The following is a 57,032-nucleotide window of genomic DNA, read 5'->3' on the forward strand; positions in this document are numbered from 1 at the left end:
CCGCGAGTTCGCGGATGCGCGCGGCGACGAGGTTCACGCCCTTCGCGACCACCTTCGGCGCGCGCATCTCGCCGTCCGTGTATTGCAGCGCGACCGCGAAGTGCGTCGGGTTCGTGACGACCACGTCGGCCTTCGGCACGGCCGCCATCATCCGGCGCCGCGCAATCGCGCGCTGCTGCTGGCGGATCCGCCCCTTCACGTGCGGATCGCCTTCGTTCTCGCGATGCTCGCGCTTCACTTCTTCCTTCGTCATGCGCAACTTCTTGTTGTACTGCCAGAGTTGGTAAGGCACGTCGAGCCCGGCGACCACCAGCATCCCGGCGACCGTCGTGCCGCAGCACACGGCGACCAGATGCAGCGCATCGGGCAGCGCGGCGCCGAGCGGCTGCGTCGCGAGGCTGAGCAGCTCGTCCTTGCTGCGCCAGATCGCGATGCCGCCGATCCCGCCGACGACCAGCGTCTTCGCGATCGACATCCCGAGCTGGATCGGCCCCTGGATCGAGAAGATCCGGCCGAGGCCCGAGATCGGGTTCAGGCGGTCGAACTTCAGCTCGAACGTCTTCTGCGAAATCAGCCAGCCGCCGAGCGCCATCGGCGCGAGCAGCGCGGCGACGCCGGTGAGCGCGAGCAGCGGCAGCAGCGCGGCGAAGCCTTCGCGGCTCGCGCTGCCGGCCGCCGACAACATCCGGTGGGTGTCGAACGCGGTCGCGCGATCGAACGTGAACGCGCCGCGCAGCATCGCCTGCAGATGCCCGCCCGACGGGCCCGCGAGCAGCCACGCGCCGTAGAACCCCGCCGCGAGCAGTGCGAACGAAGCCAGCTCGCGCGAACGCGCGACCTGCCCCTCCTCGCGCGCCTTCTCGCGGCGCCTGGGAGTGGCGGCTTCGGTCTTGTCGAGATCGCTCTCGTCTGCCACGGGGCCTCCAGTCGGGTACGGCGGAATGCCGCTTTCCAGTGACACCGATTATTCATGGACGCGTCAAACGCCGATCGGTCGAGCAAAGCCGGGAAAGGGGGGTATTTCGGGGAATCGGGCGAGCGGCCGCGAACGCGGCCGGAACGGGGGCGGAGCGACGCGCGGCGTGGCGGAAAAACGGGACCGGCCGGCGCATCGGCGAGGCGGCGGCCGCAAGCGGAACGGCAGCGGCTTCACGCGCGGGGAACGGTGAAACGACGGACGGGAAAGAAGACGGGAAAGAAGACGGGAAAGAAGACGGGAGAGAAGCGGGAGAAGCGCGAGAAGCGGGGCAAGCAGGCCCCGACGCAACGGCGTCGCGCGTCGGTCGGGGCAGGCGTCGGTCAGACGGCCGGGATCGGGTCCGCGCCGAAACGGTTCGGGCCTTCGGTGCCGCGCGAGCACATCCACACGAGCAGCAGGATGCCGCCGACGATCGGAATCAGCGCGAGCAGCAAGAACCAGCCCGAGCGGCCCGTATCGTGCAGGCGGCGCACGCTGACCGCGATGCCCGGAATGATCAGCGCGAGCGACACCAGGAAGATCGCGCCGAGCAGCAGCAGCGTGATCAGGCCCGCATCGCGGCCGGCCGCGCCGATGATCTGACCGGCGACCGACAGCACGGAGGTCAGCAGCGCGAAATACCAGTATTCGGCACGACGCGCACGGCCTTCGAATGTTGCGTATTTATTCAGTACGGTACGAACGGCTTCGGAAAAATTCATTTTATTACCCTCCTGTTTTATATTGGCACCCCGGAAACAACGCCGGAATTATAAGATCGAAGTTCGGCGGATTCCATCTCTTTTCGCATATGGTGCAATACGCGCCCATATGGCGCAGGAAAGGCTGCAAGAGCGGATTTCGGCGTGCCGGCTTGCATGCCGCGTCATTTTAATAATCGTGAAGATCTGACAGAAATGGCAGCCGCGAATAATCCGGCTTTGATTACACCCGAATGAAATCGCACGAATCGATAATCGACTCGAGTGTCCGGCATTCGATTAACCGACCGGCCGGCGATACGCAGGCGCGCCGGTCGCGGCGCCTTTCGGCATCGCCGGTTCCGCCCGAATCGCAGCCTGCGGCGTCGGGACGGGACGGCCGACCATCGCCGGCCCGAACGGCGTGATCGACCGAAGCGACCGAAGGGACCTAGCCGGCCGCCGCCCGCTGCAACGCGCCGAGATCGAGCTTCTTCATCGTCATCACCTGCGCCATCACGCGCTCGGCGCGGGCCGGGTCGCCCGTCATCAGTTCGGCCATCTGCACGGGCACGACCTGCCACGACACGCCGAAGCGGTCGCGCAGCCAGCCGCATTGCTGCGCGCGCGCGTCGCCACCTTCGGACAAGCGCGCCCAGTAATGGTCGATCTCGTCCTGGTCGCGACAGTTGACGACGAACGACACGGCCGGCGTCATCTGGAACACGGGGCCGCCGTTCAGCGCGACGAACGCCTGCCCGTCGAGCTCGAACGCCACGGTCATCACCGCGCCCTCGGCGTTGCCGGACGCATGCGCGCCGGTCTTGCCGTAGCGCGCGACGTGCACGATGCGCGCGTTGTCGAACACCGATACGTAGAAACCGGCCGCCGCCTCGGCGTCGCGGTCGAACCACAGGAACGGCGTGATGCGCTGGATACGCGGGTTCATGCGCTGTCTCCTTCGATGTCGTGCCGGCACCGGTGCCGGTCTTACATCGTAGGCGCTATGCCGGCGCGTGGCAGCGATCCGGTCCGTAGTGCACGCACGGCGCGCCGGAATAAAAAAAAGGGGGCGATCGCTCGCCCCCCTTGTTCCTGCGTCCGGCGACGCCGCGTCAGAATGCGACGAACGGCTGCGCGCCGCCGCTCGCGGTCTTGTCCATCCCGAAGTAGATCGTCTTGCCGTAGAAGTGCGGCATGCCGATGTCGAGCCAGTTGGACGAGCCGAACGGCCCCGCGATGTCGTTGAACGCGAACGTCGACGCGTTCGAGAACAGCGAATCCGCGTTCGCGACCGGCATCGACACGGTGCCCGACGCGCCGTTCTGGCCGCTCAGCGTGGCCGAATAGGTCGTCGTCGCCGACGGGCAGTAGAACTCCGTATTCCTCGAACAGACCGTCTGCGCCGAATCGTTGAAGAAATACGCGTTCGAGCCCGTATCGAAGAACGCGGTCACGTTGCGCCCCTGGAACGTCGCGCTGACGTCGCCGGTCGTGGTCGACGTGAGCACCGTCTTGCCGCTCAGGTTCGGCAGGCCGAACGTCAGCGTGCCGGTCGCGCTCGCCTGCCCGTTGTTCGAGATGGCCGGCATCTGCACGCTCACGCCGTCGTTGTTCGCGAACCGATGCACCGGGTTGGCCACCTGCTGCGCGAGCGGCACGAGCGTGACGGCGCAGCTCGCGTTGTCGCCGTTCGGGCACGCGTAGTAGTTGTTGCTCGTCGACGTCGACGTCGCGCAGGTCGTGCCGCAGTCGTACGGCGCCGGCCCGATGCCGAGGATCCCGTTCGCGCCGAGCGCGCTCGTCGAGTTGGCCGACGCGCCGCCGTTCGTGCACGAGCTCGGCACGTTCGTCGTGCCGAGGTCGCCGATGATCTGCACGGGCAGCGACGCGGCCTGCTCGGTGCCGATCGACAGGTCGACGGTGCGCACCGAGCCCCACGTGTAGCTCGACACGAACTTGCCGCATTCGGCGACCGGCGCGCCGCCGCTCTTCACCTGCGGCAGGCTGTCGTGCACGCCGGCCACCGCGCTGCCGACGAGCCGCAGCCCGTAGGACGCGGTATCGACGAGCACGTTGTTGACGATCTGGCAGTTCGACGTGCCCGGCACGCAAACCTTCACGCTGATGGTCGGGATGTTGATCACGTTCGCGGCGCCGGCGGCGACCGTGACGACGGCCGTGTTGCCGCTGTTGCCGTCGGAGCCGCTGTTGCCGGTATTGCCGTTGTTGCCCGAACTGCCGCCGCCGTCATCGCCGCCGCCGCAGGCCGTCACGAGCACGGCCGTCGCGGCCAGGAGGCCCAGCACGCCGAACCAGCGCTTGAATGTACGAGTCATGCTCAAGATCGCTCTCCCGCTGTCACTGGATATCGGTGCCGGCCACGCCGGTCGGCAGCGCCGACGGCAGCCATGCCTGGCCGGAGAAGGCGCCCATGTGGCCGCCCGTCCGGATCACGAGGCCGCTCGTCTCGACGGCCACCGGCGCACGCCAGCCGCGCGCCCGGTGCGCCGCCTGGACGCCGGCGGTGTACTGCGGGAAATAGCTGCCGAGCAGCGACGCGAGATCCGGCATCGTCGGCCCGCGCCACGCGAGGCCGAACACGCTGCCGGCGGCCGACGTGTATTCGTGGATGACGGTGCCCGATCCGAGCGTGATCTCGCGGACGGTATAGGCGGCCGTGCTCGTCTGCACGCCGTCCGCCGAGCGCATCGCGCGCTGCAGCGCGCGCACGGTGGCGGCCTGATCGTCCGCCGGCGGCGACATCGGCGCGCCGCCCAGTTCCGCGTGTGCGTGGACGGCCCACAGCACACCCATTGCAGCCGTCGCGTGCGCGACGGTCCAGCCCAAGCGTTTCAGCTTCACGTTCCCCCCCAAGGGACTGGCTTCGGTGCCGACGGCGCCGCCATCGGCCCGCGCCGTCTGCCCACTGATGAATCGTACGAATGACGCTACGTTGCTGCTGACGCGTAGTATGCCTGCGGAGTGTGTCGAAGTGTCAATTCGACGCAGGATCACGCTGCGCCGCGCAGCGGCGCCGGGCGAGGGGAAACGAGGCGGGAACGGGGCATGCGCGCGTCGGCCGGCCCCGCGGAACGGGGCGCCCGGCAATGGGACGCGCGATGCGCACCGGCAGGATCAGAAGCCGAGGCTCGCGAGCAGGTCGTCGACCTGCCCCTGGTCCTGAACGACGTCGGATTTGCCTTCCGGCGCGATCTGCGGGCCGTTCAGCAGCGATTCGGGGCTGCCGGTCGCGCTCATCGCTTCGGCCGCGAATGCCGCCGCGGTGGCCGCGAACTGCTCGCGCCGCTCCGGCGCGATGTTCTCGACGAGCACGGTGAGGAGCTGCTGCTCGATCAGGTAGACCATGTCCATGATCTTCTTGATCACCTGCCCCGTCAGATCCTGGAAATCCTGCGCAAGCATGATCTCGAGCAGTTGTGCGCGGGTCGCCGCCGTCGATTCGGGCAGCGTGCGCAGGAACGCCCGCGTGTCGTCCATCAGCTCGCGCACTTCCGCGTGCTCGATCGGCGCGGCGTACCACTGCGCCCAGCGTGCGTCAAGCGCCTCGGCCTCGTTCTGCACGCGCTCCTGCATCGGCTTCGCGATCTCGATCGCATTCAGCACGCGCACCGCGGCCTGTTCGGTCATCGTCGCGACGTAGCGCAGCCGGTCGCGCGCATCGGGCACGGCTTCCGCCGCGCGCTCGACATGCTTGTCGAGCCCGAGCTCGCGCATCGAATCGCGCAGCGTGCGCGTGACGTGGCCGATGCGCGCGAGGATCCGGTCGCTCGCGTAATCGGCGCCTTCGGCATGGCCGTCGGCATTGACCGCCGCGCCGGCAAGCGCCGCATGGATCGGCTCGTTCACGTTCAGCTCCCGGCCTTGGCCATCTTGTCGATGATCTTGTTCAGCTTCTCGTCGAGCGTCGCGGCCGTGAACGGTTTCACGACGTAGCCGCTCGCACCGGCCTGCGCGGCCGCGATGATGTTCTCCTTCTTCGACTCGGCCGTGACCATCAGCACCGGCAGATGCGTGAGCATCGCGTCCGCGCGGATCTCCTTGAGCATCGCGAGACCGTCGAGGTTCGGCATGTTCCAGTCCGAGATCACGAAGTCGAAGCCGCCGCCGCGCAGCCGCGCGAGGCCGGCCGCGCCGTCCTCGGCCTCATCGACGTTCGTGTAGCCCAGTTCCTTGAGCAGGTTGCGGACGATCCGGCGCATCGTCGGGAAATCGTCCACCACCAGGATTTTCATGCTCTTGTCCATCGTCGTTCCTTTCCAGATTCGTTTGTGTCGGGACGCGTATCGTGTCACGCGCCCCGTGACAGTCCATTCACACGCGCTGCACGCGGTCGCCCATCGTCGCCAGACGCGCCATCACGCGGCGGCTCATGTCGGCGAGCGGCACGACCTCGTCCGCCCCGCCGAGCGCGATCGCCTCGCGCGGCATTCCGAACACGATGCAGCTCGCCTCGTCCTGCGCGAACGTGTAAGCGCCCGCGCGTTTCATTTCCAGCAGGCCGGCCGCGCCGTCGCGGCCCATCCCGGTGAGGATCACGCCGATCGCGTTCTTGCCCGCATGCGTCGCCGCCGAGCGGAACAGCACGTCGACCGACGGGCGGTGCCGGTTCACCGGCGGCTCGTCCGACAGTTGCGCAATATAGTTCGCGCCGCTTCTCGCGAGCAACAGGTGCGCATGGCCCGGCGCGATGTACGCATGGCCCGGCAGCACGCGTTCGCCGTGCTCGGCTTCCTTCACCGCGATCCGGCACAGGCCGTTCAGCCGCTGCGCGAACGATTTCGTGAAGCCCGGCGGCATGTGCTGCGCGATCAGCACGGCCGGCGCGTCCGGCGGCAGCGGCGTCAGCACTTCGCGGATCGCCTCGGTGCCGCCCGTCGACGCGCCGATGATGATCAGCTTCTCGGTACTGACGAGCGGGTTGTTGATCATCGGCGCGGCCGCGGCGCTGTCCGCCGTGCGCGCGACGGCCTGCGGCTGCGGCGCCTGGCGCACGCGCGCGCGCGACGCCGCGCGGATCTTGTCCGCGAGCTTCTCCGCGTAGTCGAGCATCCCGTCGCGAATCCCGACGCGCGGCTTCGTGACGAAATCCACCGCGCCGAGTTCGAGCGCGCGCAGCGTGATTTCGGAGCCGCGCTCGGTCAGCGACGACACCATCACGACCGGCATCGGCCGCAGGCGCATCAGCTTCTCGAGGAAGTCGAGCCCGTCCATGCGCGGCATTTCGACGTCGAGCGTGAGCACGTCGGGGTTGTGCTGCTTGATGAGCTCGCGCGCGACGAGCGGATCGGGCGCGGTCGCGACCACCGTCATGTCGGGCTGGCTGTTGATGATCTCGGTCATCAGGCTGCGGATCAGCGCCGAATCGTCGACGCACAACACTTTGATCTTCTGCACTGCGGTCATGCCTCCTGCTTTCTTGATAGGGTCGCCGTCCGCGCGGCGGCGGCTGCGGCCGCGCTACCGCCGCCGGCCGGCGCGGCGCCGCGCCCGCCGAACAGCTCGATGCGCGGACGCGCCGGCTGCGGCGCGGCAGGCCGCTTCGCGGCAAACAGCTCGACGTGCGCGCGACGGGCGCGCTCGGCCTCGCGCGCGAGCGCGGCTTCGCGCTCGGTCACGCCCGGCACCTGCAGCCGCAGTTTCTTCACCATCGCGCGCCCGCTGTGCGGCATGAACGCGACCTTGCGCGGATGCACGCCCTGCAGGTCTTCCGCGGTGATGCGGATGCGCTCGAGCGCCAGATAGCGGCGCACGAAATCCGCGTTGCGATCGCCGATGTTGATCGTCGTCATCCCGGCCAGCACGGCCGCGCCGCCGAACACCTTCGCCTCGAAGCGCTCGCGGCGCCCGCCGGCCTTGATCAGCTCGTTGATCAGCACTTCCATCGCATACGCGCCGTAGCGCATCGATTCCGACGCGGCCGCGCCCGGATCGGCGCCGTCGTCCGGCAGCATGAAATGGTTCATCCCGCCGATGCCCGCGTACGGGTCGTGCAGGCACGCGGCGACGCACGAGCCGAGCACGGTCATCAGCACCATGTCCTCGGCGGTCGTGTAGAACTCGTTCGGCAACAGCTTCACGCCGGGGCGCTCGAAGTGGTTGTCGAAGTAGCGATTGGTCGCGATCGGCAGTGCGCTCATCCGCGCTCTCCAAGAGCCGGCGCGCCGCCTGCGGCCCGCGCGCGCGCGGGCGACGGCATCGCGGCCGCCGCGCTCGCCTGCGCGCCGCGCGAGCGCGCACCCTGCTCGGCGTCGCGCGTCAGTTCGTACACCGTCTGCCCGCGCAGCCGGAACGCCTGCGTCACGTACGTGAAGTTCTCCGAATGGCCGGCGAACAGCAGCCCGCCCGGCTTCACGAGCGGCTCGAAGCGCGACAGCACCTGCCCCTGCGTCGGCTTGTCGAAATAGATCATCACGTTGCGGCAGAAGATCGCGTCGAACGGCTTCGCGATCCCGTAGTCCGCATCGGTCAGGTTCAGCTGCTCGAAGCGGATCATCGCGCGCAGCTCGGGGCGCACCTTCACGCGGCCGGCCTGCGCGCCCGTGCCCTTCAGGAAGAAGCGCTTGAGCCGCTCCGGCGACAGGTGCTTGACCTGGTCGTACGTGTAGATGCCGGCTTCGGCCTTCGCGAGCACCTGCGTGTCGAGATCGGTCGCGAGGATCGTCGCGCTGCGCGCGGCCGCGTCGCCGAGCGCCTCGATCAGCGTGATCGCGATCGAGTACGGCTCCTCGCCGGTCGACGCCGCCGAGCACCAGACCGAGACCGGCGCCGGCCGCGATTTCACGAATTCCGCCAGGATCGGGAAATGGTGCGACTCGCGGAAAAACGCGGTCAGGTTGGTGGTCAGCGCGTTGGTGAACGCTTCCCATTCGAGCGGATCGTCTTCCTGCTCGAGCAGGTCGAGGTAGTCGCGGAACGTGTCGAGGCCGCGCGCCCGCAGCCGTCGCGCGAGCCGGCTATAGGCCATGTCGCGCTTGTGCTCGGACAGCGAGATGCCCGCGCGTTGATGGATCAGCGCGCGGATGCGTGCGAAATCCGCACCGGTGAACGCGAAGTCGCGCCCCGGCTCGCCCGCGCGAGGCGAGGCATCCGGTGCATCGGGTCGAAACGGCGCGCGCGCGTGCTGCATGGCTTAGAAGGTCTCCCAGTCGTCGTCGGACGCGCCGGCTGACGCCAGCGCCGGCTTCTCGCCGTTCAGCGCCGGGCGCACGAGCGCGGGCTTCGCGGCCGGCTTGTCCGCCGGCGCGGCCGTCTTCGCGAGACGCGGGCCATAGCCGCCCGCGGCGGCGGCGCCACGGGCGGCCGGTGCATCCTTCTGCGTCCGCGCGGCGGCCTCGGCCGCACGCGTCGGTTCGGACGCGGCGGCCGCGGCGCCCGAGGCAGCCGCACGCGACGCCGGCGCGGCGCGCCGTGCCGCCGGTTGGGCCGCAGCCTGCGGCGCCGGCAGCGCGGCGACCGGCGCATCGTGGCGCGACGCCGACGGCAGCGCCGCCGGTTCGTGCGCGACCGGCCGCGCGACGCTGCGCGCCGGCGCGAGCGCGATGCCGCCCGCGACGCGCCAGCCCGACACGATCGCCTTCATCTGGCGCGTCTGCTCCTCGAGCGACGCGGCCGCGGCCGCCGCCTGCTCGACGAGCGCCGCGTTCTGCTGCGTGACCGCATCCATCTGGCCGACCGCGCGATTGACCTGCTCGATGCCGGTCGACTGCTCGTCGGACGCGGCGCTGATCTCGCCCATGATGTCGGTCACGCGGCGCACGGCCTGCACGATCTCTTCCATCGTCGAGCCGGCGCGCGCGACGAGCGCCGACCCGCTGTCGACCTTCTCGGCCGAATCGCCGATCAGCTGCTTGATTTCCTTCGCGGCGCTCGCGCTGCGCTGCGCGAGCGAGCGCACCTCGCCCGCGACCACCGCGAAGCCGCGGCCCTGCTCGCCGGCCCGCGCGGCTTCGACGGCCGCGTTCAACGCGAGGATGTTGGTCTGGAACGCGATCCCTTCGATCGTGCCGATGATGTCGACGACCTTGCCCGAGCTCGCCGCGATGTCCTGCATCGTCGACACGACCTGGCCGACCACGTCGCCGCCCTGGGTCGCGATGTCCGACGCGTTCACCGCGAGCTGGCTCGCCTGCCGCGCGTTCTCCGCGTTCTGCCGCACGGTGCCCGTCAGTTGCTCCATGCTCGACGCGGTTTCCTGCAGCGACGCGGCCTGCTCCTCGGTGCGCTGCGACAGGTCGATGTTGCCGGTCGCGATCTCGCGCGCGCCGACGTCGATCGATTCGGTGCCGCGATGCACGGCCTGCACCATCGTCGTGACGGCGTCCTGCATCCGCTTGATGCCGCCGAACAGGCGGCCGATCTCGTTCGTGCTGGAGGCGTTCACCGGCTGCGTGAGGTCGCCGCCGGCAATGCGCTCGAAATGCGCGATCGCGTCCTCGATCGGCTGGACGATCAGCCCGCGCAGCACGAAGCGGATCGCGATCACGACGACGAACGCGATCGCGATGCCGGCCGCGATCAGCGCGATCATCATCGAGATCTGCGACTGCGTCTCGGTCTGACGGTCTTGCGCGCGCTTCTGCAGCGCGGCGATCACGGCCGCCGCCGTCTGGTCGAACGCGACGAACATCGGGCTGATCTTCGTGTCCGCGACCGCGTGGTACGCGGCCATGTCGCCCGCGCGCGCCGCGGCGAACTCGGGCTCGACGCCTTCCTTCACGATCGTCGTGTAGCGTGCGGCGAGCTCGTCGAGCAGCGCCTGATCGACCCCGAGCTTCGGCGTCGACTGGAACGCCTGCCAGTTCTGGTTCGACTTCGCATACAGCTCCTGCGCGCGGTCGAGCACCTTCGCCGCGTCGGCCGCATTGCCGCCTTCGGTCAGCGTACGAAAGCGATCGAGCGCGACGCGCGAGCGCAGCAGCTGCGCGGCCGTGTCGTCGAGCGTGTGGATCGCCGGCAGGTCGACGTGCGCGATCTCGTCGAGCGAGCGGCTCGCGTGATCGAGCGCGTAGAGGCCGAGCCCGCCGACCGCGGCGGTCAGGCACACGAGGATGAGTCCGACCGCCGTGAGCGTCGTGCGGATCGACCAGTTATGCAACATTGCAGATTCTCCCGAAATTGCTGCGCGCGCGGCGCGCTTACCCGCCGAGCGTCTCGATCAGCGCCATTTCCCGGCTCGACATCAGCTTCTCGATGTCCATCAGGATCAGCATCCGGCCGTCGACCGTGCCGAGGCCCGTCAGGTACTCGGTCGTCAGCGTCGCGCCGAATTCCGGCGCCGGCATGATCTGGTCGGTCTGCAGCGTCAGCACGTCCGACACGCCGTCGACCACCATCCCGACCACGCGGTTCGACACGTTCAGGATGATCACGACGGTCTGGTGGTCGTACTCGACGCGGCCCAGGTGGAACTTGATCCGCATGTCGACGATCGGCACGATGATCCCGCGCAGGTTGATCACGCCCTTGATGAACTCGGGCGCGTTCGCGATCCGCGTGACGCTGTCGTAGCCGCGGATTTCCTGCACTTTCAGGATGTCGATCCCGTATTCCTCGTCGCCGAGCGTGAAGACGAGAAATTCCTGGCCCGTCGCATCGCCGTGTTCGGCGTCGCGGCGGCTGGTCGCCGCCGCATTCGCCGCGGCCGTATTGATCATTTGGACTTCAGCAGACACGTTTGCCCCCAATCGGTTGAATGGCGAGAGTCAGAAGACGGCGAGCTCGGCGCCGGCTCGGGCGCCGTGCATCGCACGGGTTTCGCGGTTCAGCGCCGCGACGTCGACGATCAGCGCGACGCTGCCGTCGCCGAGGATGGTCGCCGCCGAGATGCCGTGCACCTTGCGGTAGTTGGTTTCGAGGTTCTTCACGACCACCTGCTGCTGGCCGACCAGTTCGTCGATCAGCATCGCGAAACGACGCCCCTCGGTTTCCATGATCGTGACGATCCCCTGCGTCGGGTCGGTGCGCGCGTCGTCGACCGAGAACACCTCGTGCAGCGCGACGAGCGGCAGGTATTCGCCGCGCACGCGCACCACGCGTTCGCCGTTGCCGACCGTGTAGATGTCGTCGTTCGACGGCTGCAGCGACTCCATCACGAAGTTCAGCGGCAGGATGAAGATCTCGCTGCCCACCTTGACCGACATCCCGTCGAGGATCGCGAGCGTGAGCGGCAGCACGATCCGCGTGGTCGTGCCGCGGCCCGCCTGCGACGAGATCTCGACGTGGCCGCCCATCGACTGGATGTTGCGCTTCACGACGTCCATCCCGACGCCGCGGCCCGACACGTCGGTCACCGTCTCGGCGGTCGAAAAGCCCGGCGCGAAGATCAGCTGCCACACTTCGTCGTCGCTGATGTTCTCGGAGATCTGCATGCCCTGCTTCACGGCCTTCGCGAGAATCCGCTCGCGATTCAGGCCCGCGCCGTCGTCGCTCACCTCGATCACGATGTTGCCGCCGTGATGCGCGGCCGACAGCACGAGCTGGCCGACCGCATCCTTGCCGGCGGCGACGCGCTTGTCGACGGTTTCGATCCCGTGGTCGAGGCTGTTGCGCACCAGGTGCGTGAGCGGATCGATGATCCGTTCGATCAGGCTCTTGTCGAGTTCGGTCGCCTGGCCGAACGTGACCAGTTCGACCTGCTTGCCGAGCTTGCCGGCGAGGTCGCGCACGAGCCGCGGGAAGCGGCTGAACACGTAGTCCATCGGCATCATGCGGATCGACATCACCGCTTCCTGCAGGTCGCGCGCGTTGCGCTCGAGCTGCGCCATCCCGTTGAACAGGCGGTCGTGCAGCGCCGGATCGAACGCGCTGGCCGTCTCGGCCAGCATCGCCTGCGTGATCACCAGTTCGCCGACGAGGTTGATCAGTTGGTCGACCTTCTCGACGCCGACGCGGATCGAGCTGCCTTCGGCGCCGCCTGCCGCCGCGGCGGCCGGGCGCGCGCGCTTGTCGTCGTGATGCGCGGCGGCGGCCGGCGCCGCGTGATCGGCCGGCTGCGGTTGAGCGGGGGGTTGCGACTGCGGTTGCACTGCGGCGGCCGGAGCCGTAGCGGGCGCCGCGGCAGCCGGTTGCGGCGCGGCGGCCTGCGGCGCGAACACCTCGACGCGCGCGGGCTGCGCGGCGGCGGCCGGTTCGGCAGCTTCAGCAGTCACGGCCGCGGCGGCCGGCGCGACGGCCGGCGCCGCCTGGGCAGCCGGCGCCGTGCCGCGCCCGACGCGGATCTGGCTTTCGTCGATCACGAAGCAGCACACCGCGACGATGTCGTCGGACGGCACGTCCGATTCGACCCACAGCGTCAGGTCCGCGCCCACTTCCTCGCGGCCGACGATCCGGCCGAGGTTGCCGAGTTCTTCGGTGAGCAGCGCCTGGTCCTTCGCGTCGACGCCGACCAGCGTGATCTTCAGGTGCGGGCCGTCGGCGCCGGCATCGGCGTCGGCCGCCGGATGCGCGGCCGCGACGGCCTGCTCGACCACATGGTCGGGCGCCCGGTCGTCGCCGACGGCGGGCGCGGCAGCCGGCGCGACGGCGGCGGCAACCGGCGCGGCCGGCGTAGGCGCGGCCGGCGTAGGCGCGGCCGGCGCAGGCGCGCCCGCACCGCTTTCGGCCTTCAGCCGTTCGAGCTTCGCGCAGATCGCCGCGGCGGCGGCCGCGTCCGGCTCGGCGCTCGCGCGGTAGTCGACGAGCTGGTCGGACAGCACGTCCTTGGTTTCCAGGAACGCGTCGACCATCTCCTTGGTCAGCGTCAGCTCATGGTTGCGCGCACGGTCGAGCAGCGATTCGAGGATGTGCGTCGTATCGGTCAGCGCGGAAAAGCCGAACGTCGCCGCGCCGCCCTTGATCGAATGCGCGGCGCGGAAGATCGCCGCCAGATCCTCGGGATCGGGCGCATCGACGTCGAGGTTCAGCAGCAGCTGCTCCATCTGCGCGAGCAGCTCGTCCGCTTCGTCGAAAAAGGTCTGGTAGAACTGAGTGATGTCGAGAGTCATGCCCGGTCACCGGTTGAAATCGTCGCGTTCATGTCAGGAGGCAGCCGGCTCGGACAGCGTGGCGACCAGGTCGACCAGCACGCCCGGGTCGATCGGCTTTTCGATCCAGCCGGTCGCACCCGCGTCGCGTGCGGCGTCCTTGAACGCGTCGCTGCCTTCGGTCGTCAGGATAAGGATCGGCGTGTCCGCGTACGCGGTCAGCTTGCGCAGCGCGGCGATCACCTCGAGCCCGCTCTTGCGCGGCATGTTCTGGTCGGTCAGGACCAGGTCGTACGGCGTCGTCGCCGCCATGTCGAAGCCGGCTTCGCCGTCCGGCGCCACCGTCACGTCGTAGCCGGCCTGCGCCAGCGTGGCCTGCAGCAGCGCACGCATGGTCGCGGAGTCGTCGATGGCGAGAATGGTTCGGATCATGTCTGTCTCGGAAACGTCAGGGTTTCGGCGCCACGGCGACGGCGCTCGCCACGACCGGGCGCGCCGCCGGCGTCGGGCCGCCGAGCTGCTGCGCGAGCAGCTTCGAGCCGGCCGCGTCGGCGGACAGCGTCGTCGTCGTCGCGTCGTCGCGCATCAGCGCTTCTTCGGATTTGCGATTCAGCACGATCACGCTGATCCGGCGGTTTTCCGGATCGAGCGGATCGGCCTTGTTCAGGTTCTGCGTCGACGCGAGGCCCAGCACGCGCAGCACTTTCGCCTCGTCCATGCCGCCGGAGATCAGCTCGCGGCGCGATGCGTTCGCGCGATCGGCCGACAGCTCCCAGTTGCTGTAGCCGCCCTCGCCGCCCGCGTACGGCACGGCGTCGGTGTGGCCCTGGACGATGATCCGGTTCGGCACGTCGTTCAGCGTCTTGCCGATCTCGCGCAGGATGTCGCGCATGTACGGCTCGACGTGGTCGCTCGACATCGCGAACATCGGCCGCTTCTGCGAATCGACGATCTCGATGCGCAGCCCCATCAGCGTCGAATCGATGCGGATCTGCTGCTTGAACTGGCGCAGCGTCGGATTGGCCTCGATCGCGGCCATCAGCTTGATCTGCAGGTCGTGCAGGCGCGTCTGCTCGAGCCGGTCCTGTGCGCCCTCCGCCTGCGACCGCGAATGCTCGTCGCCCGCCTTCGCGAGGCGCTCGGCGAGCGACGTCGTGCCGTCGGTGCGGCGCAGCGTGCCGGCATCCGTGCTCGACAGGTCGCGGCCGCCGCCGTTGATGATGCTGGAATCCTGCGAGCTGCGGTCGCCGCTGCCGAGAATCGCGGCCTTCAGCGGCATGTTGAAATATTCGGCGATCCCCTTCAGCTGCACCGGCGTGACCGAGCTCAGCAGCCACATCAGCAGGAAGAACGCCATCATCGCGGTCATGAAGTCCGCGTACGCGAGCTTCCATGCGCCGCCGTGGTGGCCCTTCTTCGCCGGGGCCACCCGCTTGACGACGATCGCGCGATCCTTGCTCTTGCTCATCGTTCGCTCCGCCTCACTTGGCCTTCACGCGGCGCACGTGCTCTTCGAGCTCGGAGAACGACGGACGCTCGGTCGAGAACAGCACCTTGCGGCCGAACTCGACCGCGATCGCCGGCGCATAGCCGTTCAGCGTCGCGAGGATCGTCACCTTGATGCACTGGAACATCTTGGTCGACTCGGCCACCCGCTGCTCCGCGAGGCTCGCGAGCGGCCCGATCAGCCCGTACGACAGCAGGATCCCGAGGAACGTGCCGACCAGCGCCTGCGCGATCATCGCGCCGAGCACCGCGGGCGGCTTGTCGGCCGACGCCATCGTGTGCACGACGCCCATCACGGCCGCGACGATCCCGAACGCCGGCATCGCGTCGCCGACGCGCATCAGCGCGTGCGCGGGGCCTTCGCCTTCCGTGTGGTGCGTCTCGATCTCCTCGTCCATCAGGCTTTCGATCTCGAACGCGTTCATGTTGCCGCCCACCATCAGGCGCAGGTAGTCGGTCAGGAATTCGACGATGTGGTGATCGGCGAGGATCTTCGGGTATTGCGTGAAGATCGGGCTCTTTTCCGGATCGTCGATGTCGGCCTCGAGCGTCAGCGTGCCCTCCTTGCGTGCCTTCGCGAGCAGCACGTAAAGAAGCGCCATCAGCTCCATATACACGTCCTTCGTGTATTTCGAGCCCTTGAAGAGCGTCGGCAGCACGCGCAGCGTGGCCTTGATGGTCTTGCCGCCGTTGCCGAGGATGAACGCGCCGACGCCGGCGCCCACGATCATCAGGATCTCGATGGGCTGGATCAGCGCGCCCAGATGCCCGCCTGCCAGCGCATAACCGCCGAAGACGGACAACAGCGTCACGAGTGTTCCCACGATAATCAGCACTGCCTGTCCCTCACGAAAGACCGGCGGGAAGACCGCCGTTAAACAGGTTTACGGCAGTCGGCAGGAAAACTTTCGCGGCCGCCCGGCGGCAGCCCGACGGTGTTTACCAGCAATGCGTGGACGATTCGCACGGCGCGCGGACGTCGCTCGCGGCCCGCCCGGCCGAGCTCAGGCCACGGCGGCGGCCAGTTCGGCGCGCGCGGCGGCGGCCTTGCGGGTCTTGCCGGCGCGCGACGGCGGCTGGCACAGGCCGCACACGAAACCTTGATGCGGATCATGCGCATGGGCGACGAAGTGGCCGCCGCAGCGCGTGCACGGCGTCATCTGCAGCATCCCCGAATCGAAGAAGCGCACCAGCGTCCACGCCCGCGTGAGGCTCAGCGCGGCCTCGTCGCCGGACAGGTTCACGTGCTCCAGATACAGCCGGTACGCCTTCACGATCGACTGGATCGGGTCGCAGCGGCCGTGGTCCTGCATGAACCGATACATGTTGTAGAACAGCGACGAGTGGATGTTCGGCTGCCACGTCATGAACCAGTCGGTCGAGAACGGCAGCATCCCCTTCGGCGGCGATACGCCCTTCAGTTCCTTGTACAGCTTGATCAGACGGTCCCGCGACAGGCTCGTCTCCGCCTCCAGCAGCTGCAGCCGGGCGCCCAGTTCGATGAGTTCGATGGCGAGGGTGATTTCCTTCACCTCGATCACGACGCTTTTGCTTGCCATGGTGATAACCGTCCGCTTGACGTTATGCGAATGAATGGCCAATACGCTGCCGGCCGGCGCGGCACGCCGGGACACACGCAAGGCGGGATGGATCAGCGGACGCCTTCGACCTGCTGCCCGGCCATCAGGATGGCCGAGTGGGCGTGCGCGACGACATCGCTGCGGCCCTTGTCGGCGAGCGACGACAGCAGCGCGTGATCATCGAAGCGGAAGCGGCACAGCATCTGGTTCGACGCGGCCAGCTTCACGGTCTGGGCGAGCGTGAGGTTGGCGAGCACGTCGGCGAGTTCCTGGGAAATGCCCATGCGAAACATGCCCATCGCCTTGTCTTCCCGCAGCAGTCGCTGCGCGAGGAGGAGGTACGACAGGTTGACCTCTTTGATCTCACTGAGCATTTCACTGGTAGCGCTCATGATTCCCCCGTTAAAAAGCTGTGCTTTGGCCATTCATGTTATGAAAACGTTTGCTCGATCAGCGCGCACTGGGCGCTCAGTCGGCTCGTTTATAGTCTTACAGGGCGAATTTTGGCCAAACGGGATTTATGTCGGTATCAGCGAAGTGGCGTATGCCATGCAGGATTTGTCTGTAAACCGTGTAGGAATTTTTCCGACAAGGCGAATTGAAAGGAGCCATCGGGAAAACGGGTTGCAACGCGGATTCGGTTGCGAAAGGGTCCGATCGCCGTCGCGCCGGTGGCGTAAGGCTTGCCGGCAGGGCGCCGGCAATCGGATCGGTAAAAATTATAGTGGTTTTTCACGATAGCGCAACAATAGTTATGGCTGTCGCGATTCGCGATTCCGTGCCCTTTTTGTCGGGGTTTTCGCGTATTTCATCGTGTAACAAGCCTTAAGTGTTTGAAAAAACACTCGAACCCCTCCGGGCGATATCGATAATGGACTCCAATGGGCGGCGGCGCGAGCCGTGCCGGCCCGCCCCGCAGCTTGCCGTCCGGCGCTCCGCGCACCCCGCCCAGGGCCCGGCCACGTATCGCGAACCGCGTGCGTCGGCAAGTTCCGCAACCTTGTAAGGGATCCGCATCGGCGCCGTCGCGCGCTCGGATCGACACAGGAGAAACCCCCATGCGAATTGCCCAGATCGCGCCGCTTTACGAAGCCGTTCCGCCGAAACTCTACGGCGGCACCGAGCGAGTCGTGTCCTACCTCACCGAGGCGCTCGTCGAACTCGGCCACGACGTGACGCTGTTCGCCAGCGGCGACTCCGTCACGTCGGCCCGTCTCGAGGCGGCGTGGCCGCGCGCGCTGCGGCTCGACCCGTCGGTCCGCGATTCGATGGCGCCCCACATGCGGCTCCTCGAGCAGGTCGCGCGGGTCGCGCACGAATTCGACGTGCTGCACTTTCACCTCGACTACCTGCCGTTCCCGCTGATGTCGCGCCTCGACACGCCCTACGTGACGACGCTGCACGGCCGTCTCGACCTGCCGGAGCTGCAGCCGGTGTTCGACGCGTTCCCGGATTCGCCGGTCGTGTCGATCTCGAACAACCAGCGCAAGCCGCTGCCGCAGGCCGCGTGGGCCGGCACCGTGTACCACGGGCTGCCCGACACGCTGCTCACGCCGCAGCCGGACGTGAAGCCCGAATACCTCGCGTTCCTCGGCCGGATCTGTCCCGAAAAGCGTGTCGACACCGCGATCCGGATCGCCGCGCAAAGCGGGCTGCCGCTGAAGATCGCCGCGAAGGTCGACAAGGCCGACGCCGACTACTTCAAGGAAGTGATCGAGCCGCTGCTCGGCCAGGCGCATGTCGAATTCATCGGCGAGATCAACGAAGCGCAAAAGCCCGCGTTCCTGTCCGGCGCGAAGGCGCTGCTGTTCCCGATCGACTGGCCGGAGCCGTTCGGCCTGGTGATGATCGAGGCGATGGCCTGCGGCACGCCGGTCGTCGCGTTCAACCGCGGCTCGGTGCCGGAAGTGATCGAGGACGGCGTGACCGGCTTCATCGTCGAGGACGTGCAGGGCGCGGTCGGCGCGCTGCACCGGATCGACAGTCTGTCGCGCACCGCGATCCGCGCGCGTTTCGACACGCGCTTCAGCTCGAAGGCGATGGCGCAGCGCTACGTCGAGACCTACGAATCGCTTTGCGCGGCCACCAAGCAACCGGCATTGCGCCGGGTCGCGGGCGCCTGACACGGAAATCCGCGCGGAAATCGGCGGTAAATCCGCGCGGAAATCGGCGCGCAAAAACAAAGAGCCGCATCGTCGATGCGGCTCTTTGTTTTTGGCTTTCCGTCACTCGATCAGGAAACGATCGCGGTTTTTGCCGACGATCCAATTCGGCGGCTTGCCGCGCCCGCTCCAGGTTGCACCCGACTTCGGATCGCGGTATTTCGGCGGCAGCGGCGCCTTCTTCGGCGGACGCCCGCGCCGCGCTCGCTCCGCGAAGCCCAGATCCTGGGCCGTCAGGCCATATTCGGCAATCATGCGCTGGACATCGGCGATCACCGCCGCCACTTCCTGGCGCCGCACGTCGTCCGCCTGGGCTTGCAGATCGGCGATCTGCGCCTTGAGTTTCGCGTATTGAGACATTTTTCGACTCCCCTTTTCGATGATGCGGCCCCGGCGAATCCAGCCGGGACACCAACATCCGTTACGTCATCCGCACTGCCGCCCTGCCCTTCGAAATTAATGCTGCCATCTTTAACCGAATCGCCTATATCGAGAATGCGGACTTATTCTAATAAAAGGCATTCGCCAGCCATTCAAATTTAACAATCGTTTACCCTCCCGGGCCCGATTCATTTCCTATAATCCAGACCAATTCCCGGTAGCGCAATAAATCCGTTGCGTCGCCCCGGGTCTTCAACCCACCTGGACGAGGTCCTTACATGAATCTTTCTCAGCGTCTCGCTGCAGAGGTATTCGGCACGTTCTGGCTGGTGCTCGGCGGGTGCGGAAGCGCCGTGCTGGCCGCCGCCTTTCCGGGCCTCGGCATCGGCTTCGCCGGCGTCGCACTCGCCTTCGGCCTGACCGTGCTGACGATGGCATTCGCAATCGGCCACATCTCGGGTTGCCACCTGAATCCGGCGGTCAGCGTCGGCCTGACGGTCGCCGGCCGCTTCCCGGCACGCGATCTCGCGCCGTACATCGTCGCGCAGGTCGTCGGCGCGACGCTCGGCGCGTTCGTCCTGTACCTGATCGCAACCGGCAAGCCGGGTTTCGACGTGGTCGGCAGCGGCTTTGCGACGAACGGCTTCGGCGATCGCTCGCCCGGCCACTACTCGCTCGCCGCGGCGTTCATCTGCGAGGTCGTGATGACGGGCTTCTTCCTGTTCGTGATCCTCGGCGCGACCGACAAGCGCGCGCCGGCCGGCTTCGCGCCGATCGCGATCGGGCTGTGCCTGACGCTGATTCACCTGATCTCGATTCCGGTCACCAACACGTCGGTGAACCCGGCGCGCTCGACCGGCCCGGCGCTGTTCGTCGGCGGCGACGCGATCGGCCAGCTCTGGCTGTTCTGGATCGCGCCGCTGATCGGCGCGGCACTCGCCGGGATCATCTATCCGCTGGTCGCCGGGCGTGACGACGCCGTCGGCCTGCTGCCCGCATCCGCTCGCACAAGCGAATAAAACACTACGGGGTCAAGCGAGCAGAGCAGCGAGCCTCACGCTGTCGAAGAACACGAGGCAGGCAATTTCGACGGGCGCCCCTGGCGCCCGTTTTTCATTTCCGCGCACGGAAACGGCGCCGGGGCGGATGCTCAGGACGCGACGACGTCGTCTTCGAGCGAGAACAGCGTGCGCAGGTGGCGGGCGACGCCCGCGTCGAAGTTGTTGCCGATCCGCGGGATGTGCGGCAGCCGCGCCACCAGGTCGGGGTTCGCGTTGTTCATCATGAACGCGTGACCGGCGGTTTCGAGCAGGTCGATGTCGTTCATGTTGTCGCCGAACGCGATGCAGTGGCCGGTATCGATGCCGAGCCGCGCGAGCACCGTGCGCAGCGCGCGCCCCTTCGACACGTTCGCGGTCATCACTTCGAGGCAGTCGGGCAGCGAGTACGTGACGTACAGCTTATCGCCGAACTGCACGCGCATCTGCTCGGCGACGACCGCCAGATCGGCCGGTTCGCCGATATACAGCACCTTCGCGATATCCGCGCCGTCGTGCGCGGCCATGTCGGTCACGTCGTACCGGAAGCCCGAATCCTGGTGGAATTCGAGCAGGTGCGGCGCGTCGCGGTCGATCAGCCAGCCGTCGTTGGTGAACAGGTTGACGATCACGCGGCCGTGCGCGCCGACAACTTCCGGCTGCACGAGGCGGCGCACGATCGCTGCGTCGACGTCCTGCGCGTGGATCCTCGTGTCGTCCGGCGCATGCACGCGCGCGCCGTTCGACGTGATCAGGTACGGCCGGATGCCGAGCACGTCGCGAATGCCGGCGACGTCCGCATAGTGGCGCCCCGTGGCGATCACGAACTGCACGCCGTCGCGGTCGAGCCGGCGCACGGTGTCGATCGTGTACGGGTCCAGCTGGTGGTCGCTGTTCAGCAGCGTACCGTCGAGATCGGTGGCGATGACTTTGTACATGGGACGGGAGAGCGGCGCGCGCGGCACGGAGGAAGCGTCATTCTAACGTCGTGCCCGGCGGCGCGCCGGGCGGTTGCCGGCCACGCGCCGCCCGGGGTGCCGCTGCGGCGCGGCATCCACCCCGCTCGCGCTCCGCTCAGCCGCCCTCCGTCGCCCGCAACGCCTGCAGCGCGAGCCGCAGCGCGCCATGCGCCGAATCGTCGAGCGGCGCGCGCAGCCGGGCGGCGTGCCGCGCCGGCACGGCCGGCGCGAGCGCGTCCGCCAGCCCGCCGCACAGCGCGACCGGCAGCGCCTGCCGAGGATCGAGCGCGTCGATCATCTTGCCGATCTCGTCGCCGGCCTGCGCGATCAGCGCGCTCGCGACCGGATGCGTGCGGTGCGCGAACACGATCGGCGCGAGACGCGCGTAGATCGTCTGATTCGCGTCGCATGACCACTGGACGAGCGCGTCGCGATCCGGCGCGCCGGTTTCCGCGAGCAGGGCCGTGGCGAACGCGTCGCGCGGCACGCGGCCGTCGAGCGCCTGTTGCGCATAGGCGAGCGCGCGCACGCCGAGCCACGCGCCGCTCGCCTCGTCGCCGGACGGAAAGCCGAAACCGCCCGCGATCCGGCACGCGCCGCCCGCATCGAGCGCCGCCGCGATGCTGCCGGTGCCGAGCGCGACGATGAGCCCCGGCGCGCCGCCATGCGCGCCGACGACGGTCGTATACGCGTCGCTCTCGATCGCGAGCGCGCCGAGCGGCGCCTGCGCGCGGAATGCGGCGAGCCACGCCGCGTTGTTGACGCCCGCGAGCCCGCAGCCAAGCGCGCACTGCGACCAGTCGAACGCGAGACCGGCGTGCGTGAACGCGTCCGCGCACGCCGCGCCGATCGACGCCCATGCGCGCTCGATGCCGAGACCGAGCCCCGACGGGCCGCCGCGCCCCTGCGCGAGCTCGCGCCCGTGCCGGTCGGCCAGCACCGCGCGCGTGCCCGTGCCGCCGCCGTCGATGCCGATCGCAAAAAGTAATGCCGCCATGCCTTCATCCCGCTGATTCGAACAGGCGCCAAGCTTAACCGGATCGGCGCCGCGCGCCCATCTGCCGTTCGGCCGGCTATCCCGCCAAAAGGGCTTCCGCTATGCTGGCGCGATCGAATCGATACTGAAAACGAGGCAGACGATGTCGCAGCGGTGCAACTGGGTGAAGACGGAAGCGGACGCTCACTACCACGATACCGAGTGGGGCGTGCCGTCGCACGACGATCGCCACCTGTTCGAAATGCTGATCCTGGAAGGCGCGCAGGCCGGGCTGTCGTGGTCGACGATCCTGAACAAGCGCGCGGGCTATCGCGAAGCGTTCGCCGATTTCGACGTCGATGCCGTCGCGCGCTTCACGCCCAAGCGCATCGAGAAATTGCTGGAGAACCCGGGCATCGTGCGCAACCGCGCGAAGGTCGAATCGGCGGTGACCAACGCGCGCGCGGTGCAGCGCATTCGCGAAGAGCATGGGTCGCTCGCCGCGTTCCTGTGGTCGTTCGTCGGCGACACGCCGATCCAGAATGCGTGGCAGTCGTACCGCGACGCGCCCGCGTCGACCGGGCAGTCCGACGCGCTCAGCAAGGCGTTGAAGGCGTACGGCTGCAAGTTCGTCGGCTCGACGATCTGCTATGCGCTGATGCAGGCAACCGGCATGGTCAACGATCACGAAGCCGGCTGCCCGTGCCACGCGCAGTGCGCGGCGCTCGGCGGCAAGCAGCCGGCACGTCGGCGCAAGGCGAGCTGACGGCGCAGGCGCAAACGTGGCGCCGGCGCTGCCCCGCGGCGGGTGCGCCGTCCGCGTGCTGCTTGCTGGTTGCCGCTTGCCGCCTAACCCTTACCGCGCGGCGCGCGACGACGACGTCGCCGGCACGACCGGCCGCGCGCTCCGCGCGGCCCGCGCGCGTGCGCTGCGCTTCTTCACCCAGATGCAGACGCCCGTCACGCTCAGCATCGCGATCACGATGCCGAGCACGCTCACGACCGCCCGTCCGGCGACCCCGGCGATCCGCCCCGAGTGCAGCGGAAACTGCGCCTGCATGAACAGGTCGCCGGCCGAACCGCGGCCCGGCACCTGCGCCGCGATGGGCTTGCCGGTCACCGCATTCCAGTACAGCCACGCATTGCCGAGCCCGACGTCGCCATGGTCGTTGCCCGGCGTGAAGAACCCGACCGCATAGGCATTCATCGCCGGCGCGAACAGCAGCGCGCCCGGCGGCGCGGCGAAACCCGCGTCGCGGCCGGCCGAGCGTGCGATCTCGACGATCCGTTCGCGCGGCAGCGCCTGGCTGCCCGGCCGGGCCGGCGGGAAATGTTCGGGATTCGTATACGGCGTTTCGGCGAGCGGCGAAACCAGCGACACCAGCGGGCGTACGACCGGAACGGCGAGGTTCATCGAGATCGACGTGACCGCGACGACGAGCAGCAGCCCCCACACCCACACGCCGCCCGAGCGGTGCAGGTCGAACACGAGCGGGTAGCCGCCGCGCCGCACGCGGAACGCGAACGACTTGCGCCAGCTTTTCAGGTTCGGAAACGCGAGCACGAGCGCGATCAGGCTGTCGATCGCCCACACGATGCCGACGACGCCCATCACCCAGAACCCGAAATTGATCCCGCCGTACACGGGCAGGAACAGCGAGTAGTGCAGCCGGTAGATGAACGGCATCAGGTCGAGCCGTGCGAGCGACAGTGCGCCCCATTCGCGGCGGCCCTGCACCGCGCCGGTCGCGGGATCGACGGCGATCTGGCTGAAACCGAGTGGGTACGGCCGGCCGGTCGCCGGATCGGTACGCGACATCACGCCCGCCTGCAGCGTGTGTCCCGGTTCGACCGCGAGCGGCAGATAGGTCACCTGCACGCGCGGATCGGCGGCCTCGATGCGCGCCGCGAGTTCGAGCGGCGCAAGCGGCGCCGCGCCGCTGCGCGCGGTATAGAAATCCGGGTTCAGCGCCGCGTCGAGCTCATGGTCCCACGCAATCAGCGCGCCGGTGAGCCCCGCGACGAACAGGAACAGCGCGATGGCGAGCCCGAACCAGCGGTGCAGGCGCACGAGAAACGGTCGCAGGAACGCATTCATCGCGTGCGCAGCGAAAGTAAAGCGGGCCGGCACGCGCGGCGGCCCCGATTCGACGGGATGCAGTCCATTGGATGTCGGGCGCCGCGCGGCGATCGTCCGGCCCGATCAGGCGAGGCCGGATGCCGTTGTACGCGGCATGGAATTGTTGCGCGGTCGGCGGGTGTTGATACGATCCGCGACATTCTATACCAATGAGAATGATTCTTACTTGCGTTTTTACGCAAGCACGGGCACGCGTGCGGGAGCGCGACAGCCGGCTGCCGGACAGTCGGCGGAAACCGACCCACGGCAACGATCCCGGGGTTTCCCGGCCCGCAAAAGCAAAACGGCGGAGCGGCCTCTTTCGAGGCACACTCCGCCGTTTCGCGGCGAACCGTCAGATGCTCTTAGTGGAGCTTCTTCGGCAGCATCTGGCTGCGCAGGCGCTTGTGCAGGCGCTTGACGGCTGCTGCCTTCTTGCGCTTGCGGACTGCGGTCGGCTTTTCGTAAGACTGGCGCTCACGCAGTTCAGCGATCAGGCCATTTTTTTCGATAGCGCGACGAAAGCGGCGAATCGCCACTTCGAACGGCTCGTTTTCTTTCAGAAGAATCGTCGTCATGTCGTTCCTAAATTGCTTAAACGGTCAAAAACGTAGCGGCCAAGCGCCACGCACCGGCCATCCGAGCGTCCCCACAACAGGCGAAACGAGCGGAAATACGGCCTCGGAGGCCGGAAAAGAGAGGCGGAAAGCACCGCGAGTACGCTTCACAACCGCGTGCAGCGCCGCGTTTGACTGCCAGCAGACATGCCGAAACCGGCAAAGGCGTGACAGAAAATCTCAATTCAGCCCGCCATGATAGCAGGGAATCACAGACAAAACCACCCTTTTGTCGGTCGCGGGCAAACGTTCCGCCCAACCGCGCGATTCTCGCGCCACGGCCGCCACGCCGCCCGCCATGCCCCATGCGCCTTCCCGGCGAAACCGATCCTTCGGTCCCGAATTTCCTCAAACATCCCGCTAAAGTTTTCGCCGGGTGCCGCCGTCAACCAGGAAAGGCGGGCAGCGCCAGACGCAAAAAAGCGCCACGCCGAAATCAGAACCTGTCTGTATCTCAGGCATTTTCCAAAACGAGGAAGCAAATGCTGAACATCAACACCAACATCCTTTCGCTGACGACGCAGACGAATCTGTCGGGCTCGCAAAGCGCACTGTCGCAAGCAATCAACCGCCTGTCGTCGGGCAAGCGCATCAACACCGCTGCTGACGATGCAGCAGGCCTGGCGATCTCGACGTCGCAAACGGCGGCAATCAATGCGCTGACGCAAGGTGTTGCAAACGCGAACAACGGCATCTCGATGATCCAGACCGCCAACGGCGCGCTGCAATCGACGGTCGACAACCTGCAGCGTATCCGTACGCTGGCGCAACAAGCAGGCGACGGCTCGCTGGATTCGAGCGCCCGCGCGAACCTGCAAGCTGAAGTGACGACGCGTCTCAGCGAAATCGACCGTGTCGCATCGCAAACGACGTTCAACAGCCAGACCATCCTGGGCGGCGCCGGCAGCGTCACGTTCCAGATCGGCGCAGCAGCGAACCAGGTCGTTACCGTCGACTTCGGCACGGCGAACTGGAACAGCACGGGCATGAGCGTGAACAGCCTGAGCGTCGCCACCCAGTCGGGCGCGCAATCGGCGATCACGGCGATCGACGCGGCACTGAAGCAAGTCAACACGTTCCAGGCAACGCTGGGCGCAGCACAGAACACGTTCCAGGCTGCGATCTCGACGACGCAAACCCAGGCAACCAACATGACCGCCGCTCGCTCGCAGATCACCGACGCGGACTTCGCGACGGAAACGGCGAACCTGAGCAAGGCGCAAGTGCTGCAGCAAGCTGGTATCTCGGTTCTGGCGCAAGCGAACTCGCTGCCGCAGCAAGTCCTGAAGCTCCTCGGCTAATCGAGCAGCACCCGCGGCGGGCCACGTGCCCGCCCGCCTCCGGGCACGGCGGCGTCGCCATGCGACGCATCGCGACGCCGCCGAAACCGCCCGGACCGGAATTCTCCAGGGAGGCACGCCTCCCTCTTTGCATTGAACCGCGGCGCCCCGCCGCATCGCGCACGTTGATTGCGCGGACGACCGGAGCAACGGCATGGCCACCACCCCCGTCAGCAGCACGGACATCAGCACCATCCTGGCGAATGCAGGTCAATCGATCATCAGCGGCGCGACCAATTCGACGCTCGACGTCAATACGCTCGTCACGACGCTGGTGAACGCGAAGACGGCCGGGCAATTGCAGGCCCTGCAGACCCGACAGACGAACGACAATACGCAGCTGTCCGCGATCGGCCAGCTGAAGGGCGCGCTGTCCGCGCTGCAGACCGCGCTCACCGGCCTCTCGGACGGCACCGCGCTCGGCAGCCTGGCCGCGACGGCGAGCGGCACGGGCATCGCGACGACGATCAAGAGCGGCAGCGGCGCGGTGGCCGGTTCGTATTCGGTCAATGTCACGCAGCTCGCGACCGCCAACAAACTGTCGTCGGCCGGCGTGACGTCGGCGGACACGATCTCGGCCGGCTCGCTGAGCATCACGTTCGGCAGCAATCCCGCGTTCAACGTCAACGTGGCGGCCGGCGCGTCGCTGTCCGACATCGCGTCGTCGATCAACTCCGCGTCCGGCAATGCCGGCGTCACCGCGTCGGTCATCACCGGTTCGGACGGCCAGCATCTCGTGATGCAGTCGAATGCCACCGGCGCGGCCAACACGATCTCGATCACGGGCACCGGCGTCAATTCGAAACTGACGTCGGGGTACACGACGGTCACGCCGGCCGCCGACGCGAAGCTGACGATCGACGGCACGCCGGTGTCGAGCGCGTCGAACAACGTGTCGGGCGCGCTGACGGGCGTCACGCTGGCGCTGTCGCAAGCCGCGGTCGGCACGACGCAAACCGTCACGCTGTCGCAGGACACGGCCGCGGCGACGACCGCGATCAACAATTTCGCGACCGCGTATACCAACTTCGTGAATACCGCGAAATCGCTGTCGAGCTACGACGCGACGGCGAAGACCGCCGGCCCGCTGCTCGGCGACGCGATGCTGAACACGATCAGGAGCACGCTCGCGACGACGCTCAGCAGCGGCGTCACGACGGGCGGCACGACCTATGCGCTCGGCAGCATCGGCATCAACGTGGACTCGACCGGCGCGATGTCGGTCGACACCGCCGCGCTGACCACCGCGCTCAAGTCGAACGGTTCCGCGGTGACGGCGATCTTCAACCAGACGAACGGCATCGCCCAGGCGCTCAATGCGAACATCAACTCGTACACGCAGACGTCCGGCCTGATCGACCAGCGCACCAACGCGATCAACGCCGATCTGAAGAGTGTGCAGGGTCAGGCGACGCAGCTGCAGAGCTACTCGGACCAGTTGACCAAGCAATACAATGCGCAGTTCACCGCGCTGAACACGCTGATGGCGACGATGGCGAACAACACCCGCTACCTGACCCAGCTGTTCGGCGGCCAGAACAGCGCCGGCGCGATGGCCAACAACAAGTAAGCCTCGGCCGCCCCCCTTCGGAGCAGAACCATGACGAACGACACCCTGTCCCGCGCCTTCGACCTGACCCGTGCCATGCAGTCGGCGGCGGACGCACGCGACTGGGTGCGCGTCGCGGCACTCGTCGACGAACGCTCGCCGCTGCTGATGAACCTGTCCGGCGAGCAGACCCCGGACGTGCTGGACCAGGTGCGGCAGATCATGGCGATCGACGCGTCGATCACCGAGCATGCGCAGACGGACCGAGACCGCCTGGCTGCGGAATTTGCACAGTCCCGGGAGCGGATCAAGGCCGCGAGCCAGTACCAGAAAGCCGGCATGCTGTGACCGGCCGGGCGTGTCACCCGCCGCGCACGTCGAATTAAAAGACGCCGCCAGTCGAGCGGTCCGTTGTCGCCGTACCGTCGAGCCGCTTCAATGCGGCTTTTTTTTCGCCTGCAGGCGGGAACGCGAGCCTGATCGCACCGGCTACGCCCGCGTCGCCCGCTCGACGGCCGCGTCGATCATCTCGGGCGGCCGGCCCGACGATGCGCGAGCGCGGCTTCCTGCCGTGGCGCGATCCCGCTCGTCACGCGTCCCGGGGCGCCGTCTCGCCGGACGCGTAGCAGGCCCACATGCCGTGCAGCGCATCCTCGAGGTTGCGTGCGAAGCGCGACGCATCGCACAGCGGCGACGCCAGCGCCCGCTCGCGCAGCGTTGCACGCAGCGTCGCCAGCCCGTCGCGGTCGCGCGCGAACGCGACGGCCTTCGCGAGGTACGCATCCTCGTCTTCCGCGATCCAGTCGCCCATGCCCGCCGCGTGCAGCAGGCTCTCGCAAATATGCGTGACGAACCGGCTGCCCTTCATCCCGAGCACCGGCACGCCCATCCACAGCGCTTCGGCCGTGGTCGTGCCGCCCGGGTACGGGAACGGGCTCAGCGCGATGTCGATGCGGTTATACGCGGCGAAGTACGCCGCACGCGGCGAACCGCCTTCGAGAATCAGCCGATCCGCGCCGATGCCGTGCCGCGCGAAGCGGTCGAGCGTCGCCCGGTTCACGTCGCCGGCGCCGAGCTCATGGGCCTTCAGCAGCAGGCGTGCGTCCGGCAGGGCGTGCAGGATGCGCGACCACAGCGCGACGACCTCGTCGCTGATCTTGATCAGCTTGCCGAAGCAGCCGAACGTGACGCCGCCATGAGCCGCCATCGGCAGCGGGCCGACCGCGACATCGTACGGCGGCGGCGTGAAGCACAGGTAGCTGTCCGGCAGCCGCCACGGCCGCTCGGTGAAGTGATGCGCCTCGTCGGCCGGTAGCGTATGCGCATCGCCGATGAAATAGTCGATCGCGCGGCAACCGGTCGTCGCGAAGAAACCGAGCCAGCTCGCCTGCACCGGCGCGGGCTTGTGCCCGAAGATCGGCAGGCCGCTCCAGTTGGTGTGGCCTGCCATATCGATCAGGATGTCGATGCCGTCGTCGCGAATCAGTTGCGCGGCCTCCTCGCGGCCCAGGCTGACCAGCTTCTTCCAGCTCGCGAAGTTCGGCCTGAGCCGCGCGGTCACGTCGTCCTCGCCGACGAAGGTCACATAGGCATGCGGCTCGATGCGCGACCGGTCGATCCGCGCGAGCACGCTTTCAAGGAAGATGCCGACCGGGTGCTGCCGCAGGTCGCCCGACACGAAGCCGACGCGCAGCGGCCGCCCCTGCGCCTGCGCGACGCGCTGCGCGCGGTCGTGCTCGAACGGGTGCGCGTCGCGCTCGAGATGCTCGCCGTAGCGGCGCGCTTCGGCGACCCACTCCTGCGGCTCGAACGCGGGTGAGCTCGACATGTTGAACAGCATCCGCGAGTACGCGCGATGCAGGTCGTGCCGGATCGCCGAGCGGAACGCATCCAGCGCGCCGGCGAGATCCCCTTTCGCCCACAGGATGTCGCCGAGCGTCATCTGGACCTTCAGCGGATCGATGCCGAGCGCCCTCGCGATCTCGGTGTGCTTCATCGCCTCGTCGAGCTTCTCGAGCCGAAACAGCGCGGCGGCGAGGTTGTGATGCGCGTCGGCATCGTCCGGGTTCAGGTCGATCGCATGCCGGTGGCTCAACTCCGCGGCGGCCAGCAAGTTGAGGTTGTGATACGCGAAGCCCAGGAAGTTGTATGCGTCGGCCAGTTCGGGATCGAGCTCGATCGCACGCCGGCACACCTGCACCGCCTGCCCGTATTCGCCCTGCTGGTTGCGCAAATCGCCGAGCCACGCCCATGCCTGTGCATGCGCGGGGTCGATCGCGACCGCCTGCTCGAGCAGTTCGAGCGCCTTGTCGAAATCGCCGATGCGCTGCAGCAACCTTGCCAGCACGCAGTGCGCATCTGCGTCGCCCGGATCGAGCCCTTCGCGCGCATGGTCGATCGCGCCGTGCAGATCACCGGCCGCGCGCAGCGTCGCGCTCAGCCCCCGGTGCGCGACACGGAAGCCCGGTTGCAGCGCGATGGCGCGACGATAGGCATCCACGGCATCATCGAATTTCTCCTGCGCATGCAGCGCGTTGCCGAGATTGCAGTACGCATCCGCGTACCGCGGCTGGTGCGCGACGGCCTTGGCGTAGCTCGCGGCCGCCGCTTCGTGCTCGCCCAGGTCCTGCAGCGCGTTGCCGAGATTGTTGTACGCCTCCGCATAACCGGGGCGCAGCTCGATCGCGCGCGCGCAGCTCTGCATCGCGGCCGCCGGCTCGCGAGCGTCGCGCAACGCGTTGCCGAGGTTGTTGTGCGCCTCCGGATAGTCCGGTCGCAGCCCCACCGCGCGCCGGTAGTGCACGATCGCGTCGTCGAGCCGGCCGCTTTCGCGCAGCATGTTGCCCAGGTTGTTGAAGTACGACGCATCCGGCCGCGCGACGAGCGATTGCTCCATCAGCGCGAGCCCCGCGTCGTACTGCTTCAGCTGGCACGCGAGCAGCCCGAGGAAATGCAGCGCATCCGGCTGGCCCGGCTGCGCAGTGAGGATCGCGTCGTACAGTGTCTTCGCTTCCGCGAGACGCCCCGCCTGATGATGCGCCAGCGCGGACTGCAGCGTGTCGTGGATATCGTTCATGCTTCGTGTTCCGAGTTCGTATAGCGTTGCCACATGCCGATGAACGCCGCTTCGAGATGCGCCGCGAACCGGCGCGCGTCGCACAACGGCGACGCGAGCAGCCGCGCGCGCAGCCCGGCGCGCAGCGTCGCGAGCTGCTCGCGATCGCGCACCGCCGCGATCGCCTTCGCGACGTAGGCGTCCTCGCCGTCAGCGACCCATTCGCCCATGCCCGCCGCATGCAGCACGCTTTCGCAGATGTGCGTGACGAACCGGCCGCCCTTCATCCCGAGCACCGGCACGCCCATCCACAGCGCTTCGGCCGTGGTCGTGCCGCCCGGGTACGGGAACGGGCTCAGCGCGACGTCGATGCGGTTATAGGCGCCGAAGTATTCCGCGCGCGGCGAACCGCCCTCGAGGATCAGCCGGTCCGCGTCGATGCCATGCCGCGCGAAGCGCGCGGCGGTCGCGTCGCGCACGCCCTCGCGACCGAGTTCGTGCGCCTTGAGCAGCAGCCGCGCGTTCGGCAGCGCATGCAGGATGCGCGACCACGCGCGCACGACGTCGTCGCCGATCTTCACGAGCTGGCCGAAGCAACCTAACGTCGGATGGCCGCTCGCCGCCATCGGCAGCGGGCCGACGTCGACGTCGCAGGCCGGCGGCGTGAAGCACAGGAAGCTGTCCGGCAGCCGCCACGGCTTCTCGACGAAGTGATGCGCTTCGGCGTCCGGCAGCGTGTAGCGGTCGCCGATGAAGTAGTCGATCGCGTCGCAGCCGGTCGACGCGAAGAAACCGAGCCAGCTCGCCTGCACCGGCGCGGGTTTCCAGCCGAACACGGGGAGTCCGCTCGATTGCGTATGGCCCGCGAGGTCGACGAGAACGTCGATTTCGTCGTCGTGAATCATCCGCGCGGCCAGGTCCGGACCCAGCGCGGCGATCGAGCGCCAGCCGTTCGCGTGCGGCTTCAGTTTCGCGGTGATCGCGTCCTCCTCGTCCGTGGTCACGTACACGCGCAGGTCGATGCGCGTGCGCTCGAGGTGCGCGAGCACGCTTTCCAGGAAGATGCCGACCGGGTGCAGGCGCAGGTCGCCGGACACGAAGCCGACGCGCAGCGGCCGCCCTTGCGCGCGCGCGGCCCGCTCGCGCGGATCGTGCGCATGGCGCGTCGAACGCGCGGCCAGGTGCCGGCCGTAGCGCCGCGCGTCGGCCAGGTAGTCGGCGGGGTTCACGCAAGCGGACGCCGCCGCGCTGAACAGCAGCCGGTTCAGCACGGTCGCCGCGACGTCGTCGGCGTCGTCGCGCACCAGCGCCAGCGCATCGCGATACGCGTGGACCGCGGCATCGACGTTGCCCTGCGCGCGCAGGATGTCGCCGAGATTGACGTGCATCAACACGGCCGGCGGACCGGCCTGCAACGCCTGCCGGCAATACACGAGCGCCTCGTCGAGCCGCTGCAGCTTCAACAGCACGACGGACAGGTTGTGGCACGCGCCGGCGTCCGCCGGATTGAGCGTGACGGCCGTGCGATGGCACGCTTGCGCATCCTCGAGCCGGTTCAGTCCGTGATACGCGTTGCCCGCGTGGTTATGTGCTTCAGCGAGGTTCGGCGCGAGCCGGATCGCGTCCTGCGCATGCGCGAGCGCTTCCGCGCAGCGCAGTTGCTTGTGACGCACGGCGCTCAGGTTCGCGTGGGCCATCGCCATCGACGCATCCAGCTCGATCGCGCGGCCGTAATGCGTGGCGGCGCCATCGAGGTCGCCCAGATCCTGCAGCGCATTGCCGAGGTTGTTGTACGCCTGCGCATAACCGGGGCGCAGCTCGATCGCGCGCGCGCAGCTCTGCATCGCGGCCGCCGGCTCGCGTGCGTCGCGCAACGCGTTGCCGAGGTTGTTGTGCGCCTCCGGATAGTCCGGCCGCAGCGCCACCGCGCGCCGATAGTGCGCAATCGCGTCGTCGAGCCGGCCGCTTTCGCGCAGCATGTTGCCCAGGTTGTTGAAGTACGACGCATCCGGCCGCGCGACGAGCGATTGCTCCATCAGCGCGAGCCCCGCGTCGTACTGCTTCAGCTGGCACGCGAGCAGCCCGAGGAAATGCAGCGCATCCGGCTGGCCCGGCTGCGCGGTGAGGATCGCGTCGTACAGCGTCTTCGCTTCCGCGAGACGCCCCGCCTGATGATGCGCGAGCGCCGCCTGCAATGCCTGTCCTGTTCCGTCCATCTCGTCTGCTTTGCTCATTAGGAATGCGGATCGTGTCCGAAGCCGATCCGCCTGCCGCCGTGTCCGATCATCACGACCGACGCCGCCATCCCATCGCGCGCCATCCCGACGACGGTGTCGCGCACGCGCCACCGGTCGGAATGACGATCACGTCGGCCGGCGCGGTGTTCGGCGCGAGGGCCGCCATGTTCCGCTTGCCGCCACCGTGGAAATGCCCACGCACGTCAAGTCGTAGGCGGCCTCACACGGATGCGACCGGCGCGGCTTCGACGTGCTGCGCCCACATGCCGTGCAGTGCGTCCTCAAAGTGGCGCGCGAAGCGGGGCGCGTCGCACAGCGGCGACGCGAGCACCTGCGCGCGCAGCGTCGTGCGCAGCGCCGCCAGCTCGGCCGGCTGGCCAACCTGCGCGACGGCCTTCGCGACATACGCGGCGTCGTCGGCCGCGATCCACTCGGGCAGCCGCGCCGAATGCAGCAGGCTCTCGGCGATGTGCGACAGGAAGCGCTCGCCGCGCCGGCACAGCACGGGCACGCCCATCCACAGCGCTTCGGCGGTCGTCGTGCCGCCCGGATACGGGAACGGGCTCAGCATCAGGTCGACACGCCGGTACGCGGCCAGGTATTCGGCGCGCGGCGAGCGGCCTTCGAGGATCAGGCGCTGCGCGCCGATGCCGTGCGCCGCGAAGCGCGCGGCAAGCGCCTGCTGCTCGCGCGGATCGTCGAGATGCTCGGCCTTCACGAACAGCTTTGCGCCCGTGACCGATTGCAGCACGCGCGACCAGACCGCGACGACGCGATCGGTGATCTTCGCGAGCTTGCCGAAATAGCCGAAGGTCGGATGGCCGTTCGCGAGCATCGGCAGCGCGCCGACGTCGACAGGCTCGGCCGGCGGCGTGAAGCACAGATAGCTGTCCGGCAGGTGCCACGGCCGCTCGGTGAAATGCGCGGCCTCGGCGGGCGGCAGCACGTGACGGTCGCCGATCACGTAGTCGATCGCGCCCACGCCGGTGCTCGCGAAATAACCGGGCCAGCTCGCCTGCAGCGGCGCCGGCTTCCACGCGAACAGCGGCAGGCGGTTGTAGACCGTGTGGCCCGCCGCGTCGAGCAGCACGTCGATGCGGTCCGCGCGGACACGCGCAGCCGCCGCTTCGTCGCTCAGGCCGGCGATGCTGGTCCATGTCGAGAAGGCCGGCTTGATGCGGGCGGTCACGTCGTCCTCGACGTCGCGCGTCGGGTACGCATGCATCTCGATCCGGTTCGCGTCGAGATGCTTCAGCATGCTCTCGATGAAATAGCCGACCGGATGCGCCTTCAGGTCGCCCGACACGATGCCGACCTTCAGCGGCCGCCCGACCCGGGGAGCCAGGTCGACGAGCCAGTCCGTCCACGGCTTCGCGCACCGCGTGACGAGTTCGTCGTAGCGCGCGGCCTCGGCGAGATAGGCGTCGTGGTCGAACGCTTCGCTGAAGTGGCTCGCGAACAGCAGGTTGCTGCGCGGCTCCGGCAGTTCGGGGCGCAGCGCGACCGCGTGCCGGTAAGCCTCGAGCGCGGCCGGAATCTCGTTCAGGTCGAACAGCGCATTCGCAACGTTGTTGTAGGCCTGGCCGTTGTCCGGCTTCAGCGCAATGGCCTGGCAGAACGCATCGACGGCCGCGCGCGCGTCGCCGGCGAGCCGCAGCGCGTTGCCGAGGTTGTTGTACGCATCGACGTAGTCGGGTCGCAGCTCGATTGCGAGACGGAAGCACTCGGCGGCGGCGGCGTGACGGTTGTCCGCCTGCATCACGTTGCCGAGGTTGTAGTAGTACATCGCGTCCGGCCGGATCTCGATCGCCGCCATGATCAGGTCGGATGCCTCCTGATAGCGCCCGTACTGATGGCCGATCAGGCCGAGGAGGTGAAGCGCGTCCGCGTGCCGGGGATCGGTGTCGAGGATCTGCCGGTACAGCGTCTCGGCCTCTTCCAGCCGGTCGGCCTGATGGTGCGCCAGCGCCTGTTCGATCGTGGCGGCGGCGGGGGAGGTGGGCATCATGAGCTTTGTCGTCCTGGTAGCCAATACGGGATTCGAATCGCGGCCGGCGCCGCTGCGTCGGCACACGCCTTCGCCCGCGGACGCACGCACCGACGGTCTCCGACGTGTCCGAATTCTCCACGCGCACGCCGCGTTCCAATTTGGCGAGCAGGTGCTGGAATTGGTCGCTATTCCCGCGACTGCAAGCCGCCCCCGCGGGCGCCCCGAATTCGCGCCGGACACGCGCGCATCCATCGAAATGCGGGGTGAAACCACCCGCTAATCCGACATTCGATCCTGGCGGCGCTCGCTAGACTTGATCGTAGAAAGATGTCCGACCTGCGACGCTCGGACGGTTGCGCATTCCGATGCCACCGTGCCGACACGCGCTCGTCCGGTCACACCCTTTGCGCCTGGAGCCCTGTGTATGCACGAATCAGCGATCATCACCAACGCAGATGGCGATCAGCTCGCGGCGCGCCGCGAACTGTTCGACCTGATGCAGACCTACCCCGCGACGCGCGAGGAACTGGAACGGTCGCTCGGCCTGTTCGTGCGCGGCTCGCTCCTCGCACGCATTCTCGCGACCTTCGAGATTTATCAAAAAATCGTGCCGCTGCCGGGCGCGATCCTCGATCTCGGCACGTGGCGCGGGCAGACCGCCGTGCTGTGCGAGAACTTCCGCGCGATTCTCGAGCCGCTGAACTTCCAGCGCCGGATCCACGCATTCGATACGTTCACGGGCTACACGGGCTTCGCCGAGCACGACACCCGCGACCGCAAGCTGTTCTCCGACGGCACGTACTCGCTGTCCGGCGAGTACGCCGACCTGCTGCGCAAGCTGCTGAACCTGCACGAGCGCAGCAACGCGATGGGACACGTGCATGACAAGCACCACGTGTGGGAAGGCGACTGCCGCGACACGCTGGCGGCGTTCGACGAAGCGCATCCCGGCGAGATGGTCGCGCTCGCGTGGTTCGACCTGAACGTGATCGAGCCGACCCGGCACGCGTTCGACGCGGTGATGGAGCGGCTGGTGCCCGGCGGCGTCGTCGCGTTCTGGCAGCTCACCCGCGGCGGCCAGCTGCCCGCGGAAGGCGTCCATTACCTGCGCGACCTGCTCGGCAACCGTCCGCACCAGATCCACAAGGCGGCGGCCTATCCGTCGCTCTGCTACCTGTCATTCCCCGAAGGTGGAGGCGCACGCAAATGAAAATCGCCATCCTCGGCAACGGCATTCTCGGCCTGATGACGGCCCGAGCATGGCAGCAGGCCGACGCGGGCGTCGAGCTCGTGATCGTCGGCCACGCGCATCGGCCCGGCTCGGCCACGCGCGCTGCGGCGGCGATGCTCAATTCGTTCACCGAGCTGGAAGGCGATTCGCTCGGCACGCCGATCGACCGCTTCAAGTTCGAGCTGAGCCGCGGCGCGACGGCGGCCTGGCCCGCCGTATTCGCTGAAATCTGCACGCCGGCGCGCGCGGTCGCGCACGGCTTCGGCACCTTCGTGCTGAACAACGCGGCGACCGACGCGCTCGACGACGAGAACTTCGCGGCCATGCAGCGGTTCTGCCGCGAATTCGAGGAGCCCTGCGAGGCGGTCGATCCGTCAGGCATCCCGAACTATCATCCGGACCCGCGCTATCGCGCGCTGAGGGCGGTCTTCCTGAAACGCGAAGGCTGGGTCAATCCCAAACAGTTTCTCGACGCGCTGACCGCGTCGGTTGCGCAAGCCGGCAACGTGCGCTTCATCGACGCCGAGGTCGAGCGGCTCGACACCGCGGCCGGACGCGTCACCGGGGCGCGCCTGTCCGATGGCAGCGTGCTCGGCGCGGACCGCTTCATCCTCTGCAACGGCGCCAACGTGACGCGCGTGCTGCAGGCGAGCCTGCCCGAGCTGCCGGTGCAGCGGATGTTCTACGGCATCGGCATGTCGATCGAACTGCAGAGCACGGAGAACGTGCACACGCACTGCGTGCGCACGACCAACCGCGGCCTCGCGTGCGGTGTGTATTCGGCGCCGTACGGGCCCGACCGGACCCTCGTCGGCGCCAGCAACTACATCAGCCCGGTGCCGCACGAGCACGGCCACGCCGGCAGCGCGTACACGCTGCTCAAGTCCGCGATGGACCAGATCAACACCCGCTTCTCGCGCGCGAACCTGGTCAACGTCAACGTCGGCTGGCGGCCGACGACGTCCGACCTGTATCCGCTGTTCGGCGAAACGAGCGTGCGCGACCTGTGGATTCTCGGCGGCACCAAGCGCGACGGCTTCCACCTGTCGCCGGTGCTGTGCCGCGATCTCGTCGCGGCGATGCGCGGCGAACCGATCGATCCGCGCTACGCGGAACTCGCGCCCGAACGCCCGCTGATCCGCAACATGACGCGCGAGGCGGCGATCGCGAAGACGGTACGCCATCAGATCAATGCCGCGTACCAGCACGACTTCGTGCCGGCGCGCAACCGCATGGTCGAACAGCTTCGGAACGCGATGCGCGCGGACCTGGAGGCGCTGCACGACAAGCTGGGCGCAACGGACTGGGGCATTCCGCCCGAGCTCGTCGACATGTACCGGTACGGCCACATTCCGGCATGAGCGGTGCGACCATGAACCGCGACGCGAAGCGGGTGGCGATCGTCCAGTCCAACTACATTCCGTGGAAGGGCTACTTCGACCTGATCGCCGCCAGCGACGAGTTCATCCTCTACGATGACGCGCAGTACACGCGCCGCGACTGGCGCAACCGCAACCAGATCAAGACGCCGCAGGGCGTGCAATGGCTGAGCGTGCCGGTGAAGGTGAAGGGCAAGTATCACCAGTCGATCCGCGAAACCGAGATCGACGGCGCCGACTGGGCGCCGCTGCACTGGAAGGCCCTGCAGCAGAACTATGCGCGCGCGCCGCACTTCGCGCGCTATGCGGACGAGCTCGAAGCGCTCTACACCGGTCGCACCTACGGGATGCTGAGCGAGCTGAATGTCGCGATGCTGACGTGGGTCCTGCGGCAACTGGAAATCGGCACGCGCGTGTCGTCGACGTCGGACTATGCGCTCCACGGCGACCGCACCGAGAAACTGCTGAACCTGTGCGTGCAGGCGGGCGCGTCCGAGTACCTGTCCGGCCCGGCCGCGCGCAGCTACCTCGACGAGAACCTGTTCGCCGATGCCGGCGTCGCGGTGCGCTGGTTCGACTATCCGAGCTATCCCGAGTATCCGCAGCAGTGGGGCGACTTCGTCCACGGCGTGACCGTGCTCGACGTGCTGTTCAACTGCGGTCCCGACGCGCGTCGGTACGCGCTGACCTCGAAAGACTGAGGCGATGTTCATGAGCGAATCCCGGCATGCGAGCCTGCTGGAAGAAGTGGCCGCGTACTACAGCGCGCGGCTGGCCGAGCACGGCGCGACCGCGCGCGGCGTCGACTGGAACGGCGAAACCGGCCAGTTCCTGCGCTTCGAACAACTGACGAAGATCCTGCCCGAGTCCGGCGGCCACTCGGTGAACGACATCGGCTGCGGCTACGGCGCGCTGGTCGATTTCCTGAAGGCGCGTGCGCTGCCGGACGGCTTCGCGTATGCGGGCTACGACATCTCGTCCGATATGGTCGACGCCGCGCGGCAGCGCTATCGCGACGACGCGAACGTCGCGTTTCATGTCGGCGCGGTGCCGCAGGCCGCGTCGGACTACGGGATCGCATCCGGCATCTTCAACGTCAGGCGCGGTCACGGCGACGACGCATGGCTCGACTACATCCACGCAACGCTCGACACGCTGCACGCGACGAGCCGGCTGGGCTTCGCGTTCAACTGCCTGACGTCGTATTCCGATCCGCCGTTCATGCGCCCGGACCTCCTGTACTACGCGGACCCGTGCGCGCTGTTCGATCGCTGCAAGCGCCGCTATTCGCGCCACGTCGCGCTGCTGCACGACTACGGCCTGTACGAATTCACGATTCTCGTCCGCAAGGACATCTGAGCGGTGCCGCGCGCAAGCCGCGCGGCCGAACGTCCCCCCTTACTGCGGAGCCTGACCATGTTCGGCCCACCCAATCTCGACGTCATTCCGTTCGGCCGCCCGTTCGTGGTCGGCAAGGAGCTCTACTACATCGCGAAAGCGGTCGAGCAGGGCGGCCTCGCCGGCGACCAGGCGTTCACGAAGCTCTGCCACCGCTGGCTGGAAGCGCGCATCGGCTGCCAGCGCGCGCTGCTCACGCACTCGTGCACGGCCGCGCTCGAGATGGCCGCGATCCTCGCCGACGTGCAGCCCGGCGACGAAGTGATCATGCCGTCCTACACGTTCGTGTCGACCGCCAACGCGTTCGTGCTGCGCGGCGCGACGCCGGTGTTCGTCGACATCCGCCGCGACACGCTGAACCTTGACGAGACGCAGATCGCCGCCGCGATCACCCAGCGCACGCGCGCGATCGTGCCGGTGCACTACGCGGGCGTCGCATGCGACATGGACGTGATCGGGCAGCTCGCGGCGGACCACGACCTGTGGGTGATCGAGGACGCCGCTCAGGCGCTGCAGTCGTCGTGGAACGGCAAGCCGCTCGGCAGCCTCGGCCACCTCGCGTGCCTCAGCTTCCACGAGACCAAGAACGTGATCTCGGGCGAAGGCGGCGCGCTGCTGGTCAACGACCCGCGCCTCGTCGAGCGCGCGGAAATCATCCGCGAGAAGGGCACCAACCGCAGTCAGTTCTTCCGCGGGCAGGTGGACAAGTACACATGGGTCGACGTCGGCTCGTCGTTCCTGCCGGGCGAGTTGATCGCGGCGTTCCTGTACGCGCAGTTCGAGCACGCCGACGTGATCACCGCGCAGCGGCGCGCGACCGTGCAGCGCTACCAGGACGCGCTGCGGCCGCTGCACGCGGACGGGCTGATCGAGCTGCCCGCGATTTCGCTCGCCGAGCGCGGCAACGGCCACATGTTCTATCTCCTCGCACGCACCCTCGCCGAACGCACCGAGTTGCTGCAGCAGATCCGCGCGGTGGGCGTGAACGCGGTGTTCCACTACGTGCCGCTGCACAGTTCGCCGGCCGGGCAACGCTATGGGCGCTGCGGATCCGGCATGGCGGTGACGGACCTCGTCGCCGACCGGCTCGTCCGGCTGCCGCTGTACCACGACATGACCGAAGCCGAACAGGATCGCATCCTCGACGTGGTCTTCGATTTCTACCGCACCCGATAACGATGACGACTCCCAAACCCGGTCTGACGCACGGCGGTTCGCGCATTTTTACGCGACTCGGCCACCCGTACTACATCCTCGCGCCGAATTTCCGGCAAACCTCCGGCGGGATCCGCGCGATGCACTACCTGTGCCACGTGCTGAACCTGCTCGGCCACGAAGCGTACGTCTGCACGCCGGTCGTGCATCCTGACCTGCGCACGCCGCCGCTGACCGACGACATCGTGCAGGCGCACGCCCGCGCGAATCGCAGCCCGATCGTCGTCTACCCGGACGTCGTCACCGGCAATCCGTTCAACGCGCGCTGCGTCGTGCGCTACCTGCTGGCCGAGCCCGGTCGCATCAACGGCGAACCGATCGCCCTGCACCCGAACGATCTCATCTTCACGTTCGGGCCGTCGCTGGTGCCCGAAGAATGGAAGGCGGACCTGCTGCGCATACCGCTCGTCGACACGCGCATCTTCAACAGCGACGGTGTCGACGACGCCCGCCGCAACGGCACGGCCGTCTTCATCAATCGCCACCTGCGGCGCGGCGGCACGCTGCATCCGGTCACCGCCGAGTCGATCGAAATCTCGACCCGCGTGCCGGAACGTTCGGCGCACGAACTCGCGGCGCTGTTCCGACAGGTCGAGTGCGTGTACATGTACGAATGGTCCACCGCCGTGTTCGAAGCGCTGCTGTGCGGCTGCCCGGTCGTGTGCATCATGAATGACGCGTCGCTGTCGGAGCCGACCCGGTGGGTGATGGACGGCAAGGGCATCGCGTGGGGGCTCGACGAACACGAGATCGCCCACGCGAAGGCCACCGTTCACGAAGCGCGCAGCGTCTACCTGAAGGAAGAGGAGGCGTTCTGGCAGCAGTTGCAGAACTTCGTCGAGCGGACCCAGGCCCACGCGGACACGCTGGATGCGCAGGCCGTCGCGACGGGCGCCGCCGCCCAGGGACAGCCCGCGTCCGCGCCGCGCTCTTGCATCGCGGTCGTCACCGCCGAGCCGGCCGACCACGCGCGCACCAGCGTGCGCTTCGCGCAGCCGTTCGCGCGGCTGGACCGCGAATGGGCGCTGACGTTCCCTGTCACGCCAGCCGGCATCGATCCCGACGCGCTGCAGCGCGCTGACCTGATCGTGCTGCAGGGCGACACGCCGGGCCTGCTGTCTCCCGCCACGCTGGAACACCTGTTTTCGCTCGGCAAGCCGGTCGTCCTCGAGATCGACACGCCGCTCGACACGCTGCTCGCCGACATCCCCGGCGCGGCCGACAACGCGCGCCGCAAGGCGGGCATCCGCAGCGCCGTGCAGCGCGCGCATGCGCTCGTCGTGCCATCGGAAGCGCTGGCGCGGCAGTACCGTCATGTCAACGCATCGGTCCACGTGCTGCCGACCGGCGTCGATCTCGAGCGTCTGCACCGCGCGGCGCCCGGCGTGCGCGACCACGTGAACCTCGCGGTTTCCGGCACCGGTCTCGACGACGTGCGTCTCGAGCAGGTCCGCCAGGCGCTGGTCGAGCTCCGCCGCCGGTTTCCGGGGAAGCTCCGGGTGTCGTTCGTCGGTGCGGCGCTGCCGGCCGGCTGGGACCGCGAACCGGACGTCACGCTGATCGCGGAGCCTGCCCCTTACGACAGCTACGCCGACGCGCTGAAGCGCGCGGACCTCGACATCGCGCTGGTCGCGGCGCCGGTCAAATTGCACGACGACGCGCCGCCACGCGCATGGCTCGAATGCTCGGCGGCCGGCGCGGCCACGGTGCTCGTCGCCACGCCGGCGGAAGGCTGCCCGGTTGTCCACGGCCGCACGGGCTGGCTCGTCGCCGACACCGCCGACGCGTGGGTCGACGCGATCGCGCACCTGATCGAGCATCCGCAAACCCGCGCGCAACTCGCCGCGGCCGCGCAGGATGCGATCCGTGCGCAGCACGACATCGGCCGCAACGCCGCGCGCCACGGCGTGCTGTACGCGCGGCTGCTCGCGGAGAACCGGACGCTGGCGCCCGTCGCCGCGACGGCGGACGCCGCACCGCGCCGCAAGCGCCTGATCGTGTATTCGATCGATCCGGACGCGTGCGCGTCATCGCGAATTCGCCTCACGCTGCCGTTCGGTCTGCTGAACGACGAATGGGAACTCGTCCCGGGCATCCGGGACGGCCAGATCGACAGCAGCGTGCTGGCCACGGCCGACGCCATCCTGCTGCACCGGCTGACGCCCGGCATGCTGACGGGCAACGACCTGTACACGATCTTCAAGCATGAAAAGCCGGTGATCTACGAGACCGACGACCTGCTGACCGACCTGCCGGCCGCGCATCCGCTCGCCACGCAAGGCGGGATGGCCCGCGCGGGGATCGAGCTCGTGCTGCGCAACGCGGACGCCGTGATCGTATCCACGCCGTTCATCGCCAGCCGCTACCGGCTGTCGCACCCGCGCGTTCACGTGCTGCCCGACAGCGTGGACTTCGACCGGTTCTACCGTCCCGTGACGGCGCGCGGCGACGACTGCGTGACGATCGGCATCGCCGGCGCGTCGCTGCGCGCCGACAACTTCGCGCTCGTCGACGCGGCGCTGCACGCGATCTGCGCGCGCCATCCCGGCAAGGTCAAGGTGAGTTTCGTCGGCGCGGACGTCCCGCCGGGCTGGGCCGGCCACCCGGCCGCCGGGTGCGAGCCCGAGCTTCACGACTACGACGCGCACGCACAACGCCTGCCGGAACGGCGCTGGGACGTCGCGCTGCTGCCGCTCGCCGACCACGACTACAACGCCGGCACGAGCACGATCCAGTGGCAGGAATACGCGGCGGCCGGCATCGCGTCGATCGTCAGCGACCGGCCAGCCTATCGCCTCGCGCTGCACGACGGCTGCGACGGCCTGCTGGTCCCGGACGAACCGCAGGCCTGGGTCGACGCGCTCGATCGGCTGATCGCGAACCCGGCGCTGCGCCGCGGGCTCGCGCGCACGGCGCAGGCGAAGGTCCGCAAGCATCACGCGCTACAGCAGGCGCTGCCGCGCTATCGCCATGTGTATCAGCAGTGCATCGACAAAGGCGCGGTCGGCAACCCGCCCGGCCGGCCGGATGCGCCGATCCCCGGCGCGCTGATCCTGGACGCCGAGGGCGACCTCGACAAGGTCCGGCTGAGCCTGCAGGAAATCGCAAGGCGGCCGGAACAGGATCTGCTGGCGGTCGTGGTGACCACGTCGCAGGCGCCGCTGCCCGAATGGACCGACAAGGTGCGCTACCTGCACGCGCCCGCGCACGAGTACACGGCCACCGTCGAGCAAGTCTGCGCACTGCCGGCGTTCGACTGGACGCTGATCGTCGAGGCGGGCGACGGGCGTGCCGCGCTGGCACGCACGCCCGCCGATGCCGCGATCGCGTAGTTCGACGCGCGCCGTGCCGCTTGCCTGACGCTGGCGACCCGGCGCGCTGTTCCGGCAGCGCGCCCTGTGCTCAGCTGCTTGAACAGCCGCCGCAACTGCTTGAGCTGCATGAGCTCGACGAACTGCAGCTCGACGAACTGCAGCTCGACGACGAGTCACTCGAACTGTAGGACGAACCGGTCGATCCGCCCGCCCGCGCGGCGGTCGGCGTCAACGGCGGCGGCTCCATCAGCACCATCGAATACGCGGCCCATGCGGTGCCGGTCAGCGCGCCCGCGCCGAACAGCGCGGCGGTCCACAGCAACGCGTCCGGCCGGTCGTGTTCGTCGCTGCGCACAATCCGTCGGGCGACGAGCGACGCCTGCCCGCCGACCGTCAGGCCGGGCCGCCCGAACCCGGTCAGCCGCCCCACGACGATGCGGTATGCAATCGCGAACGCCGCCATGCAGATCACGAGTAACAAGACCGGCCGTCCGCGACTCAGCCCGACCACCAGTTTCGCCGCGCCCGTGCCGAGCACCCCCAGCGCGATCGCGCGGGCCATGCGCGCCGTCCGCATGTCGCCCGGCGCCCAGAAACAGCCACGCGCGCGCAACGATTTCGCCTGCTCGGCAGCGCGACGCGCCAGCAACTGACGGAACGCGCCGAAGCTGGCCTCCCTCTCAGGCTGCCCGGCCAGCCATTCACATTCGTCCCCGTATTCGCCCGCCCGTGTCGCATCGACGAGCCGCACGCGCCCGCCCAGTCGCCCGGCCATCGCCAGCTCGATCGCGCCGGCGTGAACGAGCGACAGCGTCGCGACCTGCACGACCCGCGACTCGTCGCCGGCGAGGTATGCGGCCTGCTCGACCGTCAGGTCCGACGAGAATGCGCGCCTGCGCCGGCACCGGTATTCGATCTGTTGCGCAAGCCCGATCAACAGCAGCGCGGCCACGCAGGCCGGGATGTAGAACGCGAGAAACTGCGGCCCCGTGTAGTTCAGCACGTCGAAGTCTTGCGCCGATGCGCAGGTTGCGGCGACGCTCGCGGCGGCCGCCGGCCACGCGAGTTTCGGCAGCCGGTTGCGCCACGTGCCCCGCGTCGGCGCGAGGGCCGGCTCGTCTGCCTGCGGCGGCACCGCTTCGGCCGGCCGGTCAACGGGGCGCGGCCAGATCGATTCCGGCGGCGCATAGCCGAACAGCCGGCGGTAGCTGTCGAGCGTGTCGCGATAGCGCTGCGCGTACGCCGCGCCCTCGTCCGGCGCGCCCGTGGCGGGCATGTGATGCAGTCGCGCACGCAGCACGCCGGCGCAGAAGACGTCCCAGTATTCGAGCGTGTACTGCAGGTGGAAATGCCACGCGGCATCGACCGCGACCGACGGCGTGACCGGGTGCCCGGCCGCCTGCGCGAGAAACGCGAAACGCTTGTACTCCTCGATCACGGCCAGCGCGTGCGCATGCGACCAGCCTTCGGCTTCGGCAAGGCGGCGGCTGTATGGCAGCGGCGCGTGCGGATCGTCGGGAGAATAGGTGTTCAGACGCGCGAGCAGCGCCTGCTGCGCATCGGTCAGCGCGCAGGCAGCAACTGCGGTCGGGGTGGACGGAATGGCAGCCATCGGAGTCGGCGCGATGCGCGGACGGCCGCCGCGATCGACGCTTGGAGTTGTCGTTGCGGGCGATTCTCGCACAATGGAAAGGCGGGGGAATAGCGGGGGAATGACGGCGCGATACCGTGCGGTGACGCTACGCCTGGACGACTTCAGGAAAACGGATCGGGGAATTCGACGCCTGGATTCACTCACATCGAAGGGGCCCAAGCGCCCCTTCGATGTGATGCGATGGCAATGTCGGCCGGAACGGCGACGACCGCGGCCCGAAAAATCAATTACGCGTATTGGGGCGCTTTGGCGGCTAACGCATCCAGCACCTTGGTGACTCTCCACTGCTGCGCCTGAGTCCCGTTATAGGCAAACGCCCAAATGACGTTGTTGCCTTGCAAACTGTCGAAGTGGTCGTCGATCACGAGATTCGGATTTGCCACCGACGTGATATATCCCGGGCGCATAGTCAGGCTCCACCGCTGAGATACCGCACCGGTAAATTTACGCACGACGAGCGGTGTCTCGGCAGCAACCTTTCCGTCCTTAAAATCGATCGCCAATTGCTCCGCTGGAGAGTCAGGACTGGTGAAATCGAGAATGAAGAACCCTGGGCTGGCACGAAAATGCCACACGTTTAGTACATCCTGTTCGGTCAGATAGCGTAGTGCCAACGGCGAGTTGGGACCTACAAAGCCGCCCTGGCCAGAATCGGGCACAACGCCGATGCAGCGGCTCCGATCCGCGGCGAATTCAATGATCACGTCACTCATGATATTTTCCTTAAGATAATTGAGAAAATAATCGGCCTCGTCCTTCTTAAAATCCCCTTGAATTGCAAGGCCAGAGCGCCCCGCGATCCAAAGGTATCGGCAAGCTACCCTTATCGGTTCTCACCTGGATATAAAATAGACAAATGGCCTCTCGAGCTCAATTACACTTGATTACACGTGGACGAAAATCGAGATCGGTTGAATATTCGATGCCGACGAGTTTGGACTACATGTTGCGACCGGTGACTTGCCTGTTGTTCTTCAGCAAATGCCCGTCTGCTGCCCGCCGCAGGACGCACGCTCGCCGCAGTCGGTCGGCCGGCGAGAACCGTCCGTTCCTCATCACCGACGTGCAGGCCGCAATCGGCCGCGCCGGCACGAAGGGCACGCTCGCGCGTTCGCTCGACGCGATCGCGGCGCAGACGCGACCGAAACCTGGCGAAAGACGTCGAAGCGTGCACGTATCAGTGACTTCCGCCGGCACAACCTGCGCGGCACCTGGGCAAGCTGGCACGTGCGACGCGGCACGCCGCTGCAAGTGCTGAAGGGACCGGGCGGATGGGAGACGATGGAAATGGTGCAGCGGTACGCTCACCTGTCAGCCGATCATCTGGCGCACAGCGTCGCGCCGCTCACGGCCGAGCCCGCGCCGATTCCGGCTGCAATCTAGCTGCAACGGTACTGCACGACGAAGGAAGGAAACCGCTGAGAGCCTGACTAGACTTGGCGCGCCCGGCTGGGATCGAACCAGCAACCCCTGCCTTCGGAGGGCAGTACTCTATCCATTGAGCTACGGGCGCGTGAGACAGTGAAGCGACCCCATATACAGGCCGCCCACGATTGGCAAGACGGCAAGGATACCCGGTTTCCCAAGACGCGTCCACCTCGCCCGCCGAATCGCCGCCGGACGGCCCTGCGTGCGGGTAAACACGCGCCATCGCGCCGCTCGCCGTGATGTAAACGTTCCGTCTATAATCGTCCGTGCTTCATTGGACTGCCATTTTGCCGTTGCACCGCGCTCACAATTCCTATTCATGGAGACGAGGCAAGCATGAGCGAAGCACCCCACGAATCTCCCGTCAAAACCCCCGGGCAGCTGATTGCCGTCATCATCGCGTCGTTCGCGATTCCGATCGTCCTGATCGTTCTGTTCGCCAATTACGCGAACCATGCATTCCGTTCCGGCGCCGGCACCGACGCGCTATCCGACCAGCAGGTCGCCGCCCGTATCGCGCCGATCGCGAAGGTCGACGTGAAGGACGCCAACGCGCCCCGCACGTACAAGACCGGCGAGGAAGTCTACAAGGCCGTCTGCGTGACCTGTCACGGCACCGGCGCCGCCGGCGCGCCGAAGTTCGGCAACAAGGACGACTGGGCGCCGCGCATCTCGCAAGGCTTCGACACGCTGCTGAAGACGGCCCTCGCGGGCAAGGGCGCGATGCCGGCGCGCGGCGGCACGAGCCCCGACGACGTCAGCGACTATGAAATCGCCCGCGCGATCGTCTACATGGCCAACAACGACGGCGCGAACTTCCCCGAACCGGCCGCGCCGGCCGCCAACGCCGCGCAGCCCGCCAGCGGCGCCCCCGCGTCGGGCGCCGACGCATCGAACGCGCAGGCCGCCGCGGCCATGGCCGCGATCGCCGCGATCCCGAAGGCCGGCGAAAAGCCCGCGGCCGCCCCGGCGGGCGCCGATGCAGCAATGGCCGGCAAGGCGCTGTACGCGTCGACCTGCCAGGCCTGCCATGCAGCCGGCGTGCTCGGCGCACCGAAGTTCGGCAACAAGGCAGACTGGGCGCCGCGCCTGAAGGAATCGATGGATACGGTCTACAACTACGCGCTGCACGGCAAGGGCGCGATGCCGCCGAAGGGCGGGTCGAACGCGTCGGATGCCGACGTAAAGGCGGCCGTCGACTACATGGTCAACGCGGCGAAGTAACGCGCCCGTACGGCCATCCGTAAAAAACCCCCGCGACGCCTTTGCATCGCGGGGGTTTCCTTTTGGGGTTGCCGGTTCGTCGCGCCCTCGTGGTTGCGGCAGCGCCGCCCCATCACTTCTGCAGCAACGCCTTCAGGCTCGCCAGCCGGTCCTTCGGCGACATCGGCGCTTCTTCCGGCGTCGGCGGCGGCGCTTCGTCGAGCCCCATCTCCGGGATGAAGCGCGACGGTTCGCACACGACCGTCTCGCGCGCCCGCTTGCGCTTCTTGCACCAGTTCAGGTGCAGGCTGCGCTGCGCGCGGGTGATCGCGACGTACATCAGCCGGCGCTCCTCCTCGATCCGTTCGTTGTCGATCGGGCCGTCGTCGTCGCTGCCGCCTCGGTGCGGCATGATGCCTTCCTCGACGCCGACCAGGAACACGTGCGGATACTCGAGCCCCTTCGACGCATGGACGGTCGACAGCCGCACGGCGTCCGGGTCCTCGTCCTTGCCTTCGAGCATCGACATCAGCGCGACGGTCTGGATCAGGCCGAGCAGGTTCTTGCCCGTATCGGCGAGGCCGTCCGCGTTGTGGAAACCTTCGGCCTCGCCGTCGACGGCCTCCGTCTCGGGCTTGGTGCCCTTGCGCTTCAGCCATTCGAGGAATTCGAGCACGTTCTGCCACTTCGACTGCGCCTGCCGCTCGTCGAACGCGTCGTACAGGTACGCCTCGTAGTGGATCGCCTCCATCATGTCGTCGAGCACGACGGTCGCGGGCTCCTTGTCCGCGCGCTCGGTCAGGCGCTGGATGAAGTCGCAGAACATCCGCAGCGGCTCGACCTGGCGCGCCGACAGCCGCGCCTCGATCCCGCCCATGTACACGGCCTCGAACAGCGACACCTTCGCCTGCCCCGCGAACGAGCCGAGCGCCTCGAGCGTCGTGTTGCCGATGCCGCGGCGCGGCGTGGTGACGGCGCGGATGAACGCGGGATCGTCGTCGGCGTTCGCGATCAGCCGCAGGTACGCGCACAGATCCTTGATCTCGGCCTTGTCGAAGAACGACTGGCCGCCCGACAGCACGTACGGGATCCGCTCGCGCCGCAGCACCTGTTCGAAGATGCGTGCCTGGAAGTTGCCGCGATACAGGATCGCGTAGTCGCGGAACTGCGCGCGCCGCTCGAACTTGTGCGCGGACAGCCGGAACACGACCGATTCGGCCTCATGCTCCTCGTCGTTGCACGCCGTGACGGTGATCGAGTCGCCCATCCCGTGCTCGGACCACAGCTTCTTCTCGAACAGCTTCGGGTTGTTCGCGATCACGTTGTTCGCGGCGGTCAGGATCCGCACCGTCGACCGGTAGTTCTGCTCGAGCTTGATCACGTGCAGCTTCGGGAAATCCTTGCCGAGCTGCGCGAGGTTCTCGAGCGTCGCGCCGCGCCAGCCGTAGATCGCCTGGTCGTCGTCGCCGACCGCCGTGAACGCGGCGCGCGGGCCCGCGAGCTGCTTGAGCAACTCGTACTGGCACGCATTGGTGTCCTGGTACTCGTCGATCAGCAGATAGCGCAGCTTGTTCTGCCAGCGGTCGCGCACCGGCTCGTTCTTCGCGAACAGCTCGGCCGGCAGGCGGATCAGGTCGTCGAAGTCGACCGCCTGGTACGCGTGCAGCGTCGCCACGTAGTTGCGGTAGACCAGCGCGGCCTGGTGCTCGTCCTCGTTGGCCGCGATCGCCATCGCCTCGTCGGGCATGATCAGGCCGTTCTTCCACAGCGAGATGATGCTCTGGATCTTGCGGATCATCCCCTTGTCGGTCGTGCCGAGCTGCTCCTGGATCATCCCGAAGCAGTCGTCCGAATCCATGATCGAGAACTGCGGCTTCAGCCCGACGTGCTCGGCCTCCTGGCGCAGGATCTGCACGCCCAGCGAGTGGAACGTGCAGACGGTGAGCTGGTTGACGGGCACCTTGCGGCCTTCCTTGCCGGGCGTGGTGAGCGTCTTGCCTTCCAGCAGCTTCGACACGCGCTCGCGCATTTCGGCGGCCGCCTTGTTCGTGAACGTGACGGCGGCGATATGGCGCGGCTCGAAGCCTTTCGCTTCGATCAGGTGCGCGATCTTCTGCGTGATCACGCGAGTCTTGCCGCTGCCCGCGCCGGCGAGCACGAGACAGGGACCGTCGAGATAGCGCACCGCTTCATTCTGAGCGGGATTCAGGCCTGCGGACATGATGGCGGATGGTGTTGCTGGTTGACGGCGGAGGGCCGGGAGGATGCCGTGCGCGACAGGCTGGGGAAGCAGGCGGACACGCAGGCAGGACGCGCATGTTAACACGTCGGCGGCACGTATTTCGGGCGCGCGGCCGGACGGGCGCGGGCAGGCTTGCCGGGCGGGCGCCCCCTGTCCGTCCGGCGGGGTCGTGCCTGTCCGCTCGGCCAATCTGGCCCCGTCCGCGCCGGGATCGGACACAATATGTACTCCCCGGCGCCGTCCGCGCCGGCCCGCTTCAATTTGCCTGAACCGTCACCGGATCGACTCATGGGATACCCGTTCGCCACCGCCGCCCTCGGCCCGCTGCTGTTCGTGCAGGGGCGCTACGTGCGCCGCGTCACGCCGCGGCTGCCCGAGGCGGCCGGCCCGCGCGACGGCGTGGCCGGCGACGGCCCGCCTCTGCGCGTGCTGGTGGTCGGCGATTCGGCGGCCGCGGGCGTCGGCGTCGCGACGCAGCACGATGCACTCGCCGGGCAACTGGCGAACGCGCTGGCGGCCACGCACCGCGTGCGCTGGAAACTGCTCGCGCGCACCGGCCTGACCACGCGGGAGCTGGTCGACTGGCTCGCCGCCGAGCCGGCCGAGCCGTTCGACGTGGCCGTCACGTCGCTCGGCGTCAACGACGTGACGGGCGGCGTGCCGCCCGCACGCTGGCTCGCGCAGCAGGCCGAGCTGGTCCGGCTGCTCGCCACGCGCTTCCAGGTCGGGCACCCGATCCTGTCGGCGGTGCCGCCGATGGAGCGCTTCCCGGCGCTGCCGCAACCGCTCGCGTGGTATCTCGGCCTGCGCGCGAGGCGGCTCAACGCGGTGCTCGCAGGCTGGGCCGGCACGCAGCCGGACTGCACGTTCCTCCGGGTCGATTTGCCGCTCGAACGTCACCTGATGGCCGCCGACGGCTTCCATCCCGGCGCATCGGCGTGCGCGGTATGGGCCGCGCAGGTCGCGGCCGCCGTGCGGCAGCGGGTGGGCGCATGACGCGGCACGCTACGGGCAGGTTGGCCGCCACGGCTCGCCGCGCGGCGCGCGCCATGTCACGCCACGCCGAGAGCCGCGAACCGAGCAGAGCCAAGCCGAAAGCCGGGCAGTCGCGCTGCCCGGCACCCGATCTCGCGCAAAATGCCGGCATTCCTTGCGCAGTTGCCGCATCACATCGCGCGTTTCGCCCGACGCGTCTATGCAGGCGGCGGCGCCATGCCAAAATAGCCGGTCGTCTCCGCGCCGCCGCTCCGGCGCGCCATCCTTTAGTTTCCTTCGCAGCCAGGAATTGCCATGTCGTCATTGCTCAGGATTGGTTTGATGGGTTTCGGTTTCGCCGGCGCGACGTTCCACGCGCCCGTGATCGCCACGAGCGGCCGCACTGAAGTCGCCGCGATCGCGACGGGTCAGTCCGATCGCGCGCACGCCGCGTATCCGGGCGCGCGCATTGTCCCCGACCTCGACACGCTGCTCGGCCTCGACGATATCGAATGCGTGGTGATCGCCACGCCGAACGACACGCACTTCACGCTCGCACGCCAGGTGCTCGAAGCGGGCCGCCACGTCGTCGTCGACAAGCCGGTCACGCTCACCGCCGACGAGGCGCTCGCGCTCGCACGGCTCGCGAACGCGCGCAGCCGGCTGTTCGCGCCGTTCCACAACCGCCGCTGGGACGGCGATTTCCTCACCGTGCGTCGCGTCGTCGAATCGGGCGAGTTGGGCCGCCTCACCTACTTCGCGTCGCACTTCGACCGCTTCCGGCCGACGCCGCGCCCGCGCTGGCGCGAGGAGCCGGCCCGCGGCGGCGGCCTGCTGCTCGACCTCGGCCCGCACCTGATCGACCAGGCGCTCGCGCTGTTCGGCACGCCGGAAACCGTGAGCGCCACCGTCAAGACGCGCCGCGACAACGGCACGGCGCCCGATTTCGTGCACCTGCTGCTCGGCTATCCGGACAAGGACGTCGCGCTGCATGCAAGCGCGCTGTCGGCGATCGAACCCGCGCGCTTCACGCTGCACGGCACGCGCGGCAGCTATCAGAAATTCGGGCTCGACACGCAGGAAGACCAGCTCAAGGCCGGCCTCACCGCCGACGACGTCGAATTCGGCGGCGGCAACCCGCCCGGCCTGCTGCGCGTGCTCGACGGCGACCTCGAAGTCGAACGTCCGGTGCCGACGCTCGACGGCCAGTACGCGGAGTTCTACCGCGCGCTCGCCGCGTCGATCCGCGACGGCGCGCCGTTCCCGGTCACAGCGCAGGACGCGGTCGACGTGATGACGATCATCGAGCTCGCCGCGCAGAGCGAGCACGACGGTCGCCGGGTACCGTTCGTGCGCCGTACGGTGTGATGGCCGCCGGCCGGGTCAGTGCCGGCCCGGCCGCCCACCGCGCCACGCCGCCACGCGCCGGCGGCGGCGCTGCGTCTGCCGCCACCCCGCCCCGCCGGCACGGCCTCCAACATTCCGTTACAAATGGTGCGGGAACGAAAGTCAGCGGTCGTCCGGTCTGACGCGTTTCTCAAAATGTCGATTCGACACTTATCCGTCAGGAGAATGTGATGCAACGGTTGATTCGCGCAGCGGCATGCTGCGTCCTGGTTTCCTCGCTCGCGGCGTGTGTCGTGCAACCGCAGCGGCCGGTCCGGCAGGCGCCTCCGCCGCCGCGACCGAATCCGCAGGTCGTCGCGAACGACCGCATGCAGGAGGTCCAGGGCCGGATCGACAATCTGCATCGCCGGATCGACGCGCGCGTGAACGGCGGCTACTACCCGCCGCCGTACGGCGCGCAGTTGCACCATCGCCTCGACGTGATCCGCCAGGAAGCGAACGACATGTCGGCCCAGCACAACGGCGGCCTGTCCGGCGACGAGCAGCGGGTGCTGAACCAGGAACTCGACACGGCCGCACGCGCGATCGGCGAGTGACGCGCCGGCGCCCGCCGGAGCGGAGAAAAGCGGCGGCGCCGGCCGCCGCCGCTTGTCGCGAAGCGACATTCTTTTGCTCAAATTGACAATGCCGACCCGCTCGCGTACAGTCGCCCGCACGCGTCGGGAGAGCGTGTGACCGGGTCGTTCCGACACCGGTTGCGCCGCCGAAGGGGCACACCCGCAAACTCTCAGGCAAAAGGACCGACCGCGTCGGGGAACCGCGTCCGCGCACTGCGCGCACGACACTCCCCGCACTCTGGAGAGCGGCAGTAGCCCGCAGCGCATTGGCTGCGCGGGCAAGCTGCCCACCGAAGGGGCGCGCGTTCGCCGGGCTTGGCCCGCAGCGCAATCTCTCAGGTATCGAGGACAGAGGGGCATGTACCGGATCGCTCGAGGCCATCGGCCGCGGCGGTCGGCACATGGCCGTTCTGATCCGCGCGCAAGCGCCTTGCCTGAGGCCTCGATGACTGCACTGAATCACACCCCGCTCAACGCCGCGCACCGCGCGCTCAATGCCCGCATGGTCGACTTCGGCGGCTGGGACATGCCCGTCAACTACGGCTCGCAGATCGAAGAACACGCGGCCGTGCGCACCGACGCCGGCATGTTCGACGTGTCGCACATGTGTGTCGTCGATTTCACCGGCAGCCGCGTGCGCGCATTCTTCGAGCATGCGATCGCGAACCACGTCGGCAAGCTCAAGACGCCCGGCAAGGCGCTCTACTCGTGCCTGCTCAACCCGCAGGGCGGCGTCATCGACGACCTGATCGTCTACTACTTCACCGAAGAATTCTTCCGCGTGGTCGTCAACGCCGGCACCGCCGAGAAAGACATCGCGTGGTTCAACCAACTGAACGAGCAAGGCGGCTACGGCCTGACGATCGCGCCGCGCCGCGATTTCGCGATCGTCGCCGTGCAGGGTCCGAACGCCCGCGAAAAGGTCTGGGCGACAGTGCCCGCCGCGCGCGCCGCCACCAGCGAGCTCAAGCCGTTCAACGCCGCGCAGGTCGCCGGCACGCCGTTCGGCGATCTCACCGTCGCGCGCACCGGCTACACCGGCGAAGACGGCTTCGAAGTGATCGTCCCGGCCGTGCACGTCGTCGCGCTGTGGGATGCGCTGCAGCAAAACGGCGTGCGTCCGTGCGGGCTCGGCGCGCGCGACACGCTGCGCCTCGAGGCCGGCATGAACCTGTACGGCCAGGACATGGACGACACCGTCTCCCCGCTCGACGCGGGCCTCGCGTGGACGGTCGACCTCACCGCGCCGCGCGACTTCGTCGGCCGCGCCGCGCTGGAAGCCAACGGCACGCGCGCCGCGTTCGTCGGCCTGATCCTGCAGAAGGAAAACGGCAAGGCGGGCGGCGTGCTGCGCGCGCACCAGAAGGTCGTCACGCCGCACGGCGAAGGCGAGATCACGAGCGGCACGTTCTCGCCGTCGATGCAGGAATCGATCGCGTTCGCGCGCGTGCCGGCGGCCGTCCAGATCGGCGACATCGTCCAGGTGCAAATTCGAGACAAGAATCTTCCCGCTCGCGTGGTAAAACTGCCGTTCGTGCGCAACGGCAAGGTCCTCGCTGCGTAACGACCGGGAGGCGGCCGGCGCTGCCTCCCGGCCAGCCGGGAGATGGCGCCCGGCGCAACCCCATCCGGCGCACCATGGCGGCGCGCCAGCAAAACGAACACACCCTTTTATCCAGGAGCATCCGATGAGCAACGTCCCGGCCGATCTGAAGTACACCGATGAACACGAGTGGATCCGCACCGAGGCAGACGGCACGCTGACGGTCGGCATCACCGATCACGCGCAGAGCACGCTCGGCGACATCGTCTTCCTCGAGCTGCCCGAAGTCGGCAAGTCGGTGAGCGCGGGCGACGCCGTCGGCGTCGTCGAATCGGTGAAGGCGGCATCCGACATCTACTCGCCGGTGTCCGGCGAGGTCGTCGCCGTCAACGAAGCCGCCACCGATGCGCCGGAAGAAGTGAACGGCGACGCATACGGCGTGTGGCTGTTCAAGATCAAGCTCGCGGACGGCGCATCGACCGACAAGCTGATCGACGCCGACGCGTACAGCAAGCTGATCGACTAATTTTCCTTACCCGAACCGCGTGCGGCCGGGCAGCCGGCCCGCGCGGGACCAGAGTCACGCCATGAAGCTCGAACACCCGGACCGCCTGATGAACCGCACGCCCCTCTCGCTCGCCGCGCTCGAAACGCACGACGCGTTCGCCGAACGCCACATCGGCCCCGACGCCGCCAGCCAGCAGGCCATGCTCGACACGCTCGGCTTCGCGTCGCGCGCCGCGCTGATCGACGCCGTGATCCCGGCCTCGATCCGCCGCGCCGAAACGCTGCCGCTCGGCCCGTTCGCGCAGCCGAAGAGCGAGGCCGAAGCGCTCGCCGCGCTGCGTGCGCTCGCGGACAAGAACCAGGTGTTCCGCTCGTATATCGGCCAGGGCTACCACGACACGCACACGCCGGCCGTGATCCTGCGCAACGTGCTCGAAAACCCGGCGTGGTACACGGCCTACACGCCGTACCAGCCCGAAATTTCCCAGGGCCGCCTCGAGGCGCTCCTGAACTTCCAGCAGATGGTCGCCGACCTGACGGGTCTCGCGATCTCGAACGCATCGCTGCTCGACGAAGCCACCGCCGCGGCCGAAGCGATGACGCTGCTGCAGCGCACCGGCAAGCCGAAGTCGAACGTGTTCTACGTCGCCGACGACGTGCTGCCGCAAACCCTCGAAGTGATCCGCACGCGCGCGCTGCCGATCGGCATCGACGTGAAGACGGGCCCGGCCGCCGAAGCAGCTCAAGCGAACGCATTCGGCGTGCTGCTGCAGTACCCGGGCGTGAACGGCGACGTGCGCGACTACCGCGCGCTCACCGAAGCGATCCACGCGGCCGGCGGCCACGTGGTCGTCGCGGCCGACCTGCTCGCGCTGACCGTGCTGACGCCGCCCGGCGAATGGGGCGCCGACGTCGCGATCGGCAACACGCAGCGCTTCGGCGTGCCGATGGGCTTCGGCGGTCCGCACGCCGCCTACATGGCCGTGCGCGACGAATTCAAGCGCCAGATGCCGGGCCGCCTCGTCGGCGTGACGGTCGACGCGCAGGGCAAGCCCGCGCTGCGCCTCGCGCTGCAGACGCGCGAACAGCACATCCGCCGCGAGAAGGCGACGTCGAACGTGTGTACCGCGCAGGCGCTGCTCGCGATCATGGCCAGCATGTACGCGGTCTACCACGGCCCGCACGGCCTGAAGACGATCGCGCTGCGCGTGAACCGCATCGCGGCGCTGTTCGCCGCCGGCGTGAAGCAGCTCGGCTTCGCGACCGTCAACGACACGTTCTTCGACACAGTGACGATCGACACCGGCGCGCGCACCGCGCAGATTCACGCATTCGCGAACGCGAAGCGCATCAACCTGCGCCGCGTGAGCGACACGCAAGTCGGCGTATCGGTCGACGAAACGACGACGCGCGACGACCTCGCCGATCTCCTCGACGTGTTCGCGCAGGCCGCGGGCGGCACCGCGCCGGCCGTCGATGCGCTGGACGCGGGCCTCGCCGGCGTCGCCGTGCTGCCGGCCGGCCTCGAGCGCACGAGCGCGTACCTGACGCACCCCGTGTTCAACCGCCACCATTCCGAAACCGAAATGCTGCGCTACCTGCGCAGCCTGTCGGACAAGGATCTCGCGCTCGACCGCTCGATGATCCCGCTCGGCTCGTGCACGATGAAGCTGAACGCGACGTCGGAAATGCTGCCCGTCACGTGGCCCGAGTTCGGCGGCATCCATCCGTTCGCACCGGCCGAGCAGACCGTCGGCTACCGCGAGATGATCGACCAGCTCGAACAGATGCTCGTCGCGGCCACCGGCTACGCGGCCGTGTCGCTGCA

Annotated in this window: 49 protein-coding genes, 1 tRNA gene, 1 pseudogene and 2 riboswitches (2 of these 53 running past the window's edge); of the genes and pseudogenes, 21 read left to right on the plus strand and 30 right to left on the minus strand. The window is 68.1% G+C overall.

Annotation, left to right across the window (positions count from 1 at the left end; all coding sequences use genetic code 11):
- The 18 genes from flhB to flhD form a co-directional block, all read right to left on the minus strand.
- On the minus strand, positions 1 to 916 hold the 5' portion of the coding sequence (flhB, locus tag J8I33_RS25680) for a flagellar biosynthesis protein FlhB (protein ID WP_050011822.1). Its footprint begins 284 nt before the window's first position; the window shows 916 of its 1,200 coding nt (coding positions 1–916); it begins with the start codon at positions 914 to 916; its stop codon lies beyond the left edge, outside the window.
- 383 nt (positions 917 to 1,299) lie between these two features.
- On the minus strand, positions 1,300 to 1,680 hold the full coding sequence (locus tag J8I33_RS25685; RefSeq protein ID WP_209939385.1) for a DUF805 domain-containing protein: 381 nt from the start codon (positions 1,678 to 1,680) through the stop codon (positions 1,300 to 1,302).
- Positions 1,681 to 2,110: 430 nt separating this feature from the next.
- On the minus strand, positions 2,111 to 2,608 hold the full coding sequence (locus J8I33_RS25690) for a VOC family protein (RefSeq protein WP_050011820.1): 498 nt from the start codon (positions 2,606 to 2,608) through the stop codon (positions 2,111 to 2,113).
- 166 nt (positions 2,609 to 2,774) lie between these two features.
- Complete coding sequence (locus J8I33_RS25695) at positions 2,775 to 4,004, minus strand: DUF3443 family protein (RefSeq protein ID WP_124595275.1); 1,230 nt, start codon at positions 4,002 to 4,004, stop codon at positions 2,775 to 2,777.
- Between the two features lie 16 nt (positions 4,005 to 4,020).
- Positions 4,021 to 4,524 (minus strand): DUF2844 domain-containing protein, encoded by a 504-nt coding sequence (locus J8I33_RS25700; protein ID WP_050012090.1) that lies wholly within the window; start codon positions 4,522 to 4,524, stop codon positions 4,021 to 4,023.
- 273 nt (positions 4,525 to 4,797) lie between these two features.
- Complete coding sequence (gene cheZ / locus J8I33_RS25705) at positions 4,798 to 5,529, minus strand: protein phosphatase CheZ (protein ID WP_069618698.1); 732 nt, start codon at positions 5,527 to 5,529, stop codon at positions 4,798 to 4,800.
- A 2-nt stretch (positions 5,530 to 5,531) separates the two neighbouring features.
- The gene (gene cheY, locus J8I33_RS25710; RefSeq protein WP_209939386.1) at positions 5,532 to 5,927 is read right to left on the minus strand and encodes a chemotaxis response regulator CheY; all 396 of its coding nucleotides are present in this window, start codon (positions 5,925 to 5,927) and stop codon (positions 5,532 to 5,534) included.
- Between the two features lie 67 nt (positions 5,928 to 5,994).
- Positions 5,995 to 7,086 carry a chemotaxis response regulator protein-glutamate methylesterase gene (locus J8I33_RS25715; RefSeq protein WP_069618699.1) on the minus strand — a complete coding sequence of 364 codons (1,092 nt, stop codon included), beginning with the start codon at positions 7,084 to 7,086 and terminating at the stop codon, positions 5,995 to 5,997.
- Complete coding sequence (gene cheD / locus J8I33_RS25720) at positions 7,083 to 7,820, minus strand: chemoreceptor glutamine deamidase CheD (RefSeq protein ID WP_050011816.1); 738 nt, start codon at positions 7,818 to 7,820, stop codon at positions 7,083 to 7,085. The genes J8I33_RS25715 and cheD overlap by 4 nt, the downstream gene beginning before the upstream one ends.
- A complete protein-coding gene (locus tag J8I33_RS25725) occupies positions 7,817 to 8,809 on the minus strand; it encodes a CheR family methyltransferase (protein ID WP_050011815.1) in 993 nt (330 codons plus the stop codon). Before J8I33_RS25725 ends, cheD begins: the two co-directional genes overlap by 4 nt.
- 3 nt (positions 8,810 to 8,812) lie before the next feature.
- A complete protein-coding gene (locus J8I33_RS25730; RefSeq protein ID WP_124556827.1) occupies positions 8,813 to 10,780 on the minus strand; it encodes a methyl-accepting chemotaxis protein in 1,968 nt (655 codons plus the stop codon).
- Between the two features lie 37 nt (positions 10,781 to 10,817).
- Positions 10,818 to 11,336 (minus strand): chemotaxis protein CheW, encoded by a 519-nt coding sequence (gene cheW / locus J8I33_RS25735; protein WP_050016005.1) that lies wholly within the window; start codon positions 11,334 to 11,336, stop codon positions 10,818 to 10,820.
- A gap of 48 nt (positions 11,337 to 11,384) precedes the next feature.
- A complete protein-coding gene (gene cheA / locus J8I33_RS25740; protein WP_209939387.1) occupies positions 11,385 to 13,664 on the minus strand; it encodes a chemotaxis protein CheA in 2,280 nt (759 codons plus the stop codon).
- 33 nt (positions 13,665 to 13,697) lie between these two features.
- A complete protein-coding gene (locus J8I33_RS25745; RefSeq protein ID WP_050016002.1) occupies positions 13,698 to 14,075 on the minus strand; it encodes a response regulator in 378 nt (125 codons plus the stop codon).
- Positions 14,076 to 14,091: 16 nt separating this feature from the next.
- Entirely contained in the window at positions 14,092 to 15,111 is a 1,020-nt protein-coding gene (gene motB, locus J8I33_RS25750; RefSeq protein WP_050015998.1) for a flagellar motor protein MotB, read from the minus strand.
- 13 nt (positions 15,112 to 15,124) lie between these two features.
- Complete coding sequence (gene motA, locus J8I33_RS25755; RefSeq protein WP_050015994.1) at positions 15,125 to 15,985, minus strand: flagellar motor stator protein MotA; 861 nt, start codon at positions 15,983 to 15,985, stop codon at positions 15,125 to 15,127.
- A 168-nt stretch (positions 15,986 to 16,153) separates the two neighbouring features.
- A complete protein-coding gene (gene flhC, locus J8I33_RS25760) occupies positions 16,154 to 16,708 on the minus strand; it encodes a flagellar transcriptional regulator FlhC (RefSeq protein WP_050015993.1) in 555 nt (184 codons plus the stop codon).
- A gap of 92 nt (positions 16,709 to 16,800) precedes the next feature.
- Entirely contained in the window at positions 16,801 to 17,121 is a 321-nt protein-coding gene (gene flhD / locus J8I33_RS25765) for a flagellar transcriptional regulator FlhD (RefSeq protein WP_011350590.1), read from the minus strand.
- 666 nt (positions 17,122 to 17,787) lie between these two features.
- Between flhD and J8I33_RS25770 the strand changes: the two genes are divergently transcribed.
- The gene (locus J8I33_RS25770) at positions 17,788 to 18,852 is read left to right on the plus strand and encodes a glycosyltransferase family 4 protein (protein WP_050015987.1); all 1,065 of its coding nucleotides are present in this window, start codon (positions 17,788 to 17,790) and stop codon (positions 18,850 to 18,852) included.
- 102 nt (positions 18,853 to 18,954) lie between these two features.
- Here J8I33_RS25770 and J8I33_RS25775 read toward each other — a convergent pair whose 3' ends face one another.
- Positions 18,955 to 19,251 (minus strand): H-NS histone family protein, encoded by a 297-nt coding sequence (locus tag J8I33_RS25775; RefSeq protein ID WP_006489320.1) that lies wholly within the window; start codon positions 19,249 to 19,251, stop codon positions 18,955 to 18,957.
- Between the two features lie 299 nt (positions 19,252 to 19,550).
- Between J8I33_RS25775 and aqpZ the strand changes: the two genes are divergently transcribed.
- Positions 19,551 to 20,291 (plus strand): aquaporin Z, encoded by a 741-nt coding sequence (aqpZ, locus tag J8I33_RS25780; protein WP_050015977.1) that lies wholly within the window; start codon positions 19,551 to 19,553, stop codon positions 20,289 to 20,291.
- A 131-nt stretch (positions 20,292 to 20,422) separates the two neighbouring features.
- Here the strand turns inward: aqpZ and J8I33_RS25785 are convergent, their stop codons facing one another.
- Together J8I33_RS25785 and J8I33_RS25790 are read right to left on the minus strand one after the other, a co-directional pair.
- A complete protein-coding gene (locus J8I33_RS25785; protein WP_050015975.1) occupies positions 20,423 to 21,247 on the minus strand; it encodes a Cof-type HAD-IIB family hydrolase in 825 nt (274 codons plus the stop codon).
- A 136-nt stretch (positions 21,248 to 21,383) separates the two neighbouring features.
- A complete protein-coding gene (locus J8I33_RS25790; protein ID WP_209939388.1) occupies positions 21,384 to 22,265 on the minus strand; it encodes a BadF/BadG/BcrA/BcrD ATPase family protein in 882 nt (293 codons plus the stop codon).
- A gap of 142 nt (positions 22,266 to 22,407) precedes the next feature.
- Here J8I33_RS25790 and J8I33_RS25795 point away from each other — a divergent pair, with 142 nt between their 5' ends.
- A complete protein-coding gene (locus tag J8I33_RS25795) occupies positions 22,408 to 23,010 on the plus strand; it encodes a DNA-3-methyladenine glycosylase I (RefSeq protein ID WP_050015971.1) in 603 nt (200 codons plus the stop codon).
- A gap of 90 nt (positions 23,011 to 23,100) precedes the next feature.
- On the opposite strand, the gene J8I33_RS25800 is transcribed toward J8I33_RS25795, so the two are convergent.
- The gene (locus J8I33_RS25800; RefSeq protein ID WP_209939389.1) at positions 23,101 to 24,342 is read right to left on the minus strand and encodes a PepSY-associated TM helix domain-containing protein; all 1,242 of its coding nucleotides are present in this window, start codon (positions 24,340 to 24,342) and stop codon (positions 23,101 to 23,103) included.
- Positions 24,343 to 24,728: 386 nt separating this feature from the next.
- Positions 24,729 to 24,941 carry a 30S ribosomal protein S21 gene (gene rpsU / locus J8I33_RS25805; RefSeq protein WP_006401410.1) on the minus strand — a complete coding sequence of 71 codons (213 nt, stop codon included), beginning with the start codon at positions 24,939 to 24,941 and terminating at the stop codon, positions 24,729 to 24,731.
- 521 nt (positions 24,942 to 25,462) lie between these two features.
- Between rpsU and J8I33_RS25810 the strand changes: the two genes are divergently transcribed.
- From J8I33_RS25810 to J8I33_RS25820, 3 genes are all read left to right on the plus strand, one after another.
- Complete coding sequence (locus tag J8I33_RS25810; protein WP_027783219.1) at positions 25,463 to 26,281, plus strand: flagellin domain-containing protein; 819 nt, start codon at positions 25,463 to 25,465, stop codon at positions 26,279 to 26,281.
- 193 nt (positions 26,282 to 26,474) lie between these two features.
- Positions 26,475 to 27,890, plus strand: coding sequence for a flagellar filament capping protein FliD (fliD, locus tag J8I33_RS25815; RefSeq protein WP_124631979.1), 1,416 nt, complete (start codon positions 26,475 to 26,477; stop codon positions 27,888 to 27,890).
- 30 nt (positions 27,891 to 27,920) lie between these two features.
- Positions 27,921 to 28,217, plus strand: coding sequence for a flagellar protein FliT (locus J8I33_RS25820; RefSeq protein WP_050015963.1), 297 nt, complete (start codon positions 27,921 to 27,923; stop codon positions 28,215 to 28,217).
- A 241-nt stretch (positions 28,218 to 28,458) separates the two neighbouring features.
- Here the strand turns inward: J8I33_RS25820 and J8I33_RS25825 are convergent, their stop codons facing one another.
- The 3 genes from J8I33_RS25825 to J8I33_RS25835 form a co-directional block, all read right to left on the minus strand.
- Positions 28,459 to 30,945, minus strand: a complete 2,487-nt coding sequence (locus J8I33_RS25825) for a tetratricopeptide repeat protein (RefSeq protein ID WP_209939390.1) — start codon at positions 30,943 to 30,945, stop codon at positions 28,459 to 28,461.
- Positions 30,942 to 33,140, minus strand: coding sequence for a tetratricopeptide repeat protein (locus J8I33_RS25830; RefSeq protein ID WP_209939407.1), 2,199 nt, complete (start codon positions 33,138 to 33,140; stop codon positions 30,942 to 30,944). The genes J8I33_RS25825 and J8I33_RS25830 overlap by 4 nt, the downstream gene beginning before the upstream one ends.
- A gap of 241 nt (positions 33,141 to 33,381) precedes the next feature.
- Positions 33,382 to 35,169 carry a tetratricopeptide repeat protein gene (locus tag J8I33_RS25835; RefSeq protein ID WP_209939391.1) on the minus strand — a complete coding sequence of 596 codons (1,788 nt, stop codon included), beginning with the start codon at positions 35,167 to 35,169 and terminating at the stop codon, positions 33,382 to 33,384.
- On the opposite strand from J8I33_RS25835, the gene J8I33_RS25840 reads away from it, so the two are divergent.
- From J8I33_RS25840 to J8I33_RS25870, 7 genes are all read left to right on the plus strand, one after another.
- Positions 35,168 to 35,431 (plus strand): hypothetical protein, encoded by a 264-nt coding sequence (locus J8I33_RS25840; RefSeq protein ID WP_209939392.1) that lies wholly within the window; start codon positions 35,168 to 35,170, stop codon positions 35,429 to 35,431. The genes J8I33_RS25835 and J8I33_RS25840 overlap by 2 nt on opposite strands.
- 144 nt (positions 35,432 to 35,575) lie before the next feature.
- Entirely contained in the window at positions 35,576 to 36,361 is a 786-nt protein-coding gene (locus J8I33_RS25845) for a class I SAM-dependent methyltransferase (RefSeq protein WP_069246845.1), read from the plus strand.
- Positions 36,358 to 37,743, plus strand: a complete 1,386-nt coding sequence (locus J8I33_RS25850) for an FAD-binding oxidoreductase (protein WP_209939393.1) — start codon at positions 36,358 to 36,360, stop codon at positions 37,741 to 37,743. The genes J8I33_RS25845 and J8I33_RS25850 overlap by 4 nt, the downstream gene beginning before the upstream one ends.
- Positions 37,740 to 38,462: a WbqC family protein gene (locus J8I33_RS25855; RefSeq protein WP_124594424.1), complete on the plus strand. Its 723-nt coding sequence runs from the start codon at positions 37,740 to 37,742 to the stop codon at positions 38,460 to 38,462. The genes J8I33_RS25850 and J8I33_RS25855 overlap by 4 nt, the downstream gene beginning before the upstream one ends.
- 10 nt (positions 38,463 to 38,472) lie before the next feature.
- Positions 38,473 to 39,120 carry a class I SAM-dependent methyltransferase gene (locus tag J8I33_RS25860; RefSeq protein ID WP_050015944.1) on the plus strand — a complete coding sequence of 216 codons (648 nt, stop codon included), beginning with the start codon at positions 38,473 to 38,475 and terminating at the stop codon, positions 39,118 to 39,120.
- A 57-nt stretch (positions 39,121 to 39,177) separates the two neighbouring features.
- Positions 39,178 to 40,335, plus strand: a complete 1,158-nt coding sequence (gene rffA, locus J8I33_RS25865; protein ID WP_209939394.1) for a dTDP-4-amino-4,6-dideoxygalactose transaminase — start codon at positions 39,178 to 39,180, stop codon at positions 40,333 to 40,335.
- Between the two features lie 2 nt (positions 40,336 to 40,337).
- A complete protein-coding gene (locus tag J8I33_RS25870; RefSeq protein ID WP_209939395.1) occupies positions 40,338 to 43,706 on the plus strand; it encodes a glycosyltransferase in 3,369 nt (1,122 codons plus the stop codon).
- Positions 43,707 to 43,776: 70 nt separating this feature from the next.
- Here J8I33_RS25870 and J8I33_RS25875 read toward each other — a convergent pair whose 3' ends face one another.
- Together J8I33_RS25875 and J8I33_RS25880 are read right to left on the minus strand one after the other, a co-directional pair.
- The gene (locus J8I33_RS25875; RefSeq protein ID WP_209939396.1) at positions 43,777 to 45,300 is read right to left on the minus strand and encodes a TIGR04222 domain-containing membrane protein; all 1,524 of its coding nucleotides are present in this window, start codon (positions 45,298 to 45,300) and stop codon (positions 43,777 to 43,779) included.
- Between the two features lie 269 nt (positions 45,301 to 45,569).
- Complete coding sequence (locus J8I33_RS25880) at positions 45,570 to 46,055, minus strand: RICIN domain-containing protein (protein WP_124555798.1); 486 nt, start codon at positions 46,053 to 46,055, stop codon at positions 45,570 to 45,572.
- Positions 46,056 to 46,491: 436 nt separating this feature from the next.
- Here J8I33_RS25880 and J8I33_RS25885 point away from each other — a divergent pair.
- Positions 46,492 to 46,725: pseudogene (locus tag J8I33_RS25885) on the plus strand (tyrosine-type recombinase/integrase); the annotation flags it as partial.
- A gap of 54 nt (positions 46,726 to 46,779) precedes the next feature.
- Here J8I33_RS25885 and J8I33_RS25890 read toward each other — a convergent pair.
- Positions 46,780 to 46,855, minus strand: a tRNA-Arg gene (locus J8I33_RS25890).
- A 251-nt stretch (positions 46,856 to 47,106) separates the two neighbouring features.
- On the opposite strand from J8I33_RS25890, the gene J8I33_RS25895 reads away from it, so the two are divergent.
- Entirely contained in the window at positions 47,107 to 47,994 is an 888-nt protein-coding gene (locus J8I33_RS25895; protein ID WP_089488035.1) for a c-type cytochrome, read from the plus strand.
- 112 nt (positions 47,995 to 48,106) lie between these two features.
- On the opposite strand, the gene J8I33_RS25900 is transcribed toward J8I33_RS25895, so the two are convergent.
- Entirely contained in the window at positions 48,107 to 50,194 is a 2,088-nt protein-coding gene (locus tag J8I33_RS25900; RefSeq protein ID WP_209939397.1) for a UvrD-helicase domain-containing protein, read from the minus strand.
- A gap of 309 nt (positions 50,195 to 50,503) precedes the next feature.
- Between J8I33_RS25900 and J8I33_RS25905 the strand changes: the two genes are divergently transcribed.
- The 6 genes from J8I33_RS25905 to gcvP form a co-directional block, all read left to right on the plus strand.
- On the plus strand, positions 50,504 to 51,211 hold the full coding sequence (locus tag J8I33_RS25905) for an SGNH/GDSL hydrolase family protein (protein ID WP_209939398.1): 708 nt from the start codon (positions 50,504 to 50,506) through the stop codon (positions 51,209 to 51,211).
- A gap of 294 nt (positions 51,212 to 51,505) precedes the next feature.
- The gene (locus J8I33_RS25910) at positions 51,506 to 52,558 is read left to right on the plus strand and encodes an oxidoreductase (protein WP_209926170.1); all 1,053 of its coding nucleotides are present in this window, start codon (positions 51,506 to 51,508) and stop codon (positions 52,556 to 52,558) included.
- A gap of 209 nt (positions 52,559 to 52,767) precedes the next feature.
- On the plus strand, positions 52,768 to 53,133 hold the full coding sequence (locus J8I33_RS25915) for a hypothetical protein (RefSeq protein WP_050015906.1): 366 nt from the start codon (positions 52,768 to 52,770) through the stop codon (positions 53,131 to 53,133).
- Positions 53,134 to 53,247: 114 nt separating this feature from the next.
- Positions 53,248 to 53,351, plus strand: a riboswitch (glycine riboswitch).
- A 31-nt stretch (positions 53,352 to 53,382) separates the two neighbouring features.
- A riboswitch (glycine riboswitch) is annotated at positions 53,383 to 53,516 on the plus strand.
- 83 nt (positions 53,517 to 53,599) lie between these two features.
- Complete coding sequence (gene gcvT / locus J8I33_RS25920) at positions 53,600 to 54,718, plus strand: glycine cleavage system aminomethyltransferase GcvT (RefSeq protein ID WP_124638029.1); 1,119 nt, start codon at positions 53,600 to 53,602, stop codon at positions 54,716 to 54,718.
- 124 nt (positions 54,719 to 54,842) lie between these two features.
- Positions 54,843 to 55,223, plus strand: a complete 381-nt coding sequence (gcvH, locus tag J8I33_RS25925; protein ID WP_209939399.1) for a glycine cleavage system protein GcvH — start codon at positions 54,843 to 54,845, stop codon at positions 55,221 to 55,223.
- Positions 55,224 to 55,284: 61 nt separating this feature from the next.
- On the plus strand, positions 55,285 to 57,032 hold the 5' portion of the coding sequence (gene gcvP / locus J8I33_RS25930; protein WP_209939400.1) for an aminomethyl-transferring glycine dehydrogenase. It continues 1,180 nt past the right edge of the window; the window shows 1,748 of its 2,928 coding nt (coding positions 1–1,748); it begins with the start codon at positions 55,285 to 55,287; its stop codon lies off the right edge, out of view.

The sequence above is a fragment of the Burkholderia sp. AcTa6-5 genome (genome assembly GCF_017815075.1).
GTDB lineage: Bacteria > Pseudomonadota > Gammaproteobacteria > Burkholderiales > Burkholderiaceae > Burkholderia > Burkholderia sola.

Bases quoted from the DNA above. Each gene is read 5' to 3' on its own strand.
- J8I33_RS25800 (WP_209939389.1), bottom strand. From the start codon at position 24,342: ATGAATGCGTTCCTGCGACCGTTTCTCGTGCGCCTGCACCGCTGGTTC.
- J8I33_RS25855 (WP_124594424.1), top strand. From the start codon at position 37,740: ATGAGCGGTGCGACCATGAACCGCGACGCGAAGCGGGTGGCGATCGTC.
- J8I33_RS25745 (WP_050016002.1), bottom strand. From the start codon at position 14,075: ATGATCCGAACCATTCTCGCCATCGACGACTCCGCGACCATGCGTGCG.
- J8I33_RS25870 (WP_209939395.1), top strand. From the start codon at position 40,338: ATGACGACTCCCAAACCCGGTCTGACGCACGGCGGTTCGCGCATTTTT.
- J8I33_RS25825 (WP_209939390.1), bottom strand. From the start codon at position 30,945: ATGAACGATATCCACGACACGCTGCAGTCCGCGCTGGCGCATCATCAG.
- J8I33_RS25770 (WP_050015987.1), top strand. From the start codon at position 17,788: ATGCGAATTGCCCAGATCGCGCCGCTTTACGAAGCCGTTCCGCCGAAA.
- gcvH (WP_209939399.1), top strand. From the start codon at position 54,843: ATGAGCAACGTCCCGGCCGATCTGAAGTACACCGATGAACACGAGTGG.
- gcvT (WP_124638029.1), top strand. From the start codon at position 53,600: ATGACTGCACTGAATCACACCCCGCTCAACGCCGCGCACCGCGCGCTC.
- J8I33_RS25875 (WP_209939396.1), bottom strand. From the start codon at position 45,300: ATGGCTGCCATTCCGTCCACCCCGACCGCAGTTGCTGCCTGCGCGCTG.
- J8I33_RS25690 (WP_050011820.1), bottom strand. From the start codon at position 2,608: ATGAACCCGCGTATCCAGCGCATCACGCCGTTCCTGTGGTTCGACCGC.
- J8I33_RS25850 (WP_209939393.1), top strand. From the start codon at position 36,358: ATGAAAATCGCCATCCTCGGCAACGGCATTCTCGGCCTGATGACGGCC.
- J8I33_RS25835 (WP_209939391.1), bottom strand. From the start codon at position 35,169: ATGATGCCCACCTCCCCCGCCGCCGCCACGATCGAACAGGCGCTGGCG.
- aqpZ (WP_050015977.1), top strand. From the start codon at position 19,551: ATGAATCTTTCTCAGCGTCTCGCTGCAGAGGTATTCGGCACGTTCTGG.
- cheY (WP_209939386.1), bottom strand. From the start codon at position 5,927: ATGGACAAGAGCATGAAAATCCTGGTGGTGGACGATTTCCCGACGATG.
- cheA (WP_209939387.1), bottom strand. From the start codon at position 13,664: ATGACTCTCGACATCACTCAGTTCTACCAGACCTTTTTCGACGAAGCG.
- J8I33_RS25775 (WP_006489320.1), bottom strand. From the start codon at position 19,251: ATGTCTCAATACGCGAAACTCAAGGCGCAGATCGCCGATCTGCAAGCC.
- J8I33_RS25840 (WP_209939392.1), top strand. From the start codon at position 35,168: ATGAGCTTTGTCGTCCTGGTAGCCAATACGGGATTCGAATCGCGGCCG.
- rpsU (WP_006401410.1), bottom strand. From the start codon at position 24,941: ATGACGACGATTCTTCTGAAAGAAAACGAGCCGTTCGAAGTGGCGATT.
- J8I33_RS25880 (WP_124555798.1), bottom strand. From the start codon at position 46,055: ATGAGTGACGTGATCATTGAATTCGCCGCGGATCGGAGCCGCTGCATC.
- J8I33_RS25790 (WP_209939388.1), bottom strand. From the start codon at position 22,265: ATGGCGGCATTACTTTTTGCGATCGGCATCGACGGCGGCGGCACGGGC.
- J8I33_RS25725 (WP_050011815.1), bottom strand. From the start codon at position 8,809: ATGCAGCACGCGCGCGCGCCGTTTCGACCCGATGCACCGGATGCCTCG.
- J8I33_RS25895 (WP_089488035.1), top strand. From the start codon at position 47,107: ATGAGCGAAGCACCCCACGAATCTCCCGTCAAAACCCCCGGGCAGCTG.
- rffA (WP_209939394.1), top strand. From the start codon at position 39,178: ATGTTCGGCCCACCCAATCTCGACGTCATTCCGTTCGGCCGCCCGTTC.
- J8I33_RS25810 (WP_027783219.1), top strand. From the start codon at position 25,463: ATGCTGAACATCAACACCAACATCCTTTCGCTGACGACGCAGACGAAT.
- motB (WP_050015998.1), bottom strand. From the start codon at position 15,111: ATGAGCAAGAGCAAGGATCGCGCGATCGTCGTCAAGCGGGTGGCCCCG.
- J8I33_RS25860 (WP_050015944.1), top strand. From the start codon at position 38,473: ATGAGCGAATCCCGGCATGCGAGCCTGCTGGAAGAAGTGGCCGCGTAC.
- J8I33_RS25795 (WP_050015971.1), top strand. From the start codon at position 22,408: ATGTCGCAGCGGTGCAACTGGGTGAAGACGGAAGCGGACGCTCACTAC.
- cheD (WP_050011816.1), bottom strand. From the start codon at position 7,820: ATGAGCGCACTGCCGATCGCGACCAATCGCTACTTCGACAACCACTTC.
- flhD (WP_011350590.1), bottom strand. From the start codon at position 17,121: ATGAGCGCTACCAGTGAAATGCTCAGTGAGATCAAAGAGGTCAACCTG.
- J8I33_RS25830 (WP_209939407.1), bottom strand. From the start codon at position 33,140: ATGGACGGAACAGGACAGGCATTGCAGGCGGCGCTCGCGCATCATCAG.
- J8I33_RS25685 (WP_209939385.1), bottom strand. From the start codon at position 1,680: ATGAATTTTTCCGAAGCCGTTCGTACCGTACTGAATAAATACGCAACA.
- cheW (WP_050016005.1), bottom strand. From the start codon at position 11,336: ATGATCAATACGGCCGCGGCGAATGCGGCGGCGACCAGCCGCCGCGAC.
- J8I33_RS25845 (WP_069246845.1), top strand. From the start codon at position 35,576: ATGCACGAATCAGCGATCATCACCAACGCAGATGGCGATCAGCTCGCG.
- J8I33_RS25900 (WP_209939397.1), bottom strand. From the start codon at position 50,194: ATGTCCGCAGGCCTGAATCCCGCTCAGAATGAAGCGGTGCGCTATCTC.
- flhC (WP_050015993.1), bottom strand. From the start codon at position 16,708: ATGGCAAGCAAAAGCGTCGTGATCGAGGTGAAGGAAATCACCCTCGCC.
- J8I33_RS25905 (WP_209939398.1), top strand. From the start codon at position 50,504: ATGGGATACCCGTTCGCCACCGCCGCCCTCGGCCCGCTGCTGTTCGTG.
- J8I33_RS25715 (WP_069618699.1), bottom strand. From the start codon at position 7,086: ATGACCGCAGTGCAGAAGATCAAAGTGTTGTGCGTCGACGATTCGGCG.
- J8I33_RS25820 (WP_050015963.1), top strand. From the start codon at position 27,921: ATGACGAACGACACCCTGTCCCGCGCCTTCGACCTGACCCGTGCCATG.
- J8I33_RS25785 (WP_050015975.1), bottom strand. From the start codon at position 21,247: ATGTACAAAGTCATCGCCACCGATCTCGACGGTACGCTGCTGAACAGC.
- J8I33_RS25910 (WP_209926170.1), top strand. From the start codon at position 51,506: ATGTCGTCATTGCTCAGGATTGGTTTGATGGGTTTCGGTTTCGCCGGC.
- J8I33_RS25730 (WP_124556827.1), bottom strand. From the start codon at position 10,780: ATGTTGCATAACTGGTCGATCCGCACGACGCTCACGGCGGTCGGACTC.
- fliD (WP_124631979.1), top strand. From the start codon at position 26,475: ATGGCCACCACCCCCGTCAGCAGCACGGACATCAGCACCATCCTGGCG.
- J8I33_RS25915 (WP_050015906.1), top strand. From the start codon at position 52,768: ATGCAACGGTTGATTCGCGCAGCGGCATGCTGCGTCCTGGTTTCCTCG.